The organism is Pseudomonas sp. GW456-L12 (genome assembly GCF_059424045.1).
This window is the reverse complement of the sequence record NZ_JBWKZA010000021.1, coordinates 55805-113002: the sequence shown is the minus strand read 5'-3', so window position 1 is coordinate 113002 and position 57198 is coordinate 55805. Positions and strand designations below refer to the sequence as shown.

Below are 57198 nucleotides of genomic sequence, written 5' to 3'. Positions count from 1 at the left end.
CTGGCGCAACGCCCGGGTCCACACCCTGCACGATCCGGTGCGCTGGAAATACCACGCCGTCGGCGCCTATCACCTGAACGGCACCCTGCCGGCTCGCCATTCCTGGATTTAAGCGACCAGATCTCTGGAGAAGTACATGACTCTTTCTCAACACGTCGCGGTCATAACCAGCGATGAGCAAGCCCTGATCGTCGCCAGCGACCTGGCCGAGGATTTCAAGCGCGACAGCGCCCTGCGCGACCGCGAACGCCGCCTGCCCCACCCCGAACTCGAAGCCTTTTCCCGCTCCGGCCTGTGGGGCATCAGCGTGCCCAGGGAATACGGCGGCGCCGGTGTGTCCAACGTCACCCTGGCCAAGGTCATCGCCCTGATCGCCCAGGCCGACGGCTCCCTGGGGCAGATCCCGCAGAACCATTTCTACGCCCTCGAAGTGCTGCGGGTGAACGGCAGCGAGGCGCAGAAAAAACGCCTGTACGCCGAGGTCCTGGCCGGCCAGCGCTTCGGCAATGCCCTGGCCGAACTGGGCACCAAGACCGCCCACGACCGCACCACTCGCCTGACCCGGGACGTGCAGGACGGACGCGACGGCTATCGCATCAACGGTCGCAAGTTCTATTCCACCGGCGCCCTCTACGCCCAGCGCATCCCCACGTCGGTGGTGGATGAACACGGCGTGCAGCAACTGGCCTTCGTCCCGGCGAGCAGCCAGGGCCTGAACGTGATCGACGACTGGAGCGGCTTCGGCCAGCGCACCACCGGCAGCGGCTCGGTGGTATTCGAGGATGTGTTCGTCGCCGCCGAGGACGTGATTCCCTTTCAGAGCGCCTTCGAGCGCCCGACCACCGTCGGCCCGCTGGCGCAGATTCTCCACGCCGCCATCGACACCGGTATCGCCCGCGCCGCCTATGAGGACGCCCTGCATTTCGTGCGCACCAAGACCCGGCCGTGGATCGATTCCGGCAACGACAAGGCCAGCGAAGACCCGCTGACCCTCAAGAGCTTCGGCCACCTGAGCATTCGCCTGCACGCCACCGAGGCGTTGCTGGAGCGCTCCGGGGAGTTCCTCGACGCGGCCCAGGTCGAGCCCAACGCCGAGACGGTGGCCGCCGCTTCCATCGCGGTCGCCGAGGCCCGCGCCATCAGCACCGAAATCTCCCTGGCCGCCGGCAGCACCCTGTTCGAGCTGGCCGGCAGCCAGGCGACCCTGGCCGAACATGGCCTGGACCGTCACTGGCGCAACGCCCGGGTGCACACCCTGCACGACCCGGTGCGCTGGAAGTACCACGCGGTGGGCAACTACTACCTCAACCAGACGAACCCGCCATTGCGGGGGACTATCTGATGAGCGCTCTTGAGAAAGGCAAAAAAAAGATCCTGCTCAATGCCTTCAACATGAACTGCATCGGGCACATCAACCACGGCCTGTGGACCCATCCACGGGACACCTCGACCCAGTACAAGACTATCGAGTACTGGACCGAGCTGGCGCAGCTGCTGGAGCGCGGACTGTTCGACGGGCTGTTCATCGCCGACATCGTCGGGGTCTACGACGTCTACCAGAACTCGGTGGACGTGACGCTCAAGGAGTCGATCCAGCTGCCGGTCAACGATCCGCTGCTGCTGGTTTCGGCCATGGCCGCGGTGACCCGCAACCTCGGCTTCGGCCTCACCGCCAACCTCACCTACGAGCCGCCGTACCTGTTCGCCCGACGCATGTCGACGCTGGACCACCTGAGCCGCGGCCGGGTCGGCTGGAACATCGTCACCGGCTACCTCGACAGCGCCGCCAAGGCCATGGGCCTGAGCGAACAGGCCGAGCACGACCGGCGCTACGACCAGGCCGATGAATACCTGGAAGTGCTCTACAAGCTCTGGGAAGGCAGCTGGGAAAACGACGCGGTGATCAACGACCGCGAACAGCGGATCTACGCCCGGCCGGAGAAGGTGCACAAGGTCGAGCACAAGGGCGAGTTCTATCAGGTCGAGGGCTATCACCTGTGCGAACCCTCGCCGCAGCGCACGCCGGTGCTGTTCCAGGCCGGCAGTTCCGATCGCGGCCTGCTGTTCGCCGGGCGCCACGCCGAATGCGTGTTCATCAGCGGGCAGAACAAAGCCTCGACCCGCGCCCAGGTGGACAAGGTCCGCGCCAGCGCCGTGGCGGCCGGGCGCAATCCCGAGGACATCAAGGTGTTCATGGGGCTCAACGTGATAGTCGCCGCGACCGAGGAACTGGCCTGGAAGAAGCACGCCGAATACCGCAGCTACGCCAGCGCCGAAGCCGGGGTGGCGCATTTCTCGGCGTCCACCGCCATCGACTTTTCCCAGTACGAGATCGACGAACCGATCCAGTACGTGAAGAGCAACGCCATCCAGTCGGCCACCAAGAACCTGCAGAACAACGACTGGACCCGGCGCAAGCTGCTCGACCAGCACGCCCTGGGCGGGCGCTACATCACCGTGGTCGGCTCGCCGCAGCAGGTGGCCGACGACCTCGAATCCTGGATCGCCGAGACTGGCCTGGACGGCTTCAACCTGACCCGCATCGTCACCCCGGAAAGTTATGCCGACTTCATCGACCTGGTGATCCCCGAGCTGCAACGCCGCGGCTCGTACAAGACCGCCTACGACAACGGCACCCTGCGCGAAAAGCTGTTCCGGCAGGACGCGCAGTTACCCGAGCAACACGCCGGAGCGGGCTATCGCCCTATCGCGAGCAAGCTCGCTCCTACAGGTTGAGCCCATTCCCTGTAGGAGCGAGCTTGCTCGCGATGAGGTCGGCCCAAACACCCAAAAACTTCATGCACTGACTGGAAACGACACCATGAAAACCAAGCTCTTAAGCCACCCAGTCAAAGCACTGGCCCTCGCCCTCGGACTGTTCGCCAGCGCGGTATTCGCCGCCGACGCGCCGCTGAAAGTCGGCACCACCGCCGCCTTCGCCATCCCCCTGGAAGCCGCCGTCGAAGAGGCCGGCAAACAGGGCCTGAAAGTCGAGCTGGTGGAGTTCAGCGACTGGATCGCGCCGAACGTCAGCCTGGCCGCCGGCGATATCGACGTGAACTACTTCCAGCACATCCCGTTCCTGGAAAACGCCAAGGCCGCCGCCGGTTTCGACCTGGTGCCGTTCGCCCCGGGGATCATCAACAACGTCGGCCTGTACTCGAAGCGATACAAAAGCTTCGACGAGCTGCCCGAAGGCGCCACGGTGGCCATCGCCAACGACCCGATCAACAGCGGCCGCGGCTTGCAGCTGCTGGCCAAGGCCGGCCTGATCAGCCTCAAGCCGGGGGTCGGCTACAAGGCCACCGAGGACGACATAGTCGCCAACCCAAAGAAACTGAAGATCCTCCAGGTCGAGGCCGTGCAACTGGTACGCGCCTATGACGACGCCGACCTGGTGCAGGGCTACCCGGCCTATATCCGCCTGGCCAAGACCTTCGATGCCGGTTCGGCGCTGCTGTTCGACGGCCTCGACCACAAGGAATACGTGATCCAGTTCGTGATCCAGCCCAAGAGCAAGACCGACCCGCGGCTGATCAAGTTCGTCGATATCTACCAGCATTCGCCGGCTGTGCGCGCCGCCCTGGACAAAGCCCACGGCAAGCTCTACCAAGCCGGCTGGGAAGGTTGAGATGAGCGTCGCCTACCTTGCGCACAAGTCGCCGAACCAGCCGCCCGAACAGCGGCAGGACGCGCAGCAGACCGAGCTGCATCCAGAACTGAACCGGGCCCACGTGCGCTTCATCGGCCTGACCAAGACCTACCAGGGCCAGCAAGGCCCGGTGCAGGCCCTGCACGGGATCGACCTGGCGATCCAGCGCGGCGAGGTGTTCGGCATCATCGGCCGCAGCGGCGCCGGCAAGTCGTCGCTGATCCGTACCATCAACCGCCTGGAACAGCCTTCGGGCGGCCGGGTGCTGATCGATCAGGTGGACATCGGCGACTTCGACGAAGACCGCCTGGTGGAGCTGCGCCGGCGCATCGGCATGATCTTCCAGCACTTCAACCTGATGTCGGCCAAGACCGTGTGGCAGAACGTCGAGCTGCCGCTGAAGGTGGCCGGCGTGCCCAAGGAACAGCGCGAGCGCAAGGTCCGCGAACTGCTGGAACTGGTGGGCCTGAAGGACAAGCACAAAGCCTACCCGGCGCAACTCTCGGGCGGGCAGAAACAGCGGGTGGGCATCGCCCGGGCGCTGGTCCACGACCCGGCGATCCTGCTGTGCGACGAGGCCACCTCGGCGCTGGACCCGGAGACCACCCAGTCGATCCTCGGCCTGCTCAAACAGATCAACCAGCGCCTGGGCCTGACCATCGTCCTGATCACCCACGAGATGGCGGTGATCCGCGATATCTGCGACCGGGTGGTGGTGCTCGAGCATGGGCATATCGTCGAGCAGGGGCCGGTCTGGGAAGTGTTCGGCAACCCGCAGCACGAGGTCAGCAAAACCCTGCTGGCGCCCTTGCAGCACGGCCTGCCGGAAGAGTTGCAAAACCGCCTGCAGGCCCAGCCGAAGTCTGCCGACGCGGCGGTGGTGTTACGCGTGCAGTTCACCGGCAGGAGCAGCGACGAGCCGGACCTGGCCGCGCTGTTCAGCACCCTGGGCGGGCGCGTGCGGCTGCTGCACGGCGGCGTGGAACGGATCCAGGGACATGCCCTGGGGCAATTGCTGCTGGCGGTCAGCGGCTCGTCCCTGGGCGCCGAGGAGCAACGTTTGCGCGCGCAGCACTTTTTGCAAAAGCAATGGACACAACAGGTAGAGGTGCTGGGTTATGTGGTTTGATCGCTTGCTCCAGGGCGTTATCGATACCTTCCTGATGGTCGGCGTGTCGTCGCTGATCGCTCTGCTGGCGGGCATTCCGCTGGCGGTGATCCTGGTCACCAGCGGCAAGGGCGGGATCTATGAAGCGCCCAGGCTGAACAGCGTGCTGGGGGCCTTCGTCAACCTGTTCCGCTCGATCCCGTTCCTGATCCTGATGGTGGCGCTGATCCCCTTCACCCGGCTGATCGTCGGCACTACCTACGGCGTCTGGGCGGCCGTGGTGCCACTGACCATCGCCGCCACGCCGTTCTTCGCGCGGATCGCCGAGGTCAGCCTGCGCGAGGTCGACCATGGCCTGATCGAAGCCGCCCAGGCCATGGGCTGCCGGCGCTGGCACATTGTCTGGCATGTGTTGTTGCCCGAGGCGCTGCCGGGCATCGTCGGCGGCTTCACCATCACCCTGGTGACCATGATCAACTCCTCGGCCATGGCCGGGGCCATCGGCGCCGGTGGCCTGGGGGACATCGCCTATCGCTACGGTTACCAGCGTTTCGACAGCCAGATCATGCTCACGGTGATCGTGCTGCTGGTGATCCTCGTCGCAGCGATCCAGCTCGGCGGCGACCGCCTGGCGCGGGTGCTCAACAAGCGTTGAGATCGGCGGTGTCCATTCGGATGTCATCGCGAGCAAGCTCGCTCCTACAGGTTGATCGCGTCGCCCTTTGTAGGAGCGAGCTTGCTCGCGATTGGCTTTCAAGGCCCACACCCAACCCGGGTCAATACCCTTGGAGTATATTCGGCACATCACTCCAGCCAACGCAGCCCGCCATGAAACTCGCTCCCGACGACCTCGACCAGATCACCTCCACCACCCTGGGTCACTACAACCAGGTGGCCGAAGATTTCCGCGAAGGCACCCGCGACCACGATGTCAGCCAGAACATCGACGCGCTGCTTCGACATATCCAGGGCACAGCGCCCTTCACCCTGCTGGACTTCGGCTGCGGCCCCGGGCGCGATTTGCAGGCCTTTACCCGCCTGGGTCATATCGCGGTCGGCCTCGACGGCTCCGAGCGTTTTGCCCAGATGGCCCGGGACGACAGCGGCTGCGAGGTCTGGCAGCAGGATTTCCTCAAGCTCGACCTGCCCGCCGAGCGCTTCGACGGCATCTTCGCCAACGCCGTGCTGTTTCATATCCCCTCGCAGGAGTTGCCGCGGGTGCTGCGCCAACTGCACGCCACACTGAAACCCGGCGGCGTGCTGTTCAGCTCCAACCCGCGCGGCGACAACCGCGAAGGCTGGAACGGCGCGCGTTATGGCGCCTACCACGACCTGGCGGCCTGGCAGCAATTGCTCACCGCGGCGGGGTTTGTCGAGCTGGAGCATTACTACCGGCCCGCCGGCCTGCCGCGGGAGCAGCAGCCGTGGCTGGCGAGTGTGTGGCGCAAGGTTTGAGCGGTTTGCCAGATAGGCCGTAGCGCCTGGTTCGCGGGCAAGCCTCGCTCCTACGGGGTATTCCAGCGTAGGAGCGAGGCTTGCCCGCGATGGCGTCCTCTCGAACGAGCACAATCTCAAGCCGTGGTTTTCTTCGGCTCCTTGATCTTGTACCAGGCCACATACAGCGCCGGCAGGAACAGCAGCGTCAGCAGGGTGGCGACGATGATGCCGCCGATCATGGCGTAGGCCATCGGCCCCCAGAACACTTCCCGGGCGATAGGGATCATGCCCAGGCTGGCCGCCGCGGCGGTCAGCAGGATCGGCCGGCGCCGGTGCTCGGTGGCTTGCACCACCGCGTCCCAGGATGAATGACCGGCGCGCTCGAATTCGTCGATCTGGGTCACCAGGATCACCGAGTTGCGGATGATGATGCCGATCAGCGCGAGAATCCCGAGGATCGCCACAAAGCCCATGGGCGTGCCCGACGGCACCAGCGCCAGGACCACGCCGATCAGCCCCAGGGGCGCGACGCTGGCCACCAGGAACAGCTTCTGCACGCTGTGCAGCTGGATCATCAGGAAGGTCGCCATGAGGAACAGCATCAACGGCACCACCTTGGCGATCGGCCCCTGGGCCTTGCCGCTCTCCTCCACCGTGCCGCCGGTGGCCACCGAATACCCCACCGGCAGGCCGGCGGCGAACGTGTCGATGTCAGGCTTGAGCAACCTGACCAGGTCAGTCGGCTGGATCTCATCACGCACCGAGGCCTTGATGGTGATGGTCGGCTTGCGGTCACGGCGCCAGACCAGCGGCTGCTCCAGTTCATAACGCACGGTGGCGAAGGCCAGCAGCGGAATCGAGGTGCCGTTGGGGTTGACGATCTGCAGGTTCTGCAGGGTTTCCGGGGAACCGCGCTCGCTGTCGTCGGCCCGGCCGACCACGTTGATCAGGTAGATGTCGTCATGCACCTGGGTCACGGTGGAGCCACTGACGATGCTGTTCATCAACTGCGCCACGTCCTCCGAAGACAGCCCCAACTGGCGGGCCTTGTCCTGGGCGATGTCGATGCGCAGCACTTTGCCCGGCTCGTTCCAGTCGTAGATGATCTCGCCGATGTGCGCGTTCTTGTCCAGTTCGGTGGCCAGCTCGATGGCGTGCTTGCGCACCTGGTCGATGTCTTTGCCGCTAACCCGGTACTGGATCGGCCGCCCCACCGGCGGGCCCATTTCCAGGGCCTGGACGTAGCTGCCGATGCCGACGAAGTCGTCGCGCAGGCGTTTTTTCAGGCGTTCGGTCAGCGCCGTGCGCGACTCCAGGCCCTTGCTGACGATCACCAGCTGCGCGTAGTAGGGGTTTTGCAGTTGCTGGTCCAGCGGCAGGTAGAAACGGATCGCGCCTTCGCCGATGTAAGTGCTCCAGCGCACGATGTCCGGGTCGTCCTTGAGGGTCGCCTCCAGGCGATCCACCGCCATGCGGGTCTCGGCGATCGAGGCGTTCTGCGGCAGGTTGAGGTCGACGAGAATCTCCGGCCGGTCCGAGGACGGGAAGAACTGGTTCTGCACGAAGCGCATGCCGACCACCGACAGCACGAACGCCAGGACGGTGATACCGATGGCCCACCAGCGGTTGCGCATGGCCCACAGCAGGCCGCCGTTGAAGGCGCGGCCGATGCGGCCCGGCTCCTCGGAATGAGGCTTCACATTGGTGCTGAGGATATGCACGCCGATCACCGGGGCGAACAGCACGGCGACTATCCACGACACCAGCATGGCCACGGCGATCACCGCGAACAGGGTGAAGGTGTACTCGCCGGCGGAACTGGCGTTGAGGCCGATGGGCACGAAGCCGGCGACCGTCACCAGGGTCCCGGTGAGCATCGGGAAGGCCGTGGAGGTGTAGGCGAAGGTCGCCGCCTGCTCCTTGCTCTCGCCCATCTCCAGGCGCGTAACCATCATCTCCACGGTGATCATCGCGTCGTCCACCAGAAGGCCCAGGGCGATGATCAACGCCCCGAGGGAAATCCGCTGCATGGTGATGCCGCTGTATTCCATGAAGACGAAGACCATCGCCAGCACCAGCGGAATCGAGCACGCCACCACCAGCCCGGCACGCACGCCCAGGCTGACGAAACTCACCACCAGCACGATCACCACCGCCTCGAACAGCGCGCTGGTAAAGCCGCCGACGGCTTTTTCCACCACCTCGGCCTGGTCCGACACCGTGTGCACGCCCACGCCCACCGGCAGCTCGGCGGTGAGCTGGTCCATCTTGAGGTGCAGGGCCTTGCCGAAGTCCTGGATGTTGCCGCCCTTCTTCATGGCAATCGCCAGGCCGATGGCCGGCTGGCCGTTGAAGCGGAACTGCGGCGTCGAAGGGTCGACGTAGCCGCGGCTGATCTCGGCGATATCCGCCAGGCGATAGAAGCGCTCGTTGAGCCGCAGGTTGACCGTGGCCAGGTCTTTCTCGGAAGCGAACTGCCCCGAGGTGCGCACGGAAATCCGCTCCGGCCCGGCCTCGATCACCCCGGCCGGGGTCACCGCGTTCTGCGATTGCAGGCTCTGCAGGACCTGGCGCTGGTCGATGCCCAGCGCTGCCAGCTTGCGTGTGGAGAAGTTCAGGTAGATGACTTCGTCCTGCTCGCCGACCATCTCCACCTTGCCCAGGTTCGGCACCTCGCGGATCTCGGCGCGCACCTGCTCCACGTAGTCGCGCAGCTGACGCATGCTCAGGCCGTCGGCGGTAAAGGCGTAGACCGAGCCGAACACATCACCGAATTCGTCGTTGAACCCCGGCCCTTGCAGGCCCTGGGGGAAGTCGCCGCGAATGTCGTTGATCTTCTTGCGCACCTGGTACCAGATCTCGGGGATGTCCTTGGCGCTGGTGGTGTCACGCAGGTTGACGAACACCGTCGATTCGCCGGGGCGGGTGTAGCTTTTCACGTAGTCGAGGGAGTCCAGCTCTTCGAGCTTTTTCTCGATGCGGTCGGTGACCTGCTTGAGGGTTTCCTCCTGGGTCGCGCCCGGCCAGCGGGTCTGGATGACCATGGTCTTGATGGTGAAGGACGGGTCTTCCTCGCGCCCCAGGTTCATGTAGGAGAACACGCCCATCAGCAGGGCAACGAACATCAGGTACCAGATGAAGGACTGATGCTTGATGGCCCACTCGGATAAATTGAAGCTCCCTTTCGTGGCCGGCGTCATCGTGGGCTGTCCTCGTCGATTTTGACTTTCTGCCCCGGTTTGAGGCTGTTCACACCGGCGCTCACCACCCGCTCGCCGATTTTGATCCCGCTGCCGATCAATGCCGAATCATGGTCCCGGCTGAGCACCGTGACCTCCCGCGGCGCCACGGTCTGCGCCTGCGGGTCGACGATCCAGACCCGGGTCTGGCCGTCCACTTCCTGCAGGGCCGACAGCGGCACCTCGGTGCGCGGGACGATGGCGGAACTGAGGGTCACGCTGATGGCCGTGCCGAGGCGGAACGCTTCGGGGGTTTCGGTCAGGGTCAGGCGCGAGCGCCGGGTACGGGTGGCGCTCTGCGCCTGGGGTTCGATTTCACGCACGATGGCGCTGGTGTTGATGCTCGGGTCCAGCTGCAAGGCGACCTTGAACACCACGTCGGCCGGCAACTGATCCACCAGCGTCGCCGGCAGGTCGATCACCGCTTCCTTGATGTCCGGACGGGCCAGGGTCACCACCTGCTGGCCGGCGCTGACCACCTGGCCGGCCTCGGCATTCCAGGCGGTGACCACGCCGCCGTGATCAGTGCGCAGCTCGCTGTAGGCGAGTTGGTCGCGGGCCTGGCTGACCGCGGCCCTGGCCTGATCCAGGGAGGCGCGGGTGGTCTTCAGGTCGGTCTGGGCGATATCCAGCTGCGCCTGGGCGCCAACGCCACGGTCGAACAATTGCTGCTGGCGCCGGGCGTTGGCCTGGGCATTGATCCATTGCGCCTCGATCCGGGCCAGGTCGCCCTGGGCCGAACGCAACTGGTTCTGCTGGTCGGTGGGGTCGAGGGTGGCGAGCAAGGCGCCCTTGCCCACCTCGGCGCCGACGTCGACATTGCGATTGGCGATACGCCCCGGCACCCGGAAACCGAGGTTGGTTTCATAGCGGGCCTGGATGCTCCCGGCGAACCGCCCGAGGCTTTCCTCGGACTCGGCGCGCACCTCGAACGACAGCACCGGGCGCACCGGCTCGGGCGCGGGTTCTTCCTTGGAGCAGGCACCCAGCGTCAGGCCGGCGCACAACAGCAGGGACAGGCGCTTCATGGCTGGGCTCCTTGGGTGCCGGTCTCGGCAACGATCTCGACGAGCATCCCCGGGTGCAACAACTGGCCACCGGCGATCACCACTTTTTCACCGCCCTTGAGGCCGTCGCTGATGATCACCTTGCCGGTCTGGTAACGCCCCACCGTGACGGTGTGCAGGGTAGCCTTGCCGTCCTCGCCCACCAGCCATACGGCCGGCTCGTTGAGGTTCTTGGTCAGCGCCGCCCAGGGCAGCTCGACACTGGCCTGGCCGGCCGCGTGGGCGCTGGCGCTGACCACCGAGCCCAGGTCCATGCCCGCCGGCAGGCCGTCGAGGGCCACCTTGACCTGCACCGTACCACTCTGCGCCGACACCACCGGGGTGACTTCACGCACCTTGCCGGTGGTCTTGATGTTCGGGTTGTCCAGCAGGCTGACGGTGATCGTGCCTTGCTTCGGCGGGGCCACCAGCAGCGATTCGTAGACGTTGAACACGGCGTCGCGCTCGCCGTCGCGGGCCAGGCTGTAGATCGGCACCGTGGCCTGCACCACCTGGCCGACTTCGGCCTGGCGCGCGGTGATCACCCCCGGAGCATCTGCGATCAATGCGGTGTAGCTCAGTTGCTCGCGGGCGTTGGCCAACTGCGCCTGGGCCGCGCTCAGGGCGCTCTGGCTGCTGCGCAGCGCCGCCTGGGCGGCATCGTATTCGCTCTGGCTGGTGTAGCCCTTGGGCAGGAGTTTCTGCTGGCGGACGAAGGCCGCGCTGGTCTGCTTGACCCGCGCCTGCTCGGCGAACACCGAGGCGGCGGCGGAATCGACATTGGTCTGCAGGTCTTTCGGGTCGAGCCGGGCCAGGACCTGTTTGGCCGTGACCCGGTCGCCGACGTCGACCAGGCGCTGGATGATCTTGCCGCCGACGCGGAACGACAACTCGGTCTGCACCCGCGCCTGCACATCGCCGGTAAGGGTTACCTGCGCCGCGAAATCGCGGGTCTGCACTGGCTGCACCCGCACCCGCGGCCGCTCCTTTTCGGTCGGCTTTTCCGCGCCACAACCGCTCAGTAGAGCAGCCAGCATCAAACCCACTATCCACTTCGATTCGAGACCAGCCATGCAGGCTCCTTGGCGCGATGCCATCGTACAGGTGACGATACGACTGTGAGCTTAGAACAGGGTTCCACTGCTGCACGCGGGCTGCTGCGGAACAAATGCGGAATGGTTGATCGGCTGAGCAACGAGGACGTCGTGACGCGCGGAGTTTCAGGTTCTGCGAACCTGATCGCGAGCAAGCTCGCTCCTACAAGAGCAGTCCGCAGGGGCGATGGCTTAGGGGAAAATCAGGCACACTGCGCCTCCATGCACAAGGAGCCCCGGCATGCTCAAGACCCTGGCAGTGGCCAATTACCGCTCGATCAACAAACTGGTGATTCCGCTGCAGCGGCTGAACCTGATCACCGGCCCCAACGGCAGCGGCAAGTCCAACCTGTACAAGGCCCTGCGCCTGCTGGCGGAAACCGCCCAGGGCGGGGTGGTCAACGCGCTGGCCAGCGAAGGCGGCCTGGAGTCGACCTTCTGGGCCGGGCCGGAACAGATCAGCCGGCGCATGAGCCGTGGCGAGGTGGCGATCCAGGGCGGACCACGCAAAACCGTCAAGCGCCTGCAACTGGGCTTTGCCGGCGAGGACTTCGGTTACTCGATCGGCCTGGGGCTGCCGGACTCCAGCGGCCATTTCATGCTGCCCGGGCACAGCACACCGATTCCCTCGCGCTTCACCCTCGACCCGCGGATCAAGCGCGAGAGCATCTGGAGCGGGCCGGCGTATCGCCCGGCCAGCGTGCTGGTGGATCGCCAGGGGCCGATGGTGCGGGCACGCCAGGGGCGGCAGTGGGAAGTCCTGGCGCAGCACACCTCCAGCGGTGACAGCCTGTTCGACCAGGTCGGCAACCTGCGTTCATCGCCCGAGGTCCTGCATTTGCGCGAGCAGATTCGCGGCTGGCGTTTTTACGATCACTTCCGTACCGACAGCCAGGCCCCCGCGCGCCGGCCACAGCTGGGCACGCGCACGCCGGTGCTGCACCACGACGGCCGCGACCTGGCGGCGGCGTTGCAGACCATCATCGAAGTGGGCGATCAGCAGGCGCTGCGCGAAACCATCAGCGACGCCTTTCCGGGTTCGCGGCTGGAGATCGATGCCGTGCCGGGCGGGCTGTTCGGCGTGCAGTTCTATCAGGACGGCCTGCTGCGGCCGCTGTCGGCGGCGGAACTGTCGGACGGCACCCTGCGTTACCTGCTGCTGGTCGCCGCCCTGCTGACGCCACGGCCACCGACGCTGATGGTGCTCAACGAACCGGAAACCAGCCTGCACCCGGACCTGCTGCCGGCCTTGGCGCGCCTGATCATGCGCGCCTCGCAGCAGTGCCAGGTGTGGGTGGTGTCCCATGCCAGCCGGTTGATCGCGGCGTTGCAGCAACACCCGGAGTGCAACTGCATCGTGCTGGAGAAAAATTTCGGCCAGACCGAAATCGTCGGCCAGGGGATGCTCGATGAACCGGCGTGGTATTGGCCGGATTGAGTAGCCTCAAAAGCATCGCGGGCAAGAACCAGGCGTCCCCCCCTGCTCCTACGGGGTGCAATGCTTGCCGGTATGGTCGCATGCAATCCATGTAGCCGCTGCCGCAGGCTGCGATAGGTCCGAAGGACCTCGGCGACCTTGAAACCGCTGCGACCGTTCTCCGAACGCGGCCCGGGTCGATCGCAGCCTGCGGCAGCGGCTACAGGGGCTCAGGCACAGACTGTCACCCCTGCCACTTGCCGCCTTCGACAATCACGCTTTCAGGCTTGGTGTCGTCGCTCAGTTCCTTGCGCACGTACTGGTCGTAGAGCTTGAGCAGGTACTTGTCCTCGCCCAGCTTGGCCAGTTCGGCGTTGACCCAGTCACGCAGTTCGATATTGCCCTTCTTCACCGCCGGCGCGATCGGCGCCTGCTCCCCCAGGGTCTGCGGCAGTACGCGGTAACCCGGGTTCTGCTTGGACCAGCTGAACAGGATCAGGTTGTCCTGGGCATAAGCATCGCCGCGGCCGTTGGCCAGGGCTTGCAGGGACTCGGAGTTCTTCTCGAACTTGAGCAGTTTCCAGTCCGGGTGGTTCTTGGTCAGCCAGATATCGGCGGTGGTGCCGGTGGTGACGATGGTGGTGCGGGTCGCAAGGTCATCCAGGCTCTTCACTTCGCTGCCATCCGGCACCAGGGCCTGCACCGCGACCTTGAGGTTGGGGTTGGTGAACTCCACCGCTTCCTTGCGCTCCGGGGTGACGGTCATGTTGGCCAGGATCAGGTCGACCTTGTCGCTCTGCAGGAACGGAATGCGGCTGGCCGGCTCCACCGCGACGAACTCCACCTTGTTCTCGTCGCCCAGCAGGTCCTTGGCGAATTGCCGCCCGATATCGGTATCGAAGCCCACATAGCGGCCGGTCTCGTCGACGAAACCGAACGGCGGCTTGTCGGTGAATACGCCGACGATCAGCTTGTCGCGGGCCTTGATCTTGTCCAGGTAGCCGGCCGCCGGGGCAGCGCTGGCGCTGGCCGCGGGCTTGGGCGCTTCGGCGGATTTATCGCAGCCGGCCAGCAGGGCGAGGCCGAACAGCGGGAGTAGCAGTAGCGAAGACTTGGCAGTTTTCATAAGAGCTCCAGTTCCTTTGTAGGTGCTTTTTTTGGCAATGCTTCAACGAAGGAGAATTTCTCCAGGAACTGCTGCGCTCGTGCGGTCCGCGGGTTCGTAAAGAAGATCTCGGGAGGGTGCTGTTCGAGGATGCGCCCGGCATCCATGAACACGATGCGGTCGGCCACCGCGCGGGCGAAGGCCATTTCGTGGGTGACGATCAACAGGGTCATGCCGTCCCGGGCCAGGCCCTGGATCACTTGCAGCACCTCCTTGACCATCTCCGGGTCCAGCGCCGCGGTGACCTCGTCGAACAGCATCACCTGCGGGTTCATGCACAGCGAACGAACGATGGCGATGCGTTGCTGCTGGCCGCCGGAGAGCTGGCGCGGGAAGGCATCGCGCTTGTCCGAAAGGCCCACCCGTTCCAGCAGCGCCTCGGCCTGGGCGCGGGCTTCGCGGCGGTCGCGTTTCTGCACCTTGAGCGGGCCGAGCAGGATGTTGTCGAGCACGCTCATGTGCGGGAACAGGTGGTAGCTCTGGAACACCATGCCGATGTCCTGGCGCACCTGGCGCCAGTCGGTGGCCGGATCCAGTAGCTCTTGGCCGGCGAATCTCAGGTGGCCGCCGTGGGCTTTTTCCAGACCGTTGAGGCAGCGCAGCAAGGTGGACTTGCCGCAGCCGCTAGGGCCGAGAATCACCACCACTTCGCCCTGGGCGACCTTGAGGTCGATGTCCTTGAGCACCTGCTGCTCGCCGAAAAACTTGTTGAAACCCTGGAACTCGATCAGTGCGCTCATGCTTGCGTCCAGCGCCGCTCCAGCACGCGCGAGGCGGCCGACAGCGGGTAGCAGATAAAGAAGAAAAACAGGAACAGGGCGCCGTAGATCAGCACCGATTCGTAGGTGCGCTCGATGATCTGCTGGCCGACCTTGATCACATCCACCACGCCGATCAGCACCGCCAGCGAGCTGGTCTTGATGATCCGCGTGTAGACGTTGATGGTCGGCGGCGTCATGCGTTTCAGCGCCTGGGGCAGCAGCACGTAGCCGTACAGCTGTGGGTCGGACAGGCCGATCGACAGCCCCGCCTCGCGCTGGCCACGGGGCAGCGAATGCAGGGCGCCGCGCACCACCTCGCCGACTTCGCTGGCGCCCCACAATGACAGCACCAGCACCGCGCAGGTGAAGCTGGGAATGCTGATGCCGAAGAAGATCGGGAAACCGAAGAACAGCAGGTACAGCCAGACCAGCACCGGGATCGCCCGGAACAGCTCCAGGTAGATGCGCAGCACGGCGTTCAGCCATTTGCGGTCGAGGGTCCGCAGCACGCCATAGAGCACGCCGCCAACGGTGCTGAAGGCGATGCTCAGCAGGGAGATCGATAACGTCTGCGCGGCGCCCTTGCCCAGTTGCGGCAAGGACACCCAGAGCAGTTCAAGACCCGAACTGGCCATGCTGCAACCTCCTTTCCAGACGGCTGAGCAACAGCGACAGCGGCAAGAACAGCAGCACGCAGATCAGCGTGAGCACGGCGAGCATTTCGTAGGTCTTGTAGTAGAGGGCGATGTAGCTCTTGGTGGTGTAGAGAATCTCCGGCACCGCCACCGCCGAGACCACGGTGGTTTCCTTGAGCAGGAAAATGAAATTGGCGAACAGCGACGGCAGGCTGAGGATCCCGGCCTGCGGCAGGATCACGTAGCGCAGCAGCTGCCAGCGCGACAGGCCGATGGAGCGCCCCGACTCCAGCTGGGCCGTCGGCACCGCTTCGACGCCGGCGCGCAGCACCTCGGTGAGGTAGGCGCCGCCGAGAAAGGTCATGGTGATGATCGCCGCGGCGAACCCGGAAATCTTCAGCCCCAATGCCGGCAGGGCGAAGTAGACGAAGAACAGCTGGATCAGCAGCGGGGTGTTGCGCGCCAGCTCCACGTACAGCCCGATCAGGCGCTGCAGGTAGGGGGTGCGGAACACCAGTATGGTGGCGTTGATCAGGGCTACCAGCAGGGAGGTGGCAATGGCGATCAGGCCGACCTGCAAGGTCACGCCCACGGCCTTGAGGAAGGCCGGCAGCGTACTGAGGATAAAAGCGTAGTCGAGGGTCATGGCAATCCTGGACGCCGCTGGGGTACAGCGGCGGTGGTGCAGTCCATTGGGCGGTGGGTAACCACCCGGCAGGCATCGACTTTAAAGCTATAAAAACAATAATTTAAATACCGTTAAAGCATATTGATATCACTCAAAAAACTAACCTGCGGGGTTTGCCATGCGCGCCTGAGCCGGCTACTTTTCTGACGCCGTAAGGGATCTTTCTGATTCCAAGGAACGGACAAGCGGCCCCCGACTTCAACGGGCCAGACACGTACATGGACGATAAGAACAATGACCGACCTCAATACCCCGCAACCTCTCGATCCGCAGGACATCGTCAAATGGCTGAAGGCGCTGCGCCGGGCCATGAAGCCTTCCTGAGCAAAATCCCTTCATCGTTGATTGCCCGCGATGGCGTCCTTGCCGATACACCGCGGCGCCTGGATCGCGAGCACGCTTGGCTCCTACAGAAGCAAGGTGAAGCCGTACTTGCGGGCAATAAAAAACGCCGACGCTGTAGAAGCCATCGGCGTTTAAACCTTGAAGGGGTTTGTACGACTTAAGCGTAGTCCATCAGAACGCCGGCAGTACCGCGCCGCTGTATTTCTTCTCGATGAATTCTTTCACTTGCGGGCTGGTCAGGGCCTTGGCCAATTTCTGGATGGCGGCGCTGTCCTTGTTGTCCGGGCGGGCCACCAGGAAGTTCACGTAAGGCGAATCGGCACCCTCGATCACCAGCGCGTCCTTGGCCGGGTTCAGGCCGGCTTCCAGGGCGTAGTTGGTGTTGATCATGTCCAGGTCGACCTGGTCCAGCACACGCGGCAGCAGGGCCGACTCCAGTTCCTTGAACTTGAAGTTGTGCGGGTTCTTGGCGATGTCTTTCGGGGTCGCCAGGGCGTTTTTCGGGTCCTTGAGTTCGATCAGGCCGGCCTTCTGCAGCAGGATCAGGGCCCGGCCGCTGTTGCTGCCTTCGTTCGGAATGGCGATGGTCGCGCCGTCTTTCAGCTCGGCCAGGGTTTTGACTTTCTTCGAGTAGCCGCCGAACGGTTCGACGTGCACGCCAACCACGGTCACCAGGTTAGTGCCCTTGCCTTCGTTGAAGCTCTTCAGGTACGGCAGGGTCTGGAAGTAGTTGGCGTCCAGACGCTTCTGATCGACCTGCACGTTCGGCTGCACGTAGTCGGTGAAGACTTTGATTTCCAGGTCCACGCCTTCCTTGGCCAGGGTTGGCTTGATCAGCTCGAGGATCTCGGCGTGCGGCACAGGGGTGGCCGCCACTACCAGTTTCTCGCCAGCCTGGGCCAGACCGGCAGTCAGGGCAGCCGCCAGTGCGGTGAACAACAGAACCTTTTTCATGCAGTGTCCTTATGAGTCGTCAGTGACGACGGCTTTTGTAATGAAGGTGCCAGCGAAGTGCTATCTCTGGCGTGGAGCGGACAATACCGGGATTTTTTATGCCTTAACAATATCTTTTATTCACGTTGATATTCCATTTTGTTCATACACAACCGGACCGCTCTAGCCCGCGTCCGGGGCGCTCCACAAGCCCCAGCCCACATAAATGTAGGAGCGAGCTTGCTCGCGATGACGACAGTCCTGGCACCTTGTGGTGTCTGGTATGGCGCTATCGCGAGCAAGCTCGCTCCTACAGAAATGGGGTAAAGGATCAGACCAGACCATGTTGCTTGAGCAGGTGTTTCAGCGCCTGCAACTCGGCGGCGGAACCGTCCGCGATCAGGCCCTTCAACTGTTGATCCACCAGCTCCAGCCGCGACAGCTGTGGCGGCAGGTTCAGGTGCTCCGGCAGGATCTCCTCGCCACTGCTGACCAGCAGGGCAAAGTGAATCACGTTCTCCAGCTCGCGGGTGTTGCCCGGCCAGCTGTGCTGCTCCAGCACCTGCTGGGCGGCTTCGCTGATCAGCGGCACCGGCAGGTCCAGGCGCTGGCTGTAGATACCGAGGAAGTATTCGGCCAACGACAGGATGTCGCCGACCCGCTCGCGCAGCGCCGGCAGTTCCAGATGGCCCTCGCCGAGGTAGTGATACAGCCGCTCATGGAACTTGCCCGCCGCCACCGCCTGGGCCAGGTCGATGCTGGTGGCCGCCACCAGGCGCACGTCCACCGGGCTCGGCTGATGGGCGCCGACCCGGGTCACCTCATGGTTTTCCAGGGCCGACAACAGCTTGATCTGGATCGGCAACGGCAAGTCGCCGATCTCGTCCAGGTACAGGGTGCCGCCGTTGGCCGAGCCGAACCAGCCGGCGCGGCTGCTGGCCGAGCCGCTGAAGGTGCCGGCGGCGTAGCCGAACAGTTCGGCGTCGGCGTAGGTAGGGCTGATGGCCCCGCAGTTGACCGACACGAACAGGCCGCTGCGGTCACTGGCCCGGTGGATATGCCGGGCCAGCAGCTCCTTGCCGCTGCCGGTTTCACCGCGGATCAACACCGAGATCGCCCGCGGCGCCAGCTGTTCCAGCTCCTGGCGCAACTGCCGCGAACGGGGATCGACGAACACCAGCGCCTTGGCGCGGATGCTCAGCGGGCTTTTTTCAGCATCGGGAAAGGTCAGCAACGGCTGGCCGAAAGACTCATGCAGACTCATGGCAGACTCCCGCCCAAATCCGCTAGCAGGCGGGGGCGTTTAACAAAAAGAAAAAATCAGGCGCGGCGCAGGGAATGCTGTTCCATGCGGTTTTGCAGGCGATAGAGATACGCGAAACCCTGCTCCCAGCGCTGGTGCCCGGACTTGACGTTGATATGCCCGGCACCGGACAGGATCCCCGCCTCGGCGCCCCAGTTGCGGGCCAGCTCCAGGGCACGTGGCGCACTGATAGCGCTGTCGTTGTCGGAGCTGACTATCTGGCTCGGGAACGGCAACAGGTCGTTGGGGATCGGCGCGAAATTGCGCAGCGCCGGCGCGCAGGCCGGACGCTCGACATCCGCCGGCGCCACCAGCAACGCACCGCGCACCTGGCGCAAGGCACTGACCGGCGCATGGGCGGCCCAGTGCGCGACGGTGATGCAGCCCAGACTGTGGGCGATCAGGATCACCGGGGTGCTGTCGGCGGCAATCGCCTCGGCCAGCGCCGCAACCCAGTCTTCGCGCCGCGGCGTCAGCCAGTCGGCCTGCTCCACCCGCGCACTGTTCGGCAGGCTGTTCTGCCAGTGGCTTTGCCAATGATCTTCTGGCGATCCTTGCCAGCCCGGCACAATCAGGTAGCGAATTGATTCGTTGCGCATGGGGAGCTCTCCTGCGTGTCTGTTCCCGATCGAGTATAGGGACGAGAGTTATATTCGTTAAGGAATAAGAAGCTATTTATTAAGATCCATAAAGAATATCAAATATCACCTGTACCGATCCTGTACGAACGCTGGCGTTCAGGCCGGCAAACCGCAGTGCCTGCATCGCGAGCAAGCTCGCTCCTACAGGTTCGTGGCGCCCGCCGGCTTTTGTAGGAGCGAGCTTGCTCGCGATGGCGTCGGTCCAGGCCAGCGCCCCGAGCCAAATCGCAGGCAAAAAAAAGGCCGCACCCTGCCAAGGAGACGGCCTGAAAAGTCGTGGCTTACAACACTGGGTCAGCGGGCGGTGATCACCGAAAGCTTGGTGATACCGGCACGCTCGATGGAGGCCATGGCACGGGCCACTTCGCCGTAGTTGACGCCGTCGTCCGCCTGCAACTGCACGCGAACTTCCGGGTCCTTGGCCTTGGCCGCCTGAAGATTGGTTTCCAAAAGGTCCGGCTGGATCTCGTCCTTGTTGATAAAAAGTTTGCCGGCGCCGTCGATGCTCACCACCAGCGGGTCCTTCTGCTCCACCGGGGCCACGGCCTCGGTCTTGGGCAGGTTGATCGGAATCGCGTTGGTCAACAGTGGCGCGGTGACGATGAACACCACCAGCAGTACCAGCATCACGTCCACCAGCGGCGTGACGTTGATCTCGCTCAGTACCTCATCGCTGTCCTGGGTCGAGAAGGCCATGTCAGGACGCCTCCTTCACTTTCTGCGCGCTGCCCTGGGCCGTGGCCTTGTGCGCGGTCGGGTGGATCAGCACGCGGAACGAACTCTTCTGCGCCAGGCTGTAGAAGTCATGGGCGAAGTCATCGAGGTCGGCGGCGGTCAACTTCAAGCGCCGCAGGAAATAGTTGTAAACCAGCACCGCCGGCACCGCGACGGCGATCCCCACGCCGGTGGCGACCAGCGCCGCGCCGATCGGCCCGGCCACGGTTTCCAGGCTCGCCGAGCCCGCCGCGCTGATGCCTTTCAGGGCTTCCATGATCCCCCACACGGTGCCGAACAGACCGATGAAGGGCGAGGTGCTGCCGATACTGGCGACCACCGCCAGGCCGGTTTCCAGGGAACGCCGCTCACGGACGATCTGCTGGCGCAGGGCGCGCTCCAGGCGGTCCTGATGATTGATGGCCTGGCTCAGGTCCGCCGCGTGCGCTGTGTCGCCGACCTGGATCGCCGCGTAGCCAGCCTGGGCCACACGAGCGGCGGCGCCGGGCTGGGTTTCGCTGAGCTCGGCCGCCGAGTCGAGGCTGGAGGCGGCCCAGAACTGTTTGTGGAACTTGCGATCCTGGGCCTTGAGGCGGGCGAACTGCGCGCCCTTGAGCAGGGCCAGGCCCCAGGTGGCCACGGAAAAGACCACCAGCAGCCAGATCACCGCGCTTTCGATGGATTCGAGTGGAGATGCCAATAACGTCATGTTCTTTTCCCTCTGTATAACCTTGTAGGAGCGAGCGTGCTCGCGATAGCGACCGACCAGGCACAGCACCTGGCGCAGGCTCAATGAATCTTGAAATCGATGGGTACGCTGACCCAGCCGTCCTGGGCGACGTCACCCTGCTTGGCCGGCACGAAGCTCCAGCGCTTGACGGCCGATAACGCCGCGTCGTCGAGTTGCTGGCGACCGCTGCTTTTCTGAATCTGGATCTCGCCGGGCTTGCCGCTGGCCAGTACATGCACCCGCAGCAGCACCGTGCCTTCCCACCCGCGACGCTGGGCCAGCGACGGATATTCCGGCGCCGGGTTTTTCAAGTACGCGGCGTTCGCCGAAGCCGGAGTCACGGGCGCCGGGGCCGGTGGCGCGGGCGGAGCCGGAGCGGCGACAGGCGCGGCCGGTTGTGGCGGCGCGGGCTGTTGCTGGACCGGCTTGGGCTCAGGCTTGGGGACCGGTTTCGGCTTGGGCTGCGGCTTGGGTTTGGGAATCGGCTTGGGCGGTGGCGGCTTGACCGCCAGTTCGTCCTCCACCGGCGGTGGCGGCTCCACCACCGGCTGTACCGGCTGCGGTGGCGGCGGTTCGACCACCGGCGGCGCGGGCCGAGAAAACTCGATGGTCATCGGCGGAATTTCCGGCGGCACGATCGGCAATACCGGGGTCGGCTGCTGGTTGATCCAGTAGATCACCGCACCGTGCAACAGTAGGGCGATCACCCCGAGCGCAATCGCCTCGCGCCGCCGCAGCCCGGCCTTGGGAGCCTTCTGCAAACGCAATTGGCCCAACGGCAAGCGATGCGGCCGGCCGAGATCGACCAGATCGCCGCTCGGTGCCTGACGCCACAGCACCTCATGTGCACTGGCGGCGGTCTGGACATTGCCCATTGATTAACTCCCTACAGTCTTTTGCGAATAACCCGACCCACACCTGCGAACTCCCCTGGAGCAGCGTCGAGGGCTGAATGATTGGCGCCAGACACTTATCTCCGAAAGTAATCTTTGAAGTTATGGATAGATCAAAAACGCATATTTAAACCCGTCATCTCGCGCCAGGCCGCGCGGATCAAGGGCTGCGGGGAAGGAGTCAAAAAGCCATGCTTTTCGAGCATTGAAAATATTCGCCAAAGGCATCGCATCGCCGCGGCAAAACCGCAGCGAAGCGACAGCAGTGGCGAAATAAAGGAGTCCGACCGAGCGTCGATCAAAGGAATCATGGCGCACCCGATAAAGCGGATCTCAAGCGCCCCTGAACAGGGTGTTCAGACGTTCAGTACCTGGCTCTCGCACAGCTCCAGCAACTGGCTTTCCAGGGCCTTGCCGGCCCGGCTCAAGCCGCTGCTGCCGTACAACGCCAGGCGCACGCCCTGGATGTCCGGCAAGCCGCTGGCGGCGTCGAGCACGCGATGCCCGGCGCCCACCACTCGCACCGGCAACAGGCTGATGCCCAGGCCCGCCGCCACCGCCGAGCAGACGCTGGCCAGGCTGGCGCTGGAGTAACCGATGCGCCAGCGCCAGCCACCAACCTCGAGGTGGTGCAACATTTCATGGCGATACAAACCGCCCACCGGGAACGCCACCAACGGCAACGGATCGCGGCCAAAGGCCGGGGTGGTGCGGCTGTCGACCCAGCACAGGGGTTCCGGCCACGACGCCAGGCAGTCGTCGCTGGCGCCCATCTGCTTGACCAGCAACAGGTCGAATTCGCCGCGTCGATAGAGCCGGGTCAATTCCGGGCCCAGCCCGCTGGTGACCTCCAGGCGCACGCCGGGATGGTCCTGGCCGAAGCGCGACAACAACGGCATCAGCCGCTCGGCGGCGAAGTCTTCCGGCACCCCGAGGCGCAACACGCCTTCGCTCTGTTGATGCAGCAAGACATCGCTGGCCTCTTCGTTGAGGGCCAGGATCCGTCGCGCGTAGCCCAGTAGACGCTCGCCCTCGGCGGTGGCCACCACCCGGCGCTGGTCGCGGTCGAGCAACTGGCAGTCCAGGCTCTCCTCCAGCCGCCGCACCTGCTGGCTGACGGTGGACTGGGTGAGGTGCAGGCGTTCGGCGGCACGGGTGAAGTTGGCGCAGTCGACGACGGCGACAAAACTGCGCAGCAGCACAGGATCGAACATGGCGACACCATTCTGAATGCCACTGATTGGCATGGTTATATTTAATTTCAGAATACATCAGGGCCTGAGCATACTCGGCGCTCATTTACCGCACAGGGAACCTGATGCCATGCGTTACCTGTCTTGCAAACACGCGGTCCTGGCAATCTGTCTGTTCGTGGTGGGGGTGGTGATGGCAAAGGATAACCAGCTGCTCGAAGCGGTCCGCGACGGGCAGTTGCCCAAGGTCCAGGCGCTGCTTCGCCAAGGCGTGGACGTCAACGTGCACGGCCTGGACGGCAGCAGCCCGCTGCTGCTGGCCACCGCCGCCAATCAGGTCGAGATCGCCCGGGCGCTGATCGAGGCCGGCGCCGACGTCAACCAGAAGAACCTGATCCACGACAGCCCTTACCTGCTGGCCGGCGCCAGCGGACGCAATGCGATCCTGCAGCTGACCCTGGCCCACGGCGCCGACCTGAAAAGCACCAACCGCTACGGCGGTACCGCGCTGATCCCGGCTTGCGAGCGTGGGCATGTCGACACCGTGCGCCTGCTGATCGAGGCCGGTGTCGACCTCGATCATGTCAATCGCCTGGGCTGGACCTGCCTGATGGAAGCCATTGTGCTGGCCGACGGCGGCCCGGCGCACCAGCAGATAGTCGCCCAATTGATCGCCGCCGGCGCCAACCTGAACCTGCCGGACAACGATGGCCTGAGCCCCCTGCAACAGGCGGAAAAACGCGGCCAGAGCGCCATCGCCAAACTGCTGCGGGACGCCGGCGCGTCCTGATGTGTGCCTTAAGGAGCCCCCATGAAAGACGATCAGGAGTACCTGCAACGCGCCGTCGAACTGGCCCGGCAAAACGTCGCGGCCGGTGGCCGGCCGTTCGGTGCGGTGCTGGTGCGCGACGGCCAGGTGCTGGCCGAGACGGTCAACCAGATCCACCTGACCCAGGACCCCACCGCCCACGCCGAGCTGCTAGCCATCCGGGTCGCCAGCCAACAACTCGGGCCGCGCCTGGATGGCTGTGTGATCTATGCCAGCGGCCAGCCCTGCCCCATGTGTTTGAGCGCCATGTACCTGTGCGGTGTGGCGCGCGCGGTGTTCGCCGCGGACAACGCCAGCGCCGCGTCCTTCGGCCTGTCCACGGCGGCGATCTACGAACAACTGGCCCAGCCCCTGGCGGCCCAGCGCTTGCCGGTGCAGCACGTACCGCAAGCGGCGATGCACGAGATCTACCGCGACTGGCAGGCCCGCCATGCCGCTCGCTGAGTCGCGCCTGCGCCGCCTCGGCGGCTGGGCCCTGCTGATCGCCCTGGGGCTCAATCTGCGGCCGATCATCAGCTCCATCAGCCCGCTGCTGATGGAGATTCGTGGCGCCACCGGCATGAGTTTCCAGAGCAGCGCCTGGCTCACCAGCCTGCCGGTGGTCTGCATGGGCCTGGTGGCCTTGCTCGGGGTGCGCCTGGAAGCCCGCCTGGGAGAGCGGCGCGGCGTCGCCCTCGGCCTGTTGATGATCCTCTGCGCCTGTCTGGCGCGGTTGCTCTGCGACCAGGCCGGCGCCCTGCTCGCCACGGCCCTGCTCGGCGGTGCCGGCGTGGCCTTGATCCAGGCACTGGTGCCGGCGCTGATCAAGCGCCAGTTCCAGCAACGGGTGGCCTTGGCCATGGGCATTTATTCGGCTTCGTTGATGGGCGGCGGCGGCCTCGCGGCGCTGCTCAGCCCGCAGGTCGCCACGCATTTCGCCCATTGGCAGGCCGGGCTCGGCGTGTGGCTGTTGCCGGCGCTGGCGGCGCTGCTGCTGTGGTGGCTGCTGCCTTTCGCCAGGCCGGGGCAGCGCCTCGACGCCCCCTCCATCGGCCTGTGGCGCAACCGTCGGGCCTGGTTGCTGGCGCTGTACTTCGGCCTGGTCAATTGCGGCTACATGAGCATGGTCGCCTGGCTGCCGGCCTATTACCTGCAATTGGGCTGGAGCGCGACCCAGAGCGGTTCGCTGCTGGCATTCATGACCCTCTTCCAGGTCACCGCCGCGCTGTTGATGCCCGCCCTGGCGCAGCGCCAGAGCGACCGCCGGCCATTGCTCGCCATCAGCCTGAGCGCCCAGGCCCTGGGTTTCAGCGGCCTGGTGTTGTGGCCGCTGCAGGCCCCGCAGCTGTGGGTGGCACTGATCGGCTTCGGCCTCGGCGCCTGTTTCGCCCTGAGCCTGATCCTCACCCTCGACCACCGTCGCGATCCCCGGGAAGCCGGACAACTGGCGGCCTTCGTGCAAGGGGTGGGGTTCCTGATCAACGCCGTGTCGCCGTGGATGACCGGCTGGCTGCGGCAGCTCACCGGCAGCTTCATCAGCGCCTGGTGGGTACTGGTCCTGAGCGTGCTGGCCATGCTGATGCTGACCCGGGTATTCAGCCCCTCCAGCTACCGGGAGCCACAGATGGCGACCACGGCACCGCAGCCGGCCTCCGTGACGCCTTAAAGATCAAGGCCCATGGCCACTATGCGCAACTTCTTGCGCACCCCTCTGTGGATAACTCTGTGAACAGTTATCCAAAGCCTCGATAAACCGGGACCTTCAGCCAAGTGCGCAACTTCTTGCACAGCACTGCGCAAGAAGTTGCGCACTTTCAAGCGCTTTCGAGCTGGAAATACCGTCAGCGATGCCAGAAAACACCGGAAGCCCTTGTTCCATAAGGCACTTTCAACTCCTGGCATGCTCCTTGATATCAACTTGGCACCCAACCGGGCGATCCGTCCCACCGGGCACCTTTATTTTTTAGCAAGGAGAGCATCCATGGCTACACCAGCGTATATGTCCATCACCGGCACCAAACAAGGCCTGATCACCGCCGGTGCCTTCACCGCTGACTCCGTTGGCAACACCTACCAGGAAGGCCACGAAGACCAGGTCATGGTTCAGGGCTTCCAGCACGAAGTGATCATCCCGCGTGACCCGCAGTCCGGCCAGCCAACCGGCCAGCGCGTACACAAGCCTGTAGTCATCACCAAGGTTTTCGACAAGGCTTCGCCTCTGCTGCTGGCAGCCCTGACCTCCGGTGAGCGTCTGACCAAGATCGAAATCCAGTGGTACCGCACCTCCGCTGCCGGCACCCAGGAGCACTACTACACCACCACCCTGGAAGACGCGATCATCGTCGACATCAAAGACTACATGCACAACTGCCAGGACCCATCGAACTCGCACTTCACCCACCTGGAAGACGTGCACTTCACCTACCGCAAAATCACCTGGACCCACGAAGTCTCCGGTACTTCCGGTTCCGACGACTGGCGTTCCCCGGTCGCGGGCTAAGTCCGGCCGACCGTTACACCAACATCGGCCAGCTCTGCTGGTCGATGTTGTTTACGCCATAAGGGATTTCTTGCGTTCGTCGGCGCCCGGCCCCGGGGTCGACCCACGCGGCAGTACTGCACGAGGAACAAGGGATGTTCGCGCCGGCCAATCAGACCCACTTCAGCCTGACCGTCGAAGGTTTGGAGAACGACCTCCAGGTATTGTCCTTCACCGGACGGGAAGCCATCAGCCAGCCCTTCGCCTTCGAGGTCGAACTGGTCAGCGCCCAGGCCGCCCTGGACCTGGAAAGCCTGCTGCACAAACCGGCCTTCCTGCAGTTGGCGCAGAACGGCACCGGCATTCACGGGCAGATCTACCGCGTCGCCCAGGGCGATTCCGGCAAACGCCTGACCCGCTACTCGGTGACCATCCGCCCGCACCTGGCCTACCTCGCGCACCGCATCAACCAACGCATCTTCCAGAACCTCACGGTGCCGAAAATCATCGGCCAGGTCCTCGAAGAACACGGCATCCAAAGCAACGCCTACCAGTTCCAGCTGGGTTCGATCTATCCCGAGCGCAACTACTGCGTGCAGTACGACGAATCGGACCTGCATTTCATCCAGCGCCTGTGCGAGGAAGAAGGTATCCACTACCACTTCCAGCACAGCGCCGACAGCCACACCATCGTCTTCGGCGATGACCAGACGGTGTTCCCGAAACTGGCGCCGGTGGCCTACCAGCAAGACTCCGGCATGGTCGCCAACGACCCGGTGATCAAGCGTTTCGACCTGCGCCTGGAAGCCCGCACCAGCCGCACCACGCGCCGCGACTACGACTTCGAGAAGCCGCGCCTGACCCTGGAGAGCGACGCCAAGAGCGAGCTCAAGCCGGACCTCGAGGATTACGACTACCCCGGGCGTTTCGTCGATCGCGAACGCGGCAAGCACCTGGCCAAGCGCGCCCTGGAACGCCACCGCAGCGACTACCGCCTGGCCGAGGGCAAGAGCGATCAGCCGCTGCTGGTCAGCGGGCATTTCCTGGCCCTGAGCGAACACCCGAAAGCGCAATGGAACGACCTCTGGCTGCTGACCGAGATCGTCCACGAAGGCAAGCAGCCGCAGGTGCTGGAAGAGTCGGTGACCAGCGATACCACGGCCCTGAAGGACGACTTCCACCAGGGTTATCGCAACCGCTTCCAGGCCACCCCCTGGGACGTGCCCAACCGGCCGCCGCTGCTGCACCCCAAGCCGCGCATCCTCGGCAGCCAGAGCGCGGTGGTCACCGGGCCCAAGGGCGAAGAGATCCACTGCGACTCGTACGGTCGGGTCAAAGTGCAGTTCCACTGGGACCGCGAAGGCCAGTCGGACGACAAGACCAGCTGCTGGCTGCGCGTGTCCTCAGCCTGGGCCGGCGCCCAGTACGGCGGCATCGCCATCCCGCGGATCGGCATGGAAGTGCTGGTGACCTTCCTTGAGGGCGACCCCGACCAGCCGCTGATCAGCGGCTGCCTGTACCACAAGGAAAACGTCGTCCCTTACGAGTTGCCGGCGAACAAGACCCGCAGCACCTTCAAGACCCTCAGCTCCCCGGGTGGCGGTGGCTACAACGAGCTGCGCATCGAGGACAAGAAGGGCCAGGAACAGATCTTCCTGCATGCCCAGCGCGACTGGGACGAAAACGTCGAGCACGACCAGAAAATCCGCGTCGGCAACGAACGCCACGACACGGTCGAGGCCAACAGCTACAGCGAATTCAAGGCCGAGGAACACCACACCGTGCACGCCGACCGCAAGGTCGAAGCACGCGCCAGCGACCACCTCACCGTCGGCGCCAACCAGCACATCAAGATCGGCACCGGGCAGTTCATCGAAGCCGGCCAGGAGATCCACCTCAATGCCGGGGTGAAGGTCGTCATGGAAGCCGGCAGCGAGCTGACCCTCAAGGGCGGCGGCAGCTTTATCAAGCTCGACGCCGGCGGCGTGACCATCAGCGGCCCGCAGGTCAAGGTCAACTCCGGCGGCGGCCCGGGCAGCGGCTCCGGCGCCGCACCACTGATGCCCGGCGTACTGAAGCAGGCCGACGCCGACAAGGCCGGCGCCCTGCTGACCCCGGCGCAAATCAACACCCTCAAACGCAACGCGCCTTTCTGCGAAGAGTGCGAAAAGTGCAAGGACGGTGCCTGTGCCATCTGATCGCCTGACACCCCAGGCCTGGCTCGCCCACCAGCCCCTGCAAGCCGACGAGCGCCTGTACCTGGTGATCAGCAACGCCAGCGACGCCAACCCGCTCAAGGACTTCTACCAGACCCAGGGCGCCAGCGGCCTGACCGCCCTCTGGAGCGGCACGCCCTACGCCGACTGGCAGCCGGTGATGCCCTACCTCGCCGAACTCAAACCGACCTCCCCCTTCCTCGACTGGATCGCCACCACCGACGCCGACGACTGGGGCTGGCTCGCCGTCTCCACCTGCGAGCCGGGAGTGGTGTTCGAACACCTGCGCAGCCTGACCCAGGTGAAGATGCCGGGCGGTGCCGAGGTGTTTTTTAGGTTTTGGGATGGGCGGCATATTTATCCAATTTTGGAGGGGTTGGGCGAAGACGCCCCGCAAGTCCTGCCGATATTCGACCGCTACCTGATCAATGGCCGGGCGTTGAACGTCGGCCAAGGCGTGGTCAAGCCACCGAAGCCATTTCCCTGGTGGGAAGTGTCGGAAGTGCTGGTCAAGAAGCTCGCCAAGGACGATCCCAGCACGGTGATCGACAACCTGATGCAGTGGCTGAGCGAAGACTGCCCCGAGCTGTATTTCGCCTTTCCTGAAAACAACCTGCGCCACAAAGTCGAACGCTTCGTCCGCCATCAACCGAATACAGAAGGTATGGCAGAACGCCTCGCCGCCCAGCTGACAAAGGAAGTCAACGCATGATTAGCAGCCCACTGGGAACCTTGGTCCTTCGGGTACTGGACGCCAAAAAGCCTGACGTGAACCTGATCCTCAAGGACTTCAATAATTGCCTGACTAACTACAAGGACTGGGCGGACGGTTTCTGGACAGGCAGGGTCATGGACGTCGACCAGAAGTTCAAGGTCGGCAACGAAGTCAGCGTCAAAAAGCGCAGGACCAGCACGGGTGACGTCGAGACCTTTGCTGTGTGTCCAAAGGACGGCAAGTTCACCCTGATCCATGCGTTCGAAACCGCACGCTACGTGCCCATCGGCAATACTCCGGTCCGCCTTGAACAGGTCGAAAAGGCAATGATCGGGTACTCCGTGGTGGGAGCCCCGATCAATAGAAAGATCGGTCCTAGCGGCATCGAAACCATCGACAACTGCACCCCGGGGAAGCTCTATCGCATCACCTTTTTTCCGGACGTCTCGGAAAGCGATGTCAAAGCCCTCTATGGCTCTTACAAAGGCGTGATCACCCACCTCGATGGCTGGCTGAAAAGCGAGTGGACGAGCAAGTTCCAACCACAATGGAGCACTTACTCCGAGGCCGACCGCTCAGGTCGCGCAAGGATTCTGCTGCAAGAGGCGCTCGACAGCTTCGAGCAAGCGCTGCTCAATTTGTGGGACGACTTGAAAGACCTTATGGCGCTTTTGGCCGATCCGATAGGCAAGGCCAAACAGCTTGGCGATTACTTGTCGGACCTCGAAATCGACAAGCTCTACGCTACCTCCAAGGACGCCATCGCCTCTGCCTTGTTGATACTCAACGACGAACCGCTGATGTTCATCTACGTCTCGGCGATTGTCGCCTGGGTCGGCATGTTGCCGCCGCAAGTGATCGTCAGCGTAATTTCGAGCATCGGCGCGGAGTTTCTGATCAACGTGGTCATTGGCATCTGCCTTACCGGCGGTGCCGGCCTTGCCGTGCGCCTGGGCACCAAGGCCTTGAGCAAAATGAAGCCTGGGGGAGCCCTCAAATACCTTGAGGGTTTGGCCGAGCAGTTGATGACGGCTAGCACCAAACATAGCCTTCCGGCCCATACGGAGCTGTCCAAGCCTGTGATGCTCCAGGCCAAGAACGTTCCACTGGATGCGAGCAAAAAAGCCCCTATCCTCATCGACGCAGGCGGTGGCCCCAAGCCTCTGCCTAAGCCTCTGCCCAAGACCGCCGATACACCCACGCTGATGGAGCAGAACGCCTCGGTGTTTGCCCGGAAGAAAACGGAGCCGCAAAGCCTGCTGGTCAAACAAGAACCTGTTAATGACGTACCCAAGCAATCCAAGAACCCGGCGAATCAACCGGCGCAGTGCACAAAGAACACCCGCTGCGAAGGCGACCCCATCTCGATGGTCACCGGCGAGGAACTACTGACCCTCACTGACGGTGAACTCGACGGCCTGCTGCCCCTGGAATGGACACGGCTGTATCGCACCAGCGCAGTGGAAATCGACAACCGCCTGGGCTTCGGCTGGAGCCACTCGCTGTCCCATCGCTTGCAAATCAACGACGAAAGCGTGCTATGGACTGACAACGAAAACCGCCAAACCCAGTTTCCACTGCCGACCGAACAGTGTCCGGCCATTACCAATAGCTTGGCCGAGGCCGCCATCTATCTGGGGGATGCCCCAGGCGAACTGATCCTGACTCAGGCCGGGCAGGGCGCACGCTTTTATCACTTCCGCGCCGGGCGCCTGACTACCATCAGCGATGCCTACGACAACCAGTTGCACATCAGCTACGACCTGGTCGATCGCATCCAGCGCATCGACAATGGCGCCGGGCGCTCCCTGTTTTTGCGTTACGACGATCGGCATATCGTTGCCGTGGATTACCAGCAACGACGTCCCGACTACAACGAACAAGGTGAGCGCCAGGAGCCGTGGCTGACGGTCAAAACCCTGGTCAGCTACCAGTACAACGCACGCAACCAGTTGATCAGCGCCACCAATGCGGTCGGTGAAGTCGAACGCTATCGCTATGACGAGCAGCACGTCATTCAGGAACGGCAACTGGCCGGTGGCGCGAGCTTTCAGTGGGAGTGGGAACGCGAAGGCAAGGTGGTCCGCTGTATCCGTCAGTGGTCCAACATCGCACAAATCGATGCGCGTTATGTATGGGACGACGAAGGCACGGTGACTGTCGTCAACTCCGATGGCAGTGAGCAGGTTTACGTACACGACGAGAATGCCCGACTGGTCAGCCAGACCACCCCTGACGGTGCAGAAACGCAAAAAGCCTACGATGAAAAAGGCCGGCTGATCGCCGAGAAAGACCCGCTTGGCGCGGTCACCGAATATCAATACAACGAAGCCGGGCGCCTGGTCGCAATCATCCCACCCGAAGATGAACCGACCACCTACCAGCACCACAACGGTTTCGTACGAGTAGTCCGTCGAGGCAAGGCCACCTGGAAATACCAGCGCAACCTCCAGGGCGACATCACCCAACAGACCGACCCCGACGGCAACGAAACCCACTACAGCTATGACCGCCAAGGCCGCCTGCTGGAAATCACCCACCCCGATGGCAGCCGTCATCACCTGGGCTGGAACGGTCTCGGCCAACTGTTGGAAGAACGCCTGCCCGACGGCGGCCAACGCAAATACCGCTATGACGCCTTGGGCCGGCAGATCACCCGCCAGGACGAAAGCAGCGCCATCACCCAGTACCAATGGGACGCCGCCAACCGCCTGGTGCAGATCACCCTGCCCGGCGGCGCGACCCGTGCCTTCAGCTACAACGCCTACGGCAAAGTCACCGCCGAGCGCGACGAGCTGGGCCGCATCACCCGCTACGAATACGCCGACAACCTGCACCTGGTCAGCCGCCGCATCAATCCGGACGGCAGCCAGCTGCGCTATCGCTACGACAACGCGCGCCTGCTGCTCACCGATATCGAAAACGAACGCGGCGAGCAGTACCACCTGGATTACTACCCCAACGGCCTGATCCAGCAGGAAACCGGCTTCGACGGCCGCAGCACCGCCTACGCCTACGACCTCAACGGCAACCTGCTGAAGAAAACCGAATTCGGCGACGACGGCAGCGAGCTGGTCACCGAGTACCAGCGCGATGCCGCTGGCCGTTTGCTGGTGAAAACCCTGGCCGATGGCGAAAAAATCCACTACAGCTACGACGCCCTCGGGCGCCTGGTGAATGTCGACGACGGCCACTGGCCGCTGGCCTACGAATACGACCTGCAAGACCGCCTGATCACCGAACACCAAGGCTGGGGCACCCTGCGCTACGAGTACGACAAACTCGGCCAACTCAGCCATTGCCGCCTGCCCGATGGCAGCAAGCTCGACTATCGTCATGCCCCAGGTGGGCAACTGAGCAGCATCGACCTCAACGGCTCGCGCCTGACCAGCCACCAGTTCAACGCCGGCCGCGAACAGCAGCGCCAACAGGGCCTGCTGCTCAGCCAGTACCAGTACGACGAGCAAGGCCGCCTGCAGGCACACAGCGTTAGCCAGCAACGACAGGGCCAGCACCAAAACCTATACCGCCGTGCCTATGCCTACGACGCCAACGGCAACCTTGCCGGCATCGACGACAGCCGCAAGGGCAACCTGCGTTATCACTATGACCCGCTGGATCGGCTGATCAATGTGCGTGGTGCGACACCTGAGAGCTTTGCCCACGACCCGGCCGGTAACCTGCTGGGCCAGGGCGACCAGCCAGCGGCCAACCTGGCCAACGTCAAAGGCAACCGCCTGCTGATGCAAGGCGACCGCCATTACGACTACGACGCCTTCGGCAACCTCAGCCGCGAACGCCGCGGCGCGGGCCAGAAGCTGGTCACCGAATACCAGTACGACTGCCAGCACCGGCTGATCGGAGTGAGCCTGCCGGGCGGCAGCACCGCCACTTACAAGTACGACGCTTTTGGCCGTCGCATCGCCAAGACTGTCGACGGCTGCACCACCGAATTCCTCTGGCAAGGCGAACGCCTGATCGCTGAGAGTGGCGAGAATCGCTATCGCACTTATCTCTACGAACCCGGCACCTTCCGCCCACTGGCCATGCTCGATGGCGAAGGTCCGGCCCAGGCCACACCGTTCTACTACCAACTCGACCACCTCGGTACGCCGCAGGAACTGACCGCCTACAGCGGCGAAATCATGTGGTCGGCGAAGTACCGGGCGTATGGCAATCTGGCGGCGCTGGACGTTTCCGAAATCGATAACCCGCTGCGTTTCCAGGGGCAATATTTCGATGCGGAAACCGGGCTGCACTACAACCGTCATCGCTACTACAATCCGAGCTCTGGACGGTTTTTGACGCCGGACCCGATCAAGCTGGCGGGGGGGTTGAACAACTACCAGTACGTGCCTAACCCTACGGGGTGGGTGGACCCGTTAGGGTTGAGCGGCTGCCTAGGACAGGGCGGTGGCCCGGAAGATCCTGCAGCTAAGGCAGCAGCGAATGAGGGGACTCCAAAAGCTCCTGCTCCTCAAATGACAGCGGAACAGCGGCGAGCAAGAATTGACGAACTGGCTGAGGCAAATGCCCATAAAGAACTATTAAAGCTGGAGGCCTCTTCCGGTGGGCACTTTGTAGAAAAACATGGTGCACAAACCACTTTACAGTCTCAATATGAAAGGGCCAGTACTGGTAGAAACCCAACAACAGGTGTTGTAGAAACATACAAAAGTAAGAAAAAAGCCGGCCAACCTATGATCCCTAGCGCCGCAACTCGTTACACCAGCCATAGAGATCAGCTAAATGCAATTAATCGAGCCATGCAAATTTTCAAAAACACGGGAGATATAACAAAGTCCAACGCCCCTATAGACATGGGTAAAAAAATCGGCGAGGGATATAAAAAAGGTACACTTAAGTATGGAGAGCAAACCAAAGCAGTGACCATTCTAGACTCAAACGGAATCCCAAAAACCTCTTACCCGGATTACTAAAATGAATAAAAAACCTGACCTCAATATATTTCGCAGCCTGCTTTTTGTTTTCGACATAGAAAACCCGGACAACGACTCCGAGATCAGGCAAGACCTAATAGCTTCAAAAAATGTAAATAGCACCCAAGAGCTTACAGAGCTTTTCGACACGATGCTAAAATCAGAGTTTCTTGCATATATTCCAGAAGCGCGCGAACGCTGCATAAAAACATTAGAATACTTTTTAAGCACTAATGACAGCTTCGACTCTCTATTTGAAAAGATAACTACCCACTTCGATGACGACGTCGAAGACCAGCGCCAATTCATGCAAACACTTTATCACTGTTTAAAACGCTACAATACTGAAGCTTAGCGCAGAGCTTAGAGGGTGGTCTGGGATAAGACTATTGTGTTCAAGTCAGCAGGCTGGAGTATCAACTATATTCCGCTAAATATCGAAGCCTTGACTTCGGAGAAGACTCGAACTTTGAAACAGTCCCACATGAGACAACAATAGACTTCGGCAGGCTACCTCAAACCCAAACCTCTCTAGAAAGCTCGAAGTCTTTTATAGAATAATGCAAAACTGATTAAATTCAGCAAGACCTTGCAAATATCGAAAAACTAAAAAAGCTAAATCACCCCAATTTTAAAACCTACATCATACATTTAAAAGACATGTTAAAAGATGAAAGCTCCGGCTAACACTATTAGGCAATATATTTTTTATGAGTAAGCCGTATCACGCTATTTCTCCTGAAGTATTCCTACAATAGGCAAAGAATTTTCCTACAGCCAACATCGACTTCCATTAACTTGCGCCAAGGCATCCGTCTAGATAGCATCTTTAAGTCGCTGCGAAATCAGCGATCGGATGTGGAAGTCCACTCTATAGTTAAAGTTGCTAAAGCGCCAAAAAACACATGTAGGTATTTTCTTATTCCTATATTATTGTATTGCGGCCGCTGTGCGTGGGACACTTTCGAGTGCGCCGGGTTCCTTTAGCCCCGGTCTTCCACACCCGCGTACAGCTCCCACCACTCATGTGGAAGTGAGAAGGCAGCTCATCGAATTGCTAAAGGAGCTTCATCATGAATCGATACATACCCATCACCAGTATCGACAACAACTTTCCCTCGCTACTCATTAACACTCAGGCACCTGTAGACGTGCTCCATGACAGTGCGGCATACCGCATTCGATGCGTCACCCAGCTACTTGAAACGATTTCTCTAACTGAAAACATCAACAGCGATCAGTTACTGCTACAAGACTTGTCGCGAGTGATCGTCATCCCACTCCGCGACGGATGTGACTTGATGGATGTCATCGGCCGTAAATTGCAGGATCAGGTTCTGAACGCTTAAATCCGTTCTTTAAAAAATCAGCAATATCCTGTCAGCGTAGAGTGACGACCTGCGCTGATTTCAGACGGCAGCCGACGCCCTCGGCCGGTACATCACCCGCCAAGACGAAAGCGGCGCCATCACCCACTACCAGTGGGGCACCGCCAACCTGCACCTGGTCAGCCGCCATATCAACCCGGACGGCAGCCAGTTGCGTTATCGCTACGACAACGCGCGCATGCTGCTCACCGATATCGAAGAGGAATTTTGATATGCCAAAGATAAGTATCTCCTGCAGCATCCCTGTGAGGGATATAGAAGTAACAAAATTCCTACACAAAACACTTGGATGGGCTCTTGGCAGCGCATCCAATATGCTAGCAATGGGAGAAAAAGGAGTTTTTTATACATGCCAACTTTATCTAAATGACCACATGACGCATGATAAAAAAATAAGGGAAATAATAAGCTTTTTTCAAAGAAAAAATATCCCATTAACGATAATTGAAATCGCTGACGATAAAGACTGGGGATCAGTAGACCCCGACAACTTGAATAAAATAAAGATAAATGAAGCACAAATGCTAAATGAATTAAACAGCTCAGACCATTATGATGATTAATAAAAATTAAATTTGAGAACCGCAACTCTTGCAACCATACCATGTAGCAACTGAACACCAGATAAATGATCACGCACTCATCATAAGTACCGACCCACAGTACCGAAACTATTATCTCTGAACCCAATCGAGCTGACGGAGCAGGGTTTAAAAACTATTAGTACACACTCCCGGCGGGTGGGAATCTTCTATAGAAGCGTGCAAAACTGATGATACTCAACAAAGTTTCGCATTACTCCGTCCCTAATCCAACAAGGCGATGATACGTGGACCATAGAGAAATTACTTTAGGAAAAGATGGGTTACTGCGTTCAGTAGAGATTGCATATGACATGGAAAATCCATCTATACAAATAAATCTAGAAAACTCAGAGCATGTATTCTACGGAGACAATTTATTTTCTTGCTTTATTAAGCTAAGGCAGAACTTCCCAGAAATAAAATTTTTTTGTAAAGGAGCCAAAAAAAATGTTTATCCTTCCAGAGCCTCTTCGCAAATGTCAGCAGGTTTGATGGCTTATGAGCTACAGCAAGGAAAGCAAGCTCTTAGAGTAAACATTGTAAATATTTTTGATTATGAGGATCAGAATCTCACCAACGATCCCAGTGTACAATTGGATTTTTTCAAATCTTGGATGGCGTCATTAAAATAAAAACATCGAAACACAGTTAAAAATTAAGCCGCCCAATGAAGAAGACTTGAAAAACGCCTTCGAAAAACTCTTACCTTGTGTTTACTATAGAAATCTCCTACAGATCATATCGACTTCCGCCAACTTGTACAGACCCTCTCACATGGCTAAAATTTTTACTGTCGCTGCAAAATCAGTGACAAGGGTGTAGAAACCTTTTTAAAATCCAAGTAAAAGACCAAATACGACCTATAGAGATGATGGAAGAAACGCAGGCGCACTCCAGTCGGTAATTAATTTAATGGACTTTAAGATGAGTACTCTTCTAAGAGCTGACGCCGTATATAGAATATGCAATAGAGCTTTAGACTCTCTCGATCATGATGCGCGCGAATCATATATTCTGAATTGGTGGAAAATCGATGACAGTGATTTTGAGTTTTCTCTACTATCAAAAGAAATGCAAAACTTGCTGTTATTGAATGATGATCCTCCGAGCGACGCTCAGAATCAAATATACGATGAGCTGATTATGATTGCTCTATCTTCAGCCTACAAAGGCGTGACAAATACATACTTGTCAGAGGCCATGACAAAAATGGGACTGGGAAATTATGAAATACATGGAGATATTGAAAAATTAGAAGTCTGCCCTTGCTGTGACTATCGAACTCTCTCATCAAGGGCACACTATGACATTTGCGGGCTATGCAACTGGGAAGATGATGGCACAATAGCGCAAGAAATCTATAGTGGCCCCAACCATATGACCCTCAGAGAAGGCAAAGAGAAATTCAGGGCGCAAATGGATCAATTACCATTGAACAAATGGACCATATCCTAATAAAATATTGAATACCTACTGCCAAAATCTTATGACACTCCTAAGTTTGGTAAAAAATGAAAACCTTCCTTGAAATTGAAAGCATACAAAACTGCCCTTTCCCCAAAAGTTTTGTAGACTTCATAAACAAAGATCCAAAAGCCGACCTTGAGCCTTGGTGGCTCTTAGCCTACAAGGAAGGAAAAATAAATAGTTGGCATAAAACTCTGAAACAACTATATCCAAAAAGAGCACTAATACCTTTTGCAAAGTTCAGTGCCAATGATGATATAGCCTGCTTCGACGGCGAAGATCTATCTGAAAATCCAAAAGTACTAATTATTCATGCCTACGCCTCAGAGGGCTGGGAGCACCATAGCACTTTCACAGACTTTAATTCTTGGCTAAGCGAAGCGCTCAAAACAAGAGACAAATGGAATGAAAATGAATAGCTCACACTCGAAACATAAAGCAACACCTCACTCTAGTTGATGAGAGACTGGTCCATACATAATTACCTAGACATCTCAACAACTCAACTCCACCCGGAGCAGAACTATGATTTTCATATCAAACAACAAAGAGGTTAGCTTCGACGCAATTGATTATAGAGAACTAGGATTCGGAGAAAAGCTAAAAGTAAAATCACAACACTTCGAATTCACTATTGAACTCAACGAATTAAGCAATGACTTTGTAGATAAAGCCGACTCTTTCATTGAGGAATGCAAAGCTGATGGTCTATCTCAAGGATATATGGACATACCAGAGCTAGGAAGCTTGGGCTACCCAAGCTTTGCAGAGCTTTTCAGGACCAACAAAGAAGTAGCGGCTTCGCTTATTCAAGACTTTTTATACGCCAATCTTTTTGAAGAGTTATTCAGCCGCAAGAAAAAATACGAGCTTGTGATAAACAACATTTACACCACAACGATCTCAGGCAATAAAATCACAATCAATGGTGAAGTTTTCATAACCCCACCAATCCCCATACAAGAATGAGCACATGGTCAAATTTTCATAAGCTTAATAACGCAATCCCCTCCCAAGGCCCATCACGCGCAGCGACAAAAAACCACAACCACCTCCTCCCATAAACCCGTCATGCTTCTCCCCCTGTCGTCGCGCACTACAGGCACAGCTACCTGCCGAAATCCTATCGAAGCCGTTCCACGCACCCCGCTTCCATTTGTTTATTCCCGCGCTCATCCGTCTAATCCCTATCCCATCCACCGCAACACAACGAAGCCCTCATGACTCGATACATGCTTTACCCGCTATTCCTGTTTTCCCTTCTGCTCACCGGCTGCGCCACCAAGTTCGACGTCGCGCTCAATGGCACGCCGGATCCGGACTATCAATTTGATCGGCAAGCGCTGGTGCTGGTGACGGCCACGACGGGGAATGACGAGAATTCGCTGAATGCCCGTTATTACCTGCGCGATATGGTCAATGCGTTGAAGGACCAGGGGTTCCGCGAGGTGTTTACCGAGGCGTCGCTGCCCAAGAAGCATGCGCCGATCAAGATGACGGTCAGCCTCGATATCCATAGCAAGCAAGTCACTTACCGCTACACCGCCACCGACTACGGCCAGGTACAGAACAGCACTTCCACGGTGTGCAAGGATGGCAAGAAAAAGAAGGAAAAGCTGGTCTGCACCAGCACGCCCAATACGTCTTATGGTCCGGTAGGCACCTCGGAACGCACCGGCTACACCACCCTTTCGACCTTTACCGCGACGGCCCGGGACGAAACCACTCGGCGTGCGGTGTATCTGCTGCGGGTGTCCTCTTATAACGAGGATTGCCAGAACGGCAAGGTCGAGGCCTTCCTGGTGGAACAAGGCCTGCAGAACCTGGATTTCCGCGACCGCGTACAGCGCAATTACACGGTCACCATGCCTGAAAATTACAGCTGCAAATAAGCCTGCAGAGACCTCGCGATGCGCCGTCTGAACCGGCGCTATCGCGAGCGAGCCTTTACAGGTAACCCCGAGCCGCGCAGCAGCCGGATCAACGGCTGGCATTAGTCGGTTGCAAAGCCGCCGTTGGTGCAATCACCGCCGCTTCCGAACGCGGCGTGCCTTGTGGCACCCAGTCATAGCTCACCGGCAATGCGCGGTACACCCAGTTGCTGATGGCGTCGCTGCCCGGAGCCTTGCCGAGGAACGGGCTGACGTATTCCCAGACGTTTTCGCCGCTTGCCGTGACCTGGAAGAAGCGGCCGTTCATGCCTTCATCGATCAGGGTATTGCCGTTGGGCAGGCGTCGGGCGCTGCTGATGAACGAGCTGTAGAAGGCCCAGCCCGGCTGCCTGGAACTGGCGGCGCTGTACTGCCAGACGATCTGTTGGGTCACGGGGTCGATCTCCAGCACCCGCGAGCCGGAAATCAGCCCCAATGGCACCGAGGGGTAGCCGGCCGTGCCCTGATTGTCGAACACCAGCAGGTTGCCCGCGCCCGGCAGGCCGGCGGGGATGATGTGGGCGTCGTGCTGGCCGACGAACTGGTCCACCGGGCGCGGCAAGGTCGCCGGCGCTCGCGGGTTGAGGGTCGGCAGGTTGGGGCCGAGGCGCCAGACCACCTTGCCGCTCTGCTTGTCGATGATGGCGATGAAGTTGGCGTTGCGGGAGTCGAACAGCAGGTTGCCCGGGGCGAAGCGTTTGTCGCCGGCGTCGAACCACTTGTTCGGGCCGACCACGCTGAGGTTGTTGATGTGCAGGTAGTCCGGGTCCTTGGTGGCCCGCACCAGCTTCAACTGCTCCGGGGTGAAGCCGAATTCCTCGAGGTGTTCGGAGGCCAGCCACTGCCATTTCACTTCGCCCTTGGGGCTGACTTCGTAGATCACGTCATCGATCACTTGCGGCACCTTGAAGCCCGCCACCGCATGCACCTTGTTGGCCAGCACCAGGGTGTTGCCATTGCTCAGGCGGCGCTGGTCATGATGCTGCTGGGCCGCGCCGCCAGGTGCCTGGTCGCCCCATTGCCAGACCACCTTGCCGTCCCAGTCCAGCTCGCCGACGCTCTGGTTGCCCAGGCCATTGCCGGCCGAGCCGAGCTTGCCGGGGTCCTTTTCGCTCAGTTGCAACAGCACCCGGCCACGCGCGCCGCCCACCAGCTGCGGGTCGATGATCGCCGAAGGAAAGCCGGCCTGGGGCCAGGTTTTCACCTCGTTGCCATTCATGTCGATCAGGTGGGTTTTCTTGTCCGCGCCACTGAAGATCACGTACTGATTGAAGGCCTTGGCCGGGTCGTAACGGGTCACGCCGGTGGGGTAGACGCTGGGGGCGGCGAAGGCCCCGGCACTGAATGACAGCAGCAGGGGCAACACGGGCTTGAGGTTCAACATGGTGGAACTCCTGTTCAGGTCGAACCGCGCCGCGGAACCCGGCGCGGGTTGCAAATGAGGGTGTTCAGAAGTCGTAGCGGCCGGTCACGCCAAGGGTCCGCGGCGTGCCGAGCAAACCTTCGTAGCCGCCATTCCCCCCCGACCACAGCGTGGTGTAGTAGGTCTTGTCGAAGGCGTTTTTCAGCCACAGCGACACGTCCCACTGTCCCTGCTCATAGTTGCCACGTAGCCCGGTGGAGAGGTTGACCACCGCGTAGCTGGGGATCTGGCCGTAGTCGGAATCCTCGACGGTGCCGACGGCCTTGGAGCGGAAGGCGTAGCTGCCGGTGACGTAGGGTTCGAGGCCGTTGTCCAGGTTCCATTGGTATTCGCCGTTGGCGTTGCCGATCCATTTCGAGGCGCCGACCACCTGGTGGCCGCTGAGGTCGCAGGAGGCCGGGGCGCCCGGGCGCAGGCTGACTTCAGGCGGGCACGGCGCATCCTTGTAGGACAGGTAGCGCACGTCGTTGTAGGAGCCGTTGAGGTTGAGGGTCAGGCCACGGATGGGGATCAGCGTGCTTTCGATTTCCACGCCCCGTGAGCGCACCGAGCCGGCGTTGGTCAGGTACTGCACACGGTTGTTGGCGTCGTAGGCATTGGTCTGGTAGCCGTTGACCTGGGTCCAGAACAGGTTGGCGTTGAGTTGCAGGCGCTTGTCCCACAGGGTGCTCTTGAAGCCCAGTTCGGCGTTGTTGGCGCGCTCGGTGCCGATCAGCAGCGAGTCGGCGCCAGCGGTGGGCGCCGAGCCGACCGCGAGGTTGACTCCGCCGGACTTCTCGCCGTGGGACAGGGTGGCGTAGCCCAGCAGGTCGTCGGTGAAGCGGTAGCTGAGGTTGAGCAGGCCCGAGGGGCTGGTGCTGTACTGGTTGAGGTCGCCGGAGTCGTAGGCCCTGGCCCGTCCGCGCCGCGCGGTGGCCGCGGCACCGGTCACCGCGGCGCCCCCCACTGGCGCGTTGCGGGTCACCCAGGCGCTTTTCTCTTCATAGGTGCCGCGCAGGCCGGCAGTGAAATCCAGGCGCTCGGTGAGGTGCCAGGTGCCCTGGGCGAACAGCGCGAAACTGTCGGTACGGATATGCCCGTTGCCGATGCTGGTAACGTTGTTCAGGGCGCCGGTGGGCGTGCCGTTCCAGATGTCCGCCTTGGGTCCGTAATAGCTGAAAGACTTGTTATCGAGGTCGGAGCCGAAGTAGTAGGCGCCGAGCACGTAGTCGAAGAAGCCGCCCGTGGGCGAGGCCAGGCGGAACTCCTGGGACCACTGTTTATCCTCCACCGAGACCCCGGCGTTATAGCTGGCCGGCACGTTGAGCCCATCGTCGTTGCGCGGGGTGAAGTCCCACCAGCGGTAGGAGCTGACCGAAGTCAGGGTGAAGTCGCTGGGCAGGGTCCAGTTGGCCTCCAGGGAGGTGCCGCCCTGGAACACCGTGACGTGCTGATCGTTGTCCAGGTTGACCTTGCGGTGCGTGCCGTCGACCAGGGTGGCACCGGCCGCGGCAGCCCGCGACTGGTACTGGTTGACGCCATTGATGGTCGGCCCGGTGCTGTACAGCACCCGGGTGCCGGCGCTGGAGTCCTCTTCGTTGTAGTCGCCGATCCAGCGCAGGTTGAAGTTCTCGTTGGGCTTGAACAGCAGCTGGCCACGGAAGCCCTGCCGCGAGCCGCCGTTGAGGTCATGGCCGTCGTGTTCGTTCTTGATATCGCCGTCGCTGCGGGTGCGATAGGCCGAGAAACGCCCGGCCAGCTCGTCGTTCAGCGGCCCGGATATCGTGCCCTTGGTCTGGAAGTAGCCGTCCTCTCCCACCGAGGTCTCGATGCTGCGCTCGGGAGTGAAGCTCGGCGCGCGGGTGCTGATGTTGATCACCCCGGCGGTGGTGTTCTTGCCAAACAGCGTGCCCTGGGGACCGCGCAGCACTTCCAGCTGCTCGATGTCCATCAGGTCGAACACCGCCATGCCCGGCCGCCCCAGGTAGACGTTGTCGATGTACAGCCCGACGCTGCCTTCCAGGCCGTCGCTGGCCGGGTTGTTGCCCAGGCCGCGGATCGACACGCTGGACTGGCGCGCGTGCATGTAGGCTACGTTGACGCTCGGCACCAGCTGCTGCAGATCCTGGATGCGATAGACCCGCTGGCTCTCCAGGGCCTGGCCACCGATCACGCTCATCGGCGTCGGCACGTCCTGGGCGCTCTCCTCGCGGCGCCGCGCGGTCACGGTCACGGTTTCCAGCTGGCCGCTGGCGGCGGGCCGGGCAGCATCGGCCGGAGCTTCGGCGGGCGTTTCGGCTTGCGCGGCATAGCCGTGGGACCAGCCGGCGCTACCGGCCAGCAGCAGGGCCAGCGGCAGGCGCTTGAGCCGTCGGGGCGAAGTGGGGGAGACAAGGTTCAACGGACTCATAGGCGGCTCCTGGGCAAAAAACAGACTGACCCGTATATTCTTTTAAGTTATTTATTTATGTTTTTAATAAGATTTACGGAATAAGAGATTGCCTTTATAAAGAGTCGACCTAATGCATAGCCAATGCATTTCCCCGATATTTTCAATGTGAAAAATGCATATCGATCTGCGCCAGCTCCGTCACTTCATCGCCCTCGCCGAACAGCGCAGCTTTGTCGCGGCCGCCTTGGCGGTGAACCTGTCGCAATCGGCCTTCAGCCGCAGCATCCAGGCCCTGGAGCACAGCGTCGGTTGTCAGCTGGTGGATCGCGGGCGCAAGGACCTGGCACCGACCAAACAGGGGCTGGTGCTGCTCGAACATGCGCGGCGGCTGGTCAGCGGCGCGCAGCAACTGGCCAATGAGATCAGCCAGTTCAACGGCCTGGAGGCCGGCGAACTGCGCTTCGGTTGCGGGCCGGCGCCGGCGGCGGGCTTGATCCCCCGGGCCATCGGCAGCTTTATCGGGCGCTACCCCAAGGCGCGGGTGCAGTTCCAGGTGGATGACTGGCAAACCCTGAGCAAACGCCTGCTCAGCGAAGAGTTCGAATTTTTCGTCGCCGACACCCGGCAGTTCGAAGCCAACCCGGATTACCTGACCCAGCGCCTGCGCCCGCGCAAATGGCATTTCTGCTGCCGCGCCGGGCACCCGCTGGCCGAGCAGGAAAGCGTCACCGCCGCCGAGTTGATGAGTTACCCGCTGGCCGCGACCATCCGCCCGCCGAACCTGCGCAAGGTGGTGGTCGATCTCAGCGGCCGGCCGGATTTCGTCCCGAATGTGGAATGCGAGAACAGCTACAGCCTGCTCGGCGTGGTGATGCGCTCGGACGCGATCGGCATCATCGGCGCCTACAGCGATGCGCTGCACAATGCCCGGGGCGAGCTGGTGTGCCTGAAGGTCGAAGGCCTGGCCGACGACCTGGAGGAGCTGTACACCCGCTACGGCATCGTCAGCCGCGCAGGCTATCGGCTGTCGCCGCTGGCCGAGGCGATGATCGAGGAGATCAAGCGCACTGACGCGCTGGATGAGGATCTGTGTCCGCTGGAGAATTTCGCGGTCTGAAACACCGCACCTGTAGCCGCTGCCGCAGGCTGCGATAAGGCCGCAGGCCTTCAGCGATATTGAAATCGCCGCGCCCCTTCGGTGCAATCGCAGCCTTCGGCAGCGGCTACAGGGGTCACCTTTGCCCATGCACATCACGCATGAAAAGCATGCGCCAAATGCGCTTGTCGGAACGCCCCGCGACAGCGAAAACCCTCACCTGTCTTTCGATCGGTGAACGCCATGTCCAACCCCGTCCAACCCGTGCGCAACGTGCTGTACATCATGTGCGACCAGCTGCGTCGCGATTACCTGTCGTGCTACGGCCACCCCCATCTGCACACGCCGAATATCGATCGCCTGGCCGCCGCCGGCGTGCGCTTCAGCCGCGCCTACACCCAGGGCACCATCTGCGGGCCGTCGCGGATGTCGGCCTACACCGGGCGTTATGTCAGCAGCCACCAGGTGGCGTGGAACGCCGTGCCGCTACCCCTGGAAGAGCTGACCATCGGCGACTACCTGAGCCCCCACGGCATCCGCACCGCGCTGGTGGGCAAGACCCACGCCACGCCCAATCTCGATGCCTTGCAGCGCCTGGCGATCGCCCCCGAGAGCCAGCAGGCCGAGGCCCTCAACGAGGTCGGTTTCGAACCCTATCTGCGCCACGACGGGATCTTCCCCGACAGCCCGCTGTTCGACGACAAACGCGAGTCGGCGCCCTACACCCATTACCTGCGCGAACAGGGCTACCAGGGGCGCAACCCCTGGCACGACTGGGCCAACGCCGCCGCAGGTGAACAGGGTGAAATCCTCAGCGGCTGGAAAATGCGCAACGCCCACCTGCCGGCCCGCGTCCCCGAGCAGCATTCGGAGACCGTCTACACCACCGACCGCGCCCTCGACTTCATCCAAGAGCAGGGCGAGCAGCCCTGGTGCCTGCACCTGTCCTATATCAAGCCGCACTGGCCCTATATCGCGCCGGCGCCCTACCACGCGCTGTACACGGCCGAGCAGGTGATCGCCCCGGTGCGCGCCGCCGCCGACGAGGCCAGCGACCACCCGGTGTATGCCGCCTTTCGCCAGCATCAGGAGAGCCAGAACTTCTCCCGCGACGAAGTGCGCCTGAACGTGGTGCCGACCTACATGGGCCTGATCAAGCAGGTGGACGATCAGCTCGGCCGCCTGTTCGATTTCCTGCAAAGCAGCGGGCGCTGGGACGACACCCTGATCGTGTTCACCAGCGACCACGGCGACTTTCTCGGCGATCACTGGCTGGGGGAAAAGGAGTTTTTACTGGAGCCGGCCGTGGGCGTGCCGCTGATCGTGCGCGACCCACGGGCGGCGGCGGATATCAGCCGCGGCACGCTGGACGAGCGCCTGGTGGAAACCATCGATGCCCTGCCGACCTTTCTCGACGCCCTGGGGTTGCCCGGCGCCGAACACCGGCTGGAAGGCCGCTCGCTGATCCCGCTATTGCACGGCACGGCGGGCGACTGGCGCCGCTATGCCATCAGCGAATACGACTACGCGTTCCAGGCCCCGGCCCGCGAACGCCTGGCCCAGCCCATCGACCGCTGCCGCATGACCATGGTGCGCAGCGAGCGCTGGAAATACCTGGCCTACGACGGCTTCCGCCCGCAGCTGTTCGACCTCTACAACGACCCCCAGGAACTGCGCGACCTCGGCGCCGACCCGGCCTATGCGGCGGTGCGCGAGGAACATCTGGGGTATCTGTTCGACTGGCTGCGCGGGCTGAAGCGGCGGACCACCATCAGCCACGAAGAAATCGACCTGCGCGGGCAACGCTTTCGTTATGGCGAACCGGAGGCGGAAAAGGTGGTGCAGATCGGGGTGTGGTGAGGGCGCCGCTGCGCGGCTGATCGCGAGCAAGCTCGCTCCTACAGGGGCACGGCATTGCGCCTTTCTGTAGGAGCGAGCTTGCTCGCGAAAAGTGAGGCGGCGGCTTCGCGGGCTCGATTGCCGGCGAAAAATTTCAAACCCACCGCGCACTCCTGTAGCCGCTGCCGCAGGCTGCGATCGACCCGAAGGGGCGCGGCGGTTCCAGGATCGCCGAAGGCCTGCGGCCTTATCGCAGCCTGCGGCAGCGGCTACAGAGAACCGTGGACGCCTCTGTCACAGCCCCTTGATGGTCTGGCTACGCTGCCCATGCACACCCACCGGCACGTCGCCCTTGAGGGTCACGCGGCGGACCACGCGGTCCTGGGTGCCGTAGTCGTCGACCGCGTAATGCTGGGTCGAACGGTTGTCCCAGATCGCCACGTCACCGGCGGTCCAGCGCCAGCGCACGGTGTTTTCCAGACGCGTGACATGGCTTTGCAACAGGTTGAACAGGTGCGCCGAATCGGCCTGGGTGTAGCCCTTGATGCGTTTGACGAAATGCCCGAGCACCAGGCTCTTCTCGCCGCTCACCGGGTGCACGCGCACCAGCGGGTGCTCGGTCTCGTAGACGGTGGAGGTGAACACCTTGCGGTAGCGCTCCAGCTTCTCCGCCGACACGTCCGGCTTGGCCCCGGCGTAGTCGTATTCGTTGCTGTGCACCGCCCAGAGCTTGTCCGCCAGCTCGCGCAGCTCCACCGGCAGTTCGTTGTAGGCGGTGGCGGTGTTGGCCCAGACCGTATCGCCACCGGAGGCCGGCGCCACCACCGAACGCAGGATCGAGGCCTTCGGGTAGGCATCGACGAAGGTCACGTCGGTGTGCCAGGAGTTGGCGCGCTGGCCCTCGGCGCCGTCCAGTTCGAGCAGGTAACGGGTGCCGTCGCGCACCGGCACGGTGGGGTGCGCCACCGGCTCGCCGAGCAGGTGGGAGAAGGCTTCCTGGCTCTGGTCGTCGAGGTGGGCCTGGCCACGGAAGAAGATCACCTTGTAGTCCACCAGCGCCTGCTGGATGGCTTCGACCGTGGCGGCGTCCAGCTCGCCGGAGAGTTGCACGCCACGGATCTCGGCGCCGATACGGCCGGCCACCGGGTGGATCTCAAGCGCATGAACAGCGGGTTTAACGGCTAGTGCGGCATTGCTCATCGGGTAGACCCTCGTCTGACTGCTTACGGTTGAGCGGCAGCGAAACAACGCTCTATCTATATTCACTTTAGATCTAATAGATATTCACATGCTTCGTTGACGGAATAAGAGCTTGCATTTAAAACCTCATTCCTCACTCGTCGCAAATGCCTTCGGGCTATTTTTCGGATGCCGGGAAAGCATATGGATCTTCGCCAATTGCGTTACTTCATCGCCCTCAACGAACACCGCAGTTTTGTCCGCGCGGCCGACGCCATGGGCATCACTCAGCCGGCCTTCAGCCGCAGCATCCAGGGCCTGGAGCAGGAGTTCGGCTGCGTGCTGGTGGACCGTGGCAACAAGGATTTGCGTCCCACCCCGGAAGGCCAGGTGGTGTTGCAGCACGCCCTGAGCCTGGTGCAGGGCGCGGCCTTGCTGAGCAGCGAAGTGACGCAGATGACCAAGCTCGACGCTGGCGAGCTGCGCTTCGGTTGCGGCCCGGCGCCGGCGGTGAAACTGGTGCCCGACGCGGTGGCGCAATTCACCGGCATCCACCCCAAGGTGCGCATCTGCCTGGAGGTGGATAACTGGGAAAAACTCAGCCGCAGCCTGAGCCGCGAAGAGATCGAATTCTTTATCGCCGACATCCGCCATTTCGAAGCCGACCCGAACTTCCAGACCCAGCCCCTGACGCCCAAGCGCGGGGTGTTTTTCTGCCGCCCGGGGCACCCGTTGCTGGCCAAGGAAAGCCTGTCGACCAACGACATGTTCGACTACCCGCTGGCCACCACGCTGATCCCGCCGGGGATCCGCAAGCTGCTGGCCAACCTCAGCGGGCGCATCGATTTTTCCCCGACCATCCAGACCGAGCATTTCCCGGCCCTGGTGAAGATCGTGCGCCAGTCCAATGCGATTGGCGTGGGCACCGAAGAAGCCTTCGTCGAGGACATCGAACAGGGTTCCCTGGCGCTGCTGCACTGGCGCAACCTGCCGCAGAACATCGAGAGCATGAATGCCCGCTGCGGCATCGTCAGCCGCACGGGATTTCGCCTGTCGCCGGCAGCCAGCAAGATGATCGAAGTGCTGGTGGCGGTGGATCGGCAGCAGGTCAGCATGGCGTCCTAGGACGCCATCGCGGGCAAGCCTCGCTCCTACAGAAGAAGACCGTGAGCTTCTGTAGGAGCGAGGCTTGCCCGCGAAAAAACGCCCATCCAACGCCCCGTTACAACCCCGCCGCCGCCAACTGCGGCGCCACCCATTCGCTGACCTTGAACGGCTTGCGGATCAACCGCTGCTGCGCGGCCAGGTCCACCGCGTCCTGCAGTTTGCCGAGGAACACCGGGTCCAGGGTCGAGGGGAAGATTTCGCTGAAGCGCTGATCCTTGAGGTCCTGCTGCAGTACCGCCGGCGGGTAGCTGGCCAGTCCCGACACCAGCTCGATATAGGCGTCCTTGTTGCTGTCCTGGGTTAGCCACTGCACCGCCTGCTGTTGGGCCTTGAGCAGCTTCTCCACCACCTCGGGATGGGCATCGACGAAGGTGCCGCTGCCCACCAGCACCGCCTGCACGCTACCCGCGCCGCCCAGGTCCTTGGTGTTCAGCGGCACCTCGGCCAGGCCCTTGGCCTGCAAGGCGTTCAAGTTGGAACCGCCCCAGGTAGCATCGATCTGCTTCGCCGCCAGCGCCGCGACCGCCGCGCTGAAATCCAGGTTGATGATCTTCAGGTCCTTCTCGCTCAGACCCTGGCTAGCCAGCGCGGCATCCAGCGACAACTGCGTGGCCGTGCCGCGGAACACCGCGACCCGTTTGCCCTTGAGGTCCTGCAAGGTCTTGATCCCCGACCCCGGCACCACTCCCAGGTACTGCTTGACCCCACGGGCAGTGGCGCTCAGCAGGCGGGTGTCCAGGCCGTTGGACTTGCCGATGATTGCCGCCAGGTCCCCCAGGTAGGCCAGGTCCACCTGACCGTTGGCGAAGGCCTCGTTGATCACTGGGCCGGCGCCCTTGAAGTAGTTCCACTGGATGCTGATGCCCTGGTCGGCGAAGGCCTTTTCGAAGATCTGCTGCTGGCGCAGCACGTCCGTCACCCCGCCACCGCTGTGCTGGGTGCCGGCGCTGAGGTCCGGCACGGCGATGCGGATCTGCTTGAGCTCATCCGCCTGGGCCAGCAGCGGCAGGTATCCCAGGAGCCCCGCCAGGGCCGGCGCGGCGAATAGACTGAGGACGCGTTTGAAGGGAAGGTTCATAAGGTGTGGCTCCTGGCTGCGACGGGCATTGAGGAGCAGAAGGTAGGCTCAAGGCGATCAAAGCTTTAAATACTATAAATTCACATTTTAATAACCTGTTCGAATAAACCAGCCAGGACGCGGCTCTGCGCGGCGTATGCATGGTCAGCATCGAAAATATTCTCCAAATGCATTGGATGCGGCGTGCCTGGAGGCCTTAAATGGCCTCTCTTATCTCCAAATAGAATTGATATAACTTTTTATATAACCAAACACGAACTATAGGAGCGAGCTTGCTCGCGATAGGCCGCAGGCCGGTTTTGGCCCCGATGCCGCTATCGCGAGCAAGCTCGCTCCTACAGAAAGAAGACGGTTGAAATCAGCAAGAAACCCGACAACGGAGGTCGTCCATGGCCCGTGTTTCCCTTCTCAGCTTGCCGTTGGCCGCGCCCGCCGATAAGCCGCTGTCCTGGCCGCGCATCCACCGGCGGCTGTTGCCCTGGCTGCTGCCCCTGGGCCTGTTCGCCCTGTGGTGGCTGGCCAGCCGTAATGCCTGGATGAGCGAGCAGATCCTGCCGTCACCGGCATTGGTCTGGAGCAGCGCGCTCGAGCTGGCCGGCGGCGAGCTGTGGAGCCATCTGGCGATCAGCCTGCAACGGCTGGCCTGGGGCCTGCTGGCGGGCATCGGCGCCGGTGCCGTGCTGGGCGCGGCGCTGGGTTCCAGCCGGCGCCTGGAACGCCTGGTGTTCCCCACCTTCGCCGCCCTGTCCCAGGTTCCGACCCTGGCCTGGATTCCGCTGTTCATGGTGTTTTTCGGCATCGGCGAACTGCTCAAGCTGGTGGTGCTGGTCAAGGCCATCGTGGTGCCGGTGACCCTGCATACCCTGGTCGGCGTGCGCGACGCCCAGCCCAGATTGCGCGAAGCCGCCGCCGTGCTGCGCCTGCCGCCGCACCTGCTGATCCGCCGGCTGGTACTGCCCGCCGCCCTGCCCGCCTTCATGGCCGGCGTGCGCCTGGCCCTGGCCGCCGGCTGGACCTCGCTGCTGGCGGTGGAGCTGCTGGCCTCCAGCGAAGGCATCGGCTACCTGATGGTCTGGGCGCGCCAGCTGTTCATGCTGGATATCGTCTTCGTCTGCATCGGGGTGATCGGGGTGATGGGCGTGGCCATGGACCGCGGCATCGGCCTGCTGGACAAGGCCCTGGTGCACTGGCCGCACCCGGCCATCGCGCAGATCCGCCGCGGCCCGCGCTACCAGGGCTGGCAACGCCTGCAGCCGTGGCTGCTACCGCTGTTCCTGCTGGCGCTGTGGCAAGTGGCGAACCAGTTGGAATGGATCGACGCCAATATCCTGGTGAGCCCGCTGGCGGTGCTGCAAACCACCTGGAACGGCCTGCTCGACGGCAGCCTGTCGGGCGGCCTGGGCCTGAGCCTGCGGCGCACCCTTGGCGGCCTGTTGCTGGGGGGCGGCCTGGGGTTTTCCCTGGGCCTGCTGCTGGGCCTGTCGCCTCTGAGCGAACGTCTTCTGGGGCCGACCCTGGCGGCGCTGCGGCAGATCGCCATTTTCGCCTGGGTGCCGCTGCTCACCGCCTGGTTCGGCCTCGGCGAGCTGGCGAAATGGGTATTTGTCGCGCTGGCTGCATTCTTCCCGCTGTTTATCGCCACCCAGCGCAGCGTCGCCAACCTGTCGCCGCAACTGACCGAGGCGGCGCAAGTGCTGCGCCTGAACCTCTGGCAACGCCTGCGCCGCCTGGTGCTGCCGGGCGCCGCGCCGGGGATCTTCGCCGGCCTGCGCCTGAGCCTGATCTACGCCTGGCTGGGGACCATCGGCGCGGAATATTTCATGCCGTCCAACGGCGGCATCGGCAGCCAGATGATCGGCGCCCAGCAGCTGCTGCGCATGGACCTGATCATGGCCGGCATGCTCCTGGTGGGGCTCACCGGCGCCCTGCTCAACCTTATTGGCCAACAGCTCGAAACCCGCGCCACACGCTGGAGACACGCATGAACGCACCCGCACCGTCCCCCATCGTCAGCTTCAGCCATGTGGGCAAGACCTTCGAGGTCGCCGGCGGCGAGCTGGAGGCGATCCGCGAATTCAACCTGGAGATCGCCGAGGGCGAATTCGTCGCCATCGTCGGCGCAAGCGGCTGCGGCAAATCCACCCTGCTGCGTCTGCTGATCGGCCTGGATACGCAGTTTCGCGGCGAGATCCGCGTCGACGGCAAGGCCGTCAGCGGCATCGGCGGCGAACGCGGCATCGTGTTCCAGGAACATCGCCTGTTCCCCTGGCTGACGGTCGCGGACAACATCGGCCTGGGCCTGGTCAACGAAGCCTTGAGCGCCACAGAACGGCAAACCCGCATCGCCGACTTCATCGAACTGGTGGGCCTCACCGATTTCACCCGCGCCTACCCGCACCAGCTGTCCGGCGGCATGGCGCAACGAGTAGCCATCGCCCGCGGCCTGGTAGCCAGCCCGCGCATCCTGCTGCTGGACGAACCCTTCGGCGCCCTCGACGCGCTGACCCGCCAGCAGATGCAGGACGAGCTGCTGGCGATCCGCGAGCGGGCCAGGATCACCACGGTGCTGGTCACCCATGACGTCGAGGAAGCGATCTTCCTCGCCGACCGCGTGGTGGTAATGGAACCACGCCCGGGCCGGATCAAGCGGGTGGTGGACATCGCCCTGCCCCATCCGCGCCAGCGCAGCAGTTTCGACTTCCACCAGCTGCGCGAAGAACTGCTCCACGAACTGACCCGTGACTATCACTACCAGGTGCCTTTGCCCGCCCAGATCCGTGACCTGCCACTGGCCTTTATTGCTTGCTGACAAGGAGTGAACAGATGCCGCAACGTCCCAACTTTTTGGTGATCCTGGCCGACGACCTGGGCTTTTCCGATCTCGGTGCCTTCGGCGGCGAAATCGCCACGCCGAACCTCGATGCCCTGGCCGAAGGCGGCCTGCGCCTGACCGACTTCCACACCGCGCCGACCTGCTCGCCGACCCGATCCATGCTGCTCACCGGCACCGACCACCATATCGCCGGCATCGGCACCATGGCCGAGGCCCTGACCCCGGAACTGATCGGCAAGCCGGGCTACGAGGGCCACCTCAACGACCGCGTGGTGGCCCTGCCCGAGCTGCTGCGCGACGCCGGCTACCAGACCCTGATGAGCGGCAAATGGCACCTGGGCCTGACCGCCGACCTGGCGCCCCATGCCCGGGGTTTCGAGCGTTCGTTCTCGCTGCTGCCCGGCGCCGCCAACCACTACGGTTTCGAGCCGACCTACGACGAACACACCCCAGGGCTGCTCAAATCCACCCCGGCGCTGTACATCGAGGACGACCGCTTCATCGAGCAATTGCCCAAGGATTTCTATTCCTCCGACGCCTTCGGCGACAAGCTGCTGCAGTACCTCAAGGAACGCGACCAGACCCGGCCGTTCTTCGCCTACCTGCCGTTTTCCGCGCCGCACTGGCCGTTGCAGGCGCCCGAGGAGGTGGTCGCCAAGTACCGTGGCCGCTATGACGCCGGCCCCGAGGTGCTGCGCCTGGAGCGTCTGGAAAAGCTCAAGCAACTGGGGCTGATCGAGGCCGATGTGGAGCCGCACCCGCTGCTGGGCCTGAGCGCCGAATGGGCGGCCTTGAGCGAGCAGCAGCGGCAGGTTTCCGCGCGGGCCATGGAGGTCTACGCGGCGATGGTCGAACGCATGGACTGGAACATCGGCCGGGTGGTGGACTACCTGCGCCAGCAGGGCCAGCTGGACAACACCTTTATCCTGTTCATGTCCGACAACGGTGCCGAAGGCGCGCTGCTGGAAGCCTTCCCCAAGTTCGGCCCGCAGCTGTTGACCTACCTCAACCAGCACTACGACAACAGCCTGGACAACATCGGCCGCGCCAACTCCTACGTCTGGTACGGCCCGGCCTGGGCCCAGGTCGCCACCGCGCCGTCACGCCTGTTCAAGGCCTTCACCACCGAAGGCGGGATCCGCGTGCCGGCGCTGGTGCATTACCCGCAGTTGGCGCTCAAGGGGCGGATCAGCCATGGCTTCGGCACGGTGATGGACATCACCCCGACCATTCTCGACCTGGCCGGCGTGCGTCATCCCGGCAAGCGCTGGCGCGGCAAGGAGGTGGCGCCATTGCGCGGTAAGTCGTGGCTGGGTTTCCTGTCCGGCGAGACCGCGCAGGTGCATGACGAACACACGGTCACCGGCTGGGAACTGTTCGGCCGCCGGGCGATTCGCCAGGGCCACTGGAAAGCGGTGTACATCCCCGGCCCGGTGGGCCCGGCGACCTGGCAGCTGTACGACCTGAGCCAGGACCCGGGGGAGATCCACGACCTGGCCCAGAGCGAGCCGGGCAAGCTCGACGCGCTGATCGGCCACTGGCAGCAGTACGTGGACGAAACCGGAGTGATCCTCAGCGCCTCGCCGTTCCAGCCGGATTGAGGCCGTAGCCGCTGCCGCAGGCTGCGATGGTCCGGGCCACGCTGGTCGCAGGACCTCTGGCGATTTCAAGATCGCCACGGCCGTGCCGGCCGATCGCAGCCTGCGGCAGCAGCTACAGGTTTTGACTCGCGCGATCTCTCCCTCCTTATCCTGCATCCTGCCGTCCTTGCTTGGGCACCCATTGCCATGCCTACATTTATGCATAAATGCATATTAATGCTTGTATGCATAGCTGTGTTTTTATACAGTGCACCGCCTGAGAGAATACTTCTCAATACGCCACACGCGTTGCGACTCACCCCCTCAGGATCATTCAATCTAGGAACAGGACTTCATGGCAGAAAAAAACATTCTGGTTAACCGCGGCATTCAACCCGGCACCAGTATCGGCAGCAGCCCTTCGCACTTTGGCAACGGCTGGAACACCCGCAGCTACAACACCGACATGACCTCGGGCGCCGGCGCCGGGCTCTCCAGCACGGTCTCCGTGAATGGCGCCCCCACCAGCGGCGGTCACGCCATAGCGCAGGTCCCGTTCTACCTGATGCAAAGCGCGCTGGAAGAATCGCTGGCCGAAGGCAACGGCTGGCTCCCGTATGACGCCTATCCCGACCTGGGCATGGACTTCTGGGGCACGATCCCGATTCAGATCTACGAAACGCGTCGCGACCTGGCCGACAAATTCGACCGCGAACGCAATCAGCAGATCGCCGCCGTCAAGGCCGAACTCAACGGCGCCGGGGTGTCGCACGCCAGCGTCGACGCCATCAACCGCTCCCTCGAGTTCGTGCAGAAAAAGCTGGCCGAGTGGGAAGACAAACTGGCGGCCAGCGTTGCCAAACTGATGCAGAACCCGGCCAAGGATTACCTTGAGCGCACCATCGACAACATCCTCGCCGACCTGAGAAAGATCGGCGAGTACGACGCCCCGGCGGCGATCGATCAGGAACTGGCCGGCTTCAAGAACGCCTGCGAAACCGCCAACAACCTGGCCATCCGCGATTCGCTGGCCCAGGAAAACGCCAACCTGGTGGACAGCCGCAGCGCGCTGAACGCCATTGCCCAAGCCAAGCTGATGGCGAGCATGACCGCTATAGAACAGGGCAAGGCACTGGCCCAACAGCCGTTGTTCGACACCGATTACCTGCGCGACAAGGAAGGTGGCCTGCAGACGACCGGCTACATCCCGATGGAACAGGGCGTGCCAGTGGGCGAGTCCGGCGTGACACTGGGAGTCGGGGTGGACCTGGGCGGCAAGACCGCCGCCTCGCTGCTCAACGACGGCGTGCCGCAGAGCCTGGTGTCGATCCTCGGCGAATACACCGGGCTGCGCGGCCAGCAAGCCCTGAACAAGCTGCAGCAAAAACCGCTGGTCATTAGCGAGGCCCAGGCCAAGGAGCTGACCGGCATCTACTTCGAGATCATCTCGTCGGCCGTGGAACGACGCGTCAACAATGCCGCCGGTGCCGGGAAATTCCGCAGCATTCCCTACCAGACCCGTACCGCGATCATCGATCTGTCGTACCAGTACAGCGACAACCTCGCGGCAAGGACGCCGAAAACCTGGGGGATGATCATCGGCGGCGACTGGAAAGGCCTGGTGCAGGAGTTGAACAACTTCGGCGACGCCTACCCGACCCGCAGGAAAGCCGAAGCCAAGCTGATTCAAAGTGATATCGACATGGGCCTGCTCAAGTAAAACAACGCCCGCGCCAGGCTCAAGCCATGGCGCGGGCCTCAGCCTCGGGTGATGCCGCAGGCCGGGGTTTTCGGCAGTTCCTTGACCACGACGTAATGCCCGGCCCGGTTTGTCTCGACCAGCAACGGCGAAGCGAACAGGTAGCTGCCGCGCAGGTTATGGTCGACAAAACAGATCGTGATCGCCTTATCTCCCCGCTCCATCACCCTTACGCTATAGATCCAGCTCCGGTCTGCGTCCACAGCGCTGTAAGCACCCTCTCTTTTCGTATCCTTCTCATAAACCCGATAGGGCGTCTGACCTAACGTGGTCCCATCCGGGTAGTGCGCCGGCCGCAAAGAGTTGCGAAAGGTATTCACCTCGAGATTCTTCAAGATGTTCAACGCCAGCGCCCCGTCGTTGTCGCCTGCTGTCGAGTCGGCCAGTGACACGCCGCCGACACCCATCAAGGCTCCGGCGATCAGAAGCCTTACCGCACTTTTCATACCCTCTCCCTGTCGATAGCCATCCGCTGCCACCGGGCTCTTCCCGGCACCGCGCTACCTTGGCTTAACGTTATCAATCCTTGGATATTTAACCAGAGAGAGGGAACGCTCGCTCAGGCCCGGGCCGTCCGCACCTCTTCCCTCGCCACCTGTTCCTTGCGGATAAAGCGGTTGGCCCGGCCAAAGGTGCCAAAATCGTTGAAGCGCACGCCCATCTCAGCCATCACCTTGTGCGCCACCGGCGCGGTCAGCTGGCGGATGTAGAAGGGTTCCTTGACCACGAAATGGTGGATGCCGTGGGTGCTGCCGAAATTGCAGCAGAACGCCTGCAACGGCCACAGCCACCAGGGGTTGAGCACCTGGGTCTGCTGGATCACGTTGCCCGCTTCGATGTCGCCGTAGTAGTGCATGTTCGAGCTGACAAAATGCAGGCAGAAGGTGCGCAGCACGTTGGGGCCGACGATCACCACCACGGCGATATCGAGCACCTGCATCACCGCCAGGGTGCTGGCCGACCACTCGATCGGCGCACCCAGCAGCGCGGCGACGCCATTGGCGGCGTGGAAGCCTAAGAACACATACCAGGCCCCCCAGTGCAACAGCGCCAGCGGTGCGTACACCTTCAGGGTGCGCTTGAGGATGCTGCGCTTGTGCGCCCAGGTCCTGGCCCGCAGGGTGCGGATCAATGACGACATGACATTGTCGCCAACCATCAGCAGGCGGGCGATGCCCCAGGGCTCGCCGTTGGTGATGGCGCGCTCCTCCATGTCGGCCTCGGTGCCGGACACCTTGTGGTGATTGAGGTGCAGATGGCGGCGGATCCACGGGTTGATGGTGCTCGGCCGCGCTAGCCAGACCAGCGCCAGCATCAGGTTGTGGGGGACGCGCTGCTTGCGGAAATACAT

General features: G+C 62.1%; 51 protein-coding genes (2 of these 51 only partly in view). 30 read left to right on the top strand and 21 right to left on the bottom strand.

Annotated features, from left to right (window positions below; genetic code table 11):
* The 7 genes from AC07Y9_RS23060 to AC07Y9_RS23030 form a co-directional block, all read left to right on the top strand.
* Positions 1–112 carry the end of an SfnB family sulfur acquisition oxidoreductase gene (locus tag AC07Y9_RS23060; RefSeq protein WP_102679897.1) on the top strand. 1130 nt of this gene lie to the left of the window's left edge, so 112 of the gene's 1242 nt are visible here — the last part of the coding sequence; its start codon lies off the left edge, out of view; its stop codon occupies positions 110–112.
* Positions 113–136: 24 nt separating this feature from the next.
* Positions 137–1342 (top strand): SfnB family sulfur acquisition oxidoreductase, encoded by a 1206-nt coding sequence (locus tag AC07Y9_RS23055; RefSeq protein WP_102679898.1) that lies wholly within the window; start codon positions 137–139, stop codon positions 1340–1342.
* A complete protein-coding gene (locus AC07Y9_RS23050; RefSeq protein WP_102679899.1) occupies positions 1342–2736 on the top strand; it encodes an LLM class flavin-dependent oxidoreductase in 1395 nt (464 codons plus the stop codon). The genes AC07Y9_RS23055 and AC07Y9_RS23050 overlap by 1 nt, the downstream gene beginning before the upstream one ends.
* A gap of 85 nt (positions 2737–2821) precedes the next feature.
* Positions 2822–3631 (top strand): MetQ/NlpA family ABC transporter substrate-binding protein, encoded by an 810-nt coding sequence (locus AC07Y9_RS23045; RefSeq protein WP_102679900.1) that lies wholly within the window; start codon positions 2822–2824, stop codon positions 3629–3631.
* A gap of 1 nt (position 3632) precedes the next feature.
* Complete coding sequence (locus AC07Y9_RS23040; protein ID WP_102679901.1) at positions 3633–4781, top strand: methionine ABC transporter ATP-binding protein; 1149 nt, start codon at positions 3633–3635, stop codon at positions 4779–4781.
* Positions 4771–5415 carry a methionine ABC transporter permease gene (locus AC07Y9_RS23035; protein WP_007925318.1) on the top strand — a complete coding sequence of 215 codons (645 nt, stop codon included), beginning with the start codon at positions 4771–4773 and terminating at the stop codon, positions 5413–5415. The genes AC07Y9_RS23040 and AC07Y9_RS23035 overlap by 11 nt, the downstream gene beginning before the upstream one ends.
* Positions 5416–5588: 173 nt before the next feature.
* Complete coding sequence (locus tag AC07Y9_RS23030; protein ID WP_053259245.1) at positions 5589–6215, top strand: class I SAM-dependent methyltransferase; 627 nt, start codon at positions 5589–5591, stop codon at positions 6213–6215.
* Between the two features lie 116 nt (positions 6216–6331).
* Here AC07Y9_RS23030 and AC07Y9_RS23025 read toward each other — a convergent pair whose 3' ends face one another.
* The 3 genes from AC07Y9_RS23025 to AC07Y9_RS23015 are packed head-to-tail and all read right to left on the bottom strand — an operon-like array spanning position 6332 to position 11555.
* Positions 6332–9397 (bottom strand): efflux RND transporter permease subunit, encoded by a 3066-nt coding sequence (locus AC07Y9_RS23025; RefSeq protein WP_102679902.1) that lies wholly within the window; start codon positions 9395–9397, stop codon positions 6332–6334.
* On the bottom strand, positions 9394–10464 hold the full coding sequence (locus AC07Y9_RS23020) for an efflux RND transporter periplasmic adaptor subunit (protein WP_101336490.1): 1071 nt from the start codon (positions 10462–10464) through the stop codon (positions 9394–9396). The genes AC07Y9_RS23025 and AC07Y9_RS23020 overlap by 4 nt, the downstream gene beginning before the upstream one ends.
* A complete protein-coding gene (locus tag AC07Y9_RS23015; RefSeq protein WP_102679903.1) occupies positions 10461–11555 on the bottom strand; it encodes an efflux RND transporter periplasmic adaptor subunit in 1095 nt (364 codons plus the stop codon). The genes AC07Y9_RS23020 and AC07Y9_RS23015 overlap by 4 nt, the downstream gene beginning before the upstream one ends.
* A 262-nt stretch (positions 11556–11817) precedes the next feature.
* On the opposite strand from AC07Y9_RS23015, the gene AC07Y9_RS23010 reads away from it, so the two are divergent.
* Complete coding sequence (locus AC07Y9_RS23010) at positions 11818–13014, top strand: AAA family ATPase (protein WP_207240241.1); 1197 nt, start codon at positions 11818–11820, stop codon at positions 13012–13014.
* 223 nt (positions 13015–13237) lie between these two features.
* On the opposite strand, the gene AC07Y9_RS23005 is transcribed toward AC07Y9_RS23010, so the two are convergent.
* The 12 genes from AC07Y9_RS23005 to AC07Y9_RS22950 all read right to left on the bottom strand — a co-directional run bounded on the left by AC07Y9_RS23005 (position 13238) and on the right by AC07Y9_RS22950 (position 23015).
* Positions 13238–14119: a transporter substrate-binding domain-containing protein gene (locus AC07Y9_RS23005; RefSeq protein WP_009041664.1), complete on the bottom strand. Its 882-nt coding sequence runs from the start codon at positions 14117–14119 to the stop codon at positions 13238–13240.
* On the bottom strand, positions 14116–14898 hold the full coding sequence (locus AC07Y9_RS23000) for an amino acid ABC transporter ATP-binding protein (RefSeq protein ID WP_087092363.1): 783 nt from the start codon (positions 14896–14898) through the stop codon (positions 14116–14118). Before AC07Y9_RS23000 ends, AC07Y9_RS23005 begins: the two co-directional genes overlap by 4 nt.
* Positions 14895–15554 carry an amino acid ABC transporter permease gene (locus AC07Y9_RS22995; RefSeq protein WP_085533338.1) on the bottom strand — a complete coding sequence of 220 codons (660 nt, stop codon included), beginning with the start codon at positions 15552–15554 and terminating at the stop codon, positions 14895–14897. The genes AC07Y9_RS23000 and AC07Y9_RS22995 overlap by 4 nt, the downstream gene beginning before the upstream one ends.
* Positions 15535–16200 carry an amino acid ABC transporter permease gene (locus AC07Y9_RS22990; RefSeq protein WP_102679905.1) on the bottom strand — a complete coding sequence of 222 codons (666 nt, stop codon included), beginning with the start codon at positions 16198–16200 and terminating at the stop codon, positions 15535–15537. Before AC07Y9_RS22990 ends, AC07Y9_RS22995 begins: the two co-directional genes overlap by 20 nt.
* A 558-nt stretch (positions 16201–16758) precedes the next feature.
* Positions 16759–17541 carry a MetQ/NlpA family ABC transporter substrate-binding protein gene (locus tag AC07Y9_RS22985; protein WP_053259237.1) on the bottom strand — a complete coding sequence of 261 codons (783 nt, stop codon included), beginning with the start codon at positions 17539–17541 and terminating at the stop codon, positions 16759–16761.
* Positions 17542–17851: 310 nt separating this feature from the next.
* Positions 17852–18784, bottom strand: a complete 933-nt coding sequence (locus AC07Y9_RS22980; RefSeq protein WP_087092360.1) for a sigma 54-interacting transcriptional regulator — start codon at positions 18782–18784, stop codon at positions 17852–17854.
* 56 nt (positions 18785–18840) lie between these two features.
* Positions 18841–19422: an alpha/beta hydrolase gene (locus AC07Y9_RS22975; RefSeq protein ID WP_102679906.1), complete on the bottom strand. Its 582-nt coding sequence runs from the start codon at positions 19420–19422 to the stop codon at positions 18841–18843.
* Between the two features lie 336 nt (positions 19423–19758).
* Positions 19759–20160, bottom strand: coding sequence for an ExbD/TolR family protein (locus AC07Y9_RS22970; RefSeq protein WP_009041659.1), 402 nt, complete (start codon positions 20158–20160; stop codon positions 19759–19761).
* Between the two features lies 1 nt (position 20161).
* A complete protein-coding gene (locus AC07Y9_RS22965) occupies positions 20162–20887 on the bottom strand; it encodes a MotA/TolQ/ExbB proton channel family protein (protein WP_009041658.1) in 726 nt (241 codons plus the stop codon).
* A gap of 80 nt (positions 20888–20967) precedes the next feature.
* Positions 20968–21783: an energy transducer TonB gene (locus tag AC07Y9_RS22960; RefSeq protein WP_007923321.1), complete on the bottom strand. Its 816-nt coding sequence runs from the start codon at positions 21781–21783 to the stop codon at positions 20968–20970.
* Positions 21784–21914: 131 nt separating this feature from the next.
* Positions 21915–22112, bottom strand: a complete 198-nt coding sequence (locus AC07Y9_RS22955) for a hypothetical protein (RefSeq protein WP_146021763.1) — start codon at positions 22110–22112, stop codon at positions 21915–21917.
* 45 nt (positions 22113–22157) lie between these two features.
* Entirely contained in the window at positions 22158–23015 is an 858-nt protein-coding gene (locus tag AC07Y9_RS22950; RefSeq protein ID WP_102679926.1) for a LysR family transcriptional regulator, read from the bottom strand.
* Between the two features lie 109 nt (positions 23016–23124).
* Between AC07Y9_RS22950 and AC07Y9_RS22945 the strand changes: the two genes are divergently transcribed.
* From AC07Y9_RS22945 to AC07Y9_RS22875, 15 genes are all read left to right on the top strand, one after another.
* Positions 23125–23784, top strand: coding sequence for an ankyrin repeat domain-containing protein (locus AC07Y9_RS22945; protein ID WP_102679907.1), 660 nt, complete (start codon positions 23125–23127; stop codon positions 23782–23784).
* Between the two features lie 21 nt (positions 23785–23805).
* A complete protein-coding gene (locus AC07Y9_RS22940; protein ID WP_102679908.1) occupies positions 23806–24267 on the top strand; it encodes a nucleoside deaminase in 462 nt (153 codons plus the stop codon).
* Complete coding sequence (locus tag AC07Y9_RS22935; protein WP_102679909.1) at positions 24254–25468, top strand: CynX/NimT family MFS transporter; 1215 nt, start codon at positions 24254–24256, stop codon at positions 25466–25468. Before AC07Y9_RS22940 ends, AC07Y9_RS22935 begins: the two co-directional genes overlap by 14 nt.
* Positions 25469–25783: 315 nt before the next feature.
* Positions 25784–26302, top strand: coding sequence for an Hcp family type VI secretion system effector (locus tag AC07Y9_RS22930; RefSeq protein WP_007925756.1), 519 nt, complete (start codon positions 25784–25786; stop codon positions 26300–26302).
* 134 nt (positions 26303–26436) lie between these two features.
* Complete coding sequence (locus tag AC07Y9_RS22925) at positions 26437–28479, top strand: type VI secretion system Vgr family protein (protein WP_102679910.1); 2043 nt, start codon at positions 26437–26439, stop codon at positions 28477–28479.
* Positions 28469–29209: a DUF4123 domain-containing protein gene (locus AC07Y9_RS22920; RefSeq protein ID WP_102679911.1), complete on the top strand. Its 741-nt coding sequence runs from the start codon at positions 28469–28471 to the stop codon at positions 29207–29209. Before AC07Y9_RS22925 ends, AC07Y9_RS22920 begins: the two co-directional genes overlap by 11 nt.
* The gene (locus tag AC07Y9_RS22915) at positions 29206–34152 is read left to right on the top strand and encodes an RHS repeat-associated core domain-containing protein (protein WP_102679912.1); all 4947 of its coding nucleotides are present in this window, start codon (positions 29206–29208) and stop codon (positions 34150–34152) included. The genes AC07Y9_RS22920 and AC07Y9_RS22915 overlap by 4 nt, the downstream gene beginning before the upstream one ends.
* A 1-nt stretch (position 34153) precedes the next feature.
* The gene (locus AC07Y9_RS22910; protein WP_102679913.1) at positions 34154–34507 is read left to right on the top strand and encodes a hypothetical protein; all 354 of its coding nucleotides are present in this window, start codon (positions 34154–34156) and stop codon (positions 34505–34507) included.
* Between the two features lie 718 nt (positions 34508–35225).
* Positions 35226–35501: a hypothetical protein gene (locus AC07Y9_RS22905; RefSeq protein ID WP_102679914.1), complete on the top strand. Its 276-nt coding sequence runs from the start codon at positions 35226–35228 to the stop codon at positions 35499–35501.
* A 251-nt stretch (positions 35502–35752) separates the two neighbouring features.
* Entirely contained in the window at positions 35753–36103 is a 351-nt protein-coding gene (locus tag AC07Y9_RS22900) for a hypothetical protein (protein WP_146021764.1), read from the top strand.
* 266 nt (positions 36104–36369) lie between these two features.
* Positions 36370–36756, top strand: coding sequence for a hypothetical protein (locus tag AC07Y9_RS22895; RefSeq protein WP_102679916.1), 387 nt, complete (start codon positions 36370–36372; stop codon positions 36754–36756).
* A 292-nt stretch (positions 36757–37048) separates the two neighbouring features.
* Entirely contained in the window at positions 37049–37579 is a 531-nt protein-coding gene (locus tag AC07Y9_RS22890; protein ID WP_158245995.1) for a CPCC family cysteine-rich protein, read from the top strand.
* A 56-nt stretch (positions 37580–37635) separates the two neighbouring features.
* Positions 37636–38010, top strand: coding sequence for an SMI1/KNR4 family protein (locus AC07Y9_RS22885; protein WP_102679918.1), 375 nt, complete (start codon positions 37636–37638; stop codon positions 38008–38010).
* A 106-nt stretch (positions 38011–38116) separates the two neighbouring features.
* On the top strand, positions 38117–38560 hold the full coding sequence (locus AC07Y9_RS22880) for a hypothetical protein (protein WP_102679919.1): 444 nt from the start codon (positions 38117–38119) through the stop codon (positions 38558–38560).
* Positions 38561–38811: 251 nt separating this feature from the next.
* Positions 38812–39483: a hypothetical protein gene (locus AC07Y9_RS22875; protein ID WP_007928953.1), complete on the top strand. Its 672-nt coding sequence runs from the start codon at positions 38812–38814 to the stop codon at positions 39481–39483.
* An 88-nt stretch (positions 39484–39571) separates the two neighbouring features.
* Here the strand turns inward: AC07Y9_RS22875 and AC07Y9_RS22870 are convergent, their stop codons facing one another.
* The gene (locus AC07Y9_RS22870; protein WP_102679920.1) at positions 39572–40906 is read right to left on the bottom strand and encodes an aryl-sulfate sulfotransferase; all 1335 of its coding nucleotides are present in this window, start codon (positions 40904–40906) and stop codon (positions 39572–39574) included.
* Between the two features lie 64 nt (positions 40907–40970).
* Complete coding sequence (locus tag AC07Y9_RS22865) at positions 40971–43334, bottom strand: TonB-dependent receptor (protein WP_102679921.1); 2364 nt, start codon at positions 43332–43334, stop codon at positions 40971–40973.
* Between the two features lie 154 nt (positions 43335–43488).
* On the opposite strand from AC07Y9_RS22865, the gene AC07Y9_RS22860 reads away from it, so the two are divergent.
* Positions 43489–44433 (top strand): LysR family transcriptional regulator, encoded by a 945-nt coding sequence (locus tag AC07Y9_RS22860; RefSeq protein ID WP_007928950.1) that lies wholly within the window; start codon positions 43489–43491, stop codon positions 44431–44433.
* Positions 44434–44655: 222 nt separating this feature from the next.
* A complete protein-coding gene (locus AC07Y9_RS22855; RefSeq protein ID WP_102679922.1) occupies positions 44656–46272 on the top strand; it encodes an alkaline phosphatase family protein in 1617 nt (538 codons plus the stop codon).
* Positions 46273–46545: 273 nt separating this feature from the next.
* Here the strand turns inward: AC07Y9_RS22855 and AC07Y9_RS22850 are convergent, their stop codons facing one another.
* Complete coding sequence (locus AC07Y9_RS22850; protein WP_102679923.1) at positions 46546–47451, bottom strand: TauD/TfdA dioxygenase family protein; 906 nt, start codon at positions 47449–47451, stop codon at positions 46546–46548.
* Positions 47452–47634: 183 nt separating this feature from the next.
* Here AC07Y9_RS22850 and AC07Y9_RS22845 point away from each other — a divergent pair, with 183 nt between their 5' ends.
* The gene (locus AC07Y9_RS22845) at positions 47635–48555 is read left to right on the top strand and encodes a LysR family transcriptional regulator (protein ID WP_102679924.1); all 921 of its coding nucleotides are present in this window, start codon (positions 47635–47637) and stop codon (positions 48553–48555) included.
* A 97-nt stretch (positions 48556–48652) separates the two neighbouring features.
* Here AC07Y9_RS22845 and AC07Y9_RS22840 read toward each other — a convergent pair whose 3' ends face one another.
* A complete protein-coding gene (locus AC07Y9_RS22840) occupies positions 48653–49675 on the bottom strand; it encodes an ABC transporter substrate-binding protein (RefSeq protein ID WP_087092343.1) in 1023 nt (340 codons plus the stop codon).
* A 389-nt stretch (positions 49676–50064) separates the two neighbouring features.
* Here AC07Y9_RS22840 and AC07Y9_RS22835 point away from each other — a divergent pair, with 389 nt between their 5' ends.
* From AC07Y9_RS22835 to AC07Y9_RS22820, 4 genes are all read left to right on the top strand, one after another.
* Positions 50065–51660 carry an ABC transporter permease gene (locus tag AC07Y9_RS22835; protein WP_102680826.1) on the top strand — a complete coding sequence of 532 codons (1596 nt, stop codon included), beginning with the start codon at positions 50065–50067 and terminating at the stop codon, positions 51658–51660.
* Positions 51657–52484, top strand: a complete 828-nt coding sequence (locus tag AC07Y9_RS22830; RefSeq protein ID WP_102680825.1) for an ABC transporter ATP-binding protein — start codon at positions 51657–51659, stop codon at positions 52482–52484. The genes AC07Y9_RS22835 and AC07Y9_RS22830 overlap by 4 nt, the downstream gene beginning before the upstream one ends.
* A gap of 14 nt (positions 52485–52498) precedes the next feature.
* Positions 52499–54109, top strand: a complete 1611-nt coding sequence (locus AC07Y9_RS22825; protein WP_102680824.1) for an arylsulfatase — start codon at positions 52499–52501, stop codon at positions 54107–54109.
* 334 nt (positions 54110–54443) lie between these two features.
* Positions 54444–55808 (top strand): pesticin C-terminus-like muramidase, encoded by a 1365-nt coding sequence (locus AC07Y9_RS22820; protein WP_102680823.1) that lies wholly within the window; start codon positions 54444–54446, stop codon positions 55806–55808.
* 38 nt (positions 55809–55846) lie between these two features.
* Here the strand turns inward: AC07Y9_RS22820 and AC07Y9_RS22815 are convergent, their stop codons facing one another.
* Positions 55847–56293, bottom strand: coding sequence for a pesticin immunity protein (locus tag AC07Y9_RS22815; protein ID WP_087092339.1), 447 nt, complete (start codon positions 56291–56293; stop codon positions 55847–55849).
* Positions 56294–56406: 113 nt separating this feature from the next.
* On the bottom strand, positions 56407–57198 hold the 3' portion of the coding sequence (locus AC07Y9_RS22810) for a fatty acid desaturase (protein ID WP_102680822.1). Its footprint extends 282 nt past the window's final position; the window shows 792 of its 1074 coding nt (coding positions 283–1074); its start codon lies off the right edge, out of view; its stop codon occupies positions 56407–56409.

What these genes read in the sequence shown, in the direction of transcription:
- AC07Y9_RS22930 (WP_007925756.1), top strand. Translation starts at nt 25,784, where the DNA reads ATGGCTACACCAGCGTATATGTCCATCACCGGCACCAAACAAGGCCTG.
- AC07Y9_RS22825 (WP_102680824.1), top strand. Translation starts at nt 52,499, where the DNA reads ATGCCGCAACGTCCCAACTTTTTGGTGATCCTGGCCGACGACCTGGGC.
- AC07Y9_RS22905 (WP_102679914.1), top strand. Translation starts at nt 35,226, where the DNA reads ATGAATCGATACATACCCATCACCAGTATCGACAACAACTTTCCCTCG.
- AC07Y9_RS23040 (WP_102679901.1), top strand. Translation starts at nt 3,633, where the DNA reads ATGAGCGTCGCCTACCTTGCGCACAAGTCGCCGAACCAGCCGCCCGAA.
- AC07Y9_RS22860 (WP_007928950.1), top strand. Translation starts at nt 43,489, where the DNA reads ATGCATATCGATCTGCGCCAGCTCCGTCACTTCATCGCCCTCGCCGAA.
- AC07Y9_RS23035 (WP_007925318.1), top strand. Translation starts at nt 4,771, where the DNA reads ATGTGGTTTGATCGCTTGCTCCAGGGCGTTATCGATACCTTCCTGATG.
- AC07Y9_RS22945 (WP_102679907.1), top strand. Translation starts at nt 23,125, where the DNA reads ATGCGTTACCTGTCTTGCAAACACGCGGTCCTGGCAATCTGTCTGTTC.
- AC07Y9_RS22965 (WP_009041658.1), bottom strand. Translation starts at nt 20,887, where the DNA reads ATGACGTTATTGGCATCTCCACTCGAATCCATCGAAAGCGCGGTGATC.
- AC07Y9_RS22935 (WP_102679909.1), top strand. Translation starts at nt 24,254, where the DNA reads ATGCCGCTCGCTGAGTCGCGCCTGCGCCGCCTCGGCGGCTGGGCCCTG.
- AC07Y9_RS22910 (WP_102679913.1), top strand. Translation starts at nt 34,154, where the DNA reads ATGAATAAAAAACCTGACCTCAATATATTTCGCAGCCTGCTTTTTGTT.
- AC07Y9_RS22925 (WP_102679910.1), top strand. Translation starts at nt 26,437, where the DNA reads ATGTTCGCGCCGGCCAATCAGACCCACTTCAGCCTGACCGTCGAAGGT.
- AC07Y9_RS22955 (WP_146021763.1), bottom strand. Translation starts at nt 22,112, where the DNA reads ATGATTCCTTTGATCGACGCTCGGTCGGACTCCTTTATTTCGCCACTG.
- AC07Y9_RS22815 (WP_087092339.1), bottom strand. Translation starts at nt 56,293, where the DNA reads ATGAAAAGTGCGGTAAGGCTTCTGATCGCCGGAGCCTTGATGGGTGTC.
- AC07Y9_RS23030 (WP_053259245.1), top strand. Translation starts at nt 5,589, where the DNA reads ATGAAACTCGCTCCCGACGACCTCGACCAGATCACCTCCACCACCCTG.
- AC07Y9_RS22875 (WP_007928953.1), top strand. Translation starts at nt 38,812, where the DNA reads ATGACTCGATACATGCTTTACCCGCTATTCCTGTTTTCCCTTCTGCTC.
- AC07Y9_RS22855 (WP_102679922.1), top strand. Translation starts at nt 44,656, where the DNA reads ATGTCCAACCCCGTCCAACCCGTGCGCAACGTGCTGTACATCATGTGC.
- AC07Y9_RS22990 (WP_102679905.1), bottom strand. Translation starts at nt 16,200, where the DNA reads ATGACCCTCGACTACGCTTTTATCCTCAGTACGCTGCCGGCCTTCCTC.
- AC07Y9_RS22890 (WP_158245995.1), top strand. Translation starts at nt 37,049, where the DNA reads ATGAGTACTCTTCTAAGAGCTGACGCCGTATATAGAATATGCAATAGA.
- AC07Y9_RS22865 (WP_102679921.1), bottom strand. Translation starts at nt 43,334, where the DNA reads ATGAGTCCGTTGAACCTTGTCTCCCCCACTTCGCCCCGACGGCTCAAG.
- AC07Y9_RS22850 (WP_102679923.1), bottom strand. Translation starts at nt 47,451, where the DNA reads ATGAGCAATGCCGCACTAGCCGTTAAACCCGCTGTTCATGCGCTTGAG.
- AC07Y9_RS22940 (WP_102679908.1), top strand. Translation starts at nt 23,806, where the DNA reads ATGAAAGACGATCAGGAGTACCTGCAACGCGCCGTCGAACTGGCCCGG.
- AC07Y9_RS23045 (WP_102679900.1), top strand. Translation starts at nt 2,822, where the DNA reads ATGAAAACCAAGCTCTTAAGCCACCCAGTCAAAGCACTGGCCCTCGCC.
- AC07Y9_RS22835 (WP_102680826.1), top strand. Translation starts at nt 50,065, where the DNA reads ATGGCCCGTGTTTCCCTTCTCAGCTTGCCGTTGGCCGCGCCCGCCGAT.
- AC07Y9_RS23010 (WP_207240241.1), top strand. Translation starts at nt 11,818, where the DNA reads ATGCTCAAGACCCTGGCAGTGGCCAATTACCGCTCGATCAACAAACTG.
- AC07Y9_RS22885 (WP_102679918.1), top strand. Translation starts at nt 37,636, where the DNA reads ATGAAAACCTTCCTTGAAATTGAAAGCATACAAAACTGCCCTTTCCCC.
- AC07Y9_RS23000 (WP_087092363.1), bottom strand. Translation starts at nt 14,898, where the DNA reads ATGAGCGCACTGATCGAGTTCCAGGGTTTCAACAAGTTTTTCGGCGAG.
- AC07Y9_RS22870 (WP_102679920.1), bottom strand. Translation starts at nt 40,906, where the DNA reads ATGTTGAACCTCAAGCCCGTGTTGCCCCTGCTGCTGTCATTCAGTGCC.
- AC07Y9_RS22900 (WP_146021764.1), top strand. Translation starts at nt 35,753, where the DNA reads ATGCCAAAGATAAGTATCTCCTGCAGCATCCCTGTGAGGGATATAGAA.
- AC07Y9_RS22985 (WP_053259237.1), bottom strand. Translation starts at nt 17,541, where the DNA reads ATGAAAAAGGTTCTGTTGTTCACCGCACTGGCGGCTGCCCTGACTGCC.
- AC07Y9_RS22830 (WP_102680825.1), top strand. Translation starts at nt 51,657, where the DNA reads ATGAACGCACCCGCACCGTCCCCCATCGTCAGCTTCAGCCATGTGGGC.
- AC07Y9_RS22950 (WP_102679926.1), bottom strand. Translation starts at nt 23,015, where the DNA reads ATGTTCGATCCTGTGCTGCTGCGCAGTTTTGTCGCCGTCGTCGACTGC.
- AC07Y9_RS22960 (WP_007923321.1), bottom strand. Translation starts at nt 21,783, where the DNA reads ATGGGCAATGTCCAGACCGCCGCCAGTGCACATGAGGTGCTGTGGCGT.
- AC07Y9_RS23055 (WP_102679898.1), top strand. Translation starts at nt 137, where the DNA reads ATGACTCTTTCTCAACACGTCGCGGTCATAACCAGCGATGAGCAAGCC.
- AC07Y9_RS23005 (WP_009041664.1), bottom strand. Translation starts at nt 14,119, where the DNA reads ATGAAAACTGCCAAGTCTTCGCTACTGCTACTCCCGCTGTTCGGCCTC.
- AC07Y9_RS22845 (WP_102679924.1), top strand. Translation starts at nt 47,635, where the DNA reads ATGGATCTTCGCCAATTGCGTTACTTCATCGCCCTCAACGAACACCGC.
- AC07Y9_RS22915 (WP_102679912.1), top strand. Translation starts at nt 29,206, where the DNA reads ATGATTAGCAGCCCACTGGGAACCTTGGTCCTTCGGGTACTGGACGCC.
- AC07Y9_RS22980 (WP_087092360.1), bottom strand. Translation starts at nt 18,784, where the DNA reads ATGAGTCTGCATGAGTCTTTCGGCCAGCCGTTGCTGACCTTTCCCGAT.
- AC07Y9_RS22840 (WP_087092343.1), bottom strand. Translation starts at nt 49,675, where the DNA reads ATGAACCTTCCCTTCAAACGCGTCCTCAGTCTATTCGCCGCGCCGGCC.
- AC07Y9_RS22820 (WP_102680823.1), top strand. Translation starts at nt 54,444, where the DNA reads ATGGCAGAAAAAAACATTCTGGTTAACCGCGGCATTCAACCCGGCACC.
- AC07Y9_RS23015 (WP_102679903.1), bottom strand. Translation starts at nt 11,555, where the DNA reads ATGGCTGGTCTCGAATCGAAGTGGATAGTGGGTTTGATGCTGGCTGCT.
- AC07Y9_RS22880 (WP_102679919.1), top strand. Translation starts at nt 38,117, where the DNA reads ATGATTTTCATATCAAACAACAAAGAGGTTAGCTTCGACGCAATTGAT.
- AC07Y9_RS22975 (WP_102679906.1), bottom strand. Translation starts at nt 19,422, where the DNA reads ATGCGCAACGAATCAATTCGCTACCTGATTGTGCCGGGCTGGCAAGGA.
- AC07Y9_RS23050 (WP_102679899.1), top strand. Translation starts at nt 1,342, where the DNA reads ATGAGCGCTCTTGAGAAAGGCAAAAAAAAGATCCTGCTCAATGCCTTC.
- AC07Y9_RS22995 (WP_085533338.1), bottom strand. Translation starts at nt 15,554, where the DNA reads ATGGCCAGTTCGGGTCTTGAACTGCTCTGGGTGTCCTTGCCGCAACTG.
- AC07Y9_RS23025 (WP_102679902.1), bottom strand. Translation starts at nt 9,397, where the DNA reads ATGACGCCGGCCACGAAAGGGAGCTTCAATTTATCCGAGTGGGCCATC.
- AC07Y9_RS22970 (WP_009041659.1), bottom strand. Translation starts at nt 20,160, where the DNA reads ATGGCCTTCTCGACCCAGGACAGCGATGAGGTACTGAGCGAGATCAAC.
- AC07Y9_RS23020 (WP_101336490.1), bottom strand. Translation starts at nt 10,464, where the DNA reads ATGAAGCGCCTGTCCCTGCTGTTGTGCGCCGGCCTGACGCTGGGTGCC.